Genomic DNA, 57,671 nt, shown 5'->3' with positions numbered 1-57,671 from the left:
TTGTTCTACTTTCATGTTATTTTATGTTCTAATTCAATTTTAAAAATTGATTATTAATGGGTTATAAAATTAATTGATTTGTAATTATATAGATGTAACAAAAGTTACAATTATCATTTAGTTAACTCTTTGAAGATTATATATATCCCCATAACGAGTACAAACCATCCAAATCCTTTTTTAAGTTTTGCGCCTTCAATAAATTTTGAAAGATATGTGCCGATAAATATACCAATAATAGAGATGGATGTAAAACTTAATAAAAACAACCAATCTATTTCTATATTTTGAACATCTCCAATAAATCCTATTAACGAGTTAATAGCTATGATTAATAACGAAGTTGCTACAGCATTTTTTATAGACATTCTAGCAAAAAACATTAGTGTTGGAATGATTAAAAATCCGCCACCAGCACCAACTAATCCTGTTAAGACACCTATAAATGCCGCTTGAAAAAAGAAAACCACAAAATTAAGGTTTACATCCTCTTTTTCAACTTCTTTTTTACTTTTTAACATTGAAATTGAAGCTAAAAGCATTAAAACTGCAAATAATAGCATTATTGCAATGTCTTTTGTTATTATAAAATTATCTATTTTATAAAATTGCTCTGGTATGGCTGGCACTAAATACTTACGTGTTAAAAAAACTGCTGTAAAAGCTGGTACAGCAAATACAATTGCTGTTTTAAAATCTACTAACTTTTTTTGAATGTTTTTTATCGCTCCAACTAATGCCGAACTACCAACTACAAATAAAGAATATGCTGTTGCTGTTATTGGATTTATACCTAAAAAATAAACTAAAATAGGTACTGTAAGTATTGATCCTCCGCCACCAATTAAGCCTAAAACAAGACCTATAAATAGTGCGCCAATGTAACCAAGAATATATTGTATTTCCATAGTTAAGAGTTAATACTCAAAACTACTAATGATTAGAGTGATTTTTTGTAACATTTGTTACAGGCTTATAAATCAATAACTTTAATGTTATTTCTGTGTAATTCTATACGTCCGTCAAGTTCTAAAGCTTTTAATAATCTAGATACTACAACCCTTGATGTATGCAAGTCTGATGCAATCTCATGATGCGTTATATGTATTACATCATTATGATTAACCATTGCTTTGTCTTTAAGATATTTAAAAAGTCTTTGATCCATTTTTAAAAACGCAATAGTATCTATAGCCTCTAAGAGCTCGGTCATTCTGTTTTGGTAGCTTTGTAATACAAACTGGCGCCAGGATTTATATTTACCTAGCCATTCTTCCATTTTTTGAACAGGAACCATCATTAGTCTAGTATCGGTTTCGGCTATTGCTCTAATTTCACTTTTAGCATCTCCTAAACAACATGATAAAGTCATTGCGCATGTATCGCCTTGTTCTATAAAATATAAAACGAGCTCATCACCTTGCTTATCTTCTCTTAATATTTTAATAGCTCCACTTACCAATAAAGGCATTGATTTTATGTAGTCACCTATTTCGATAAGTTTTGTTCCTTCAGGAATATCTCTAAAGGTGCCTACATTATTTATTTCTTGAAGTAATTGGTCTTCAAAAAGATAGCCATAATGTTGTTTAAGTTCGTCTATCATGAAGTGAAAATTAGTGTTGTAAAAATATAAAAAACAATGATATTGACGTTTAATTCGTCAAAGATTTAATATAAAACCGTCACAAAAACAACGTTTTAACCTATTTATGTTACATTTTATCGATGAATATTTTATTTTAATTATCAACTTTAATATTGAAATTATTATAACTATAATTGCACTATGGTTAATAGCAAATCCCATTTATGTACATTATTAATTGATGACGATAAAGTCATTAATTATTATAACCAAAAGGTAATTAATAAACATTCCAATTTTGGTGAAGTTATATCTGTAAACAGTGGTAAAAACGGTTTGACTTATTTATTAGATGCTATTAAAGGTGAAACTATTAAGCCAAATCTGATTTTTTTAGATATAAATATGCCTGCTATGAATGGTTGGGAATTTATTGAAGAATTTAAAAAATTAGATCCTGTATTTACTGAAGACATAAAAATTGTTTTGTTAACTACCTCTAATAATCCTGAAGATTTTGAGCGTTCTAAACAAATAGAATTAGTTTCAGAATACATTAACAAACCGCTTTCGAAAGAAATTTTAGAAGACCTAACCACAAAAATTAACATTAAACCCAAAGTTACAAAGCACAAATAATTACTATATCTATTCCTCCAAATGGTATCTACACTATTACTTAATTTAAAAGCAGACAAAATTTTTTATTTTGTCTTTTTGTTTGTTTACACGTCACTTACAGCCCAAAACAGAGCTACTGTAACAGGAATTGTTACAGATCAATTTGGTGCATTACCTGGTGCTAAAGTAACGATTGAAGGTAACAGCATAAGTACAACTACAGATGTAGACGGAAAATACACTTTAAATTTAGATGAAGGTGATTATGTAATAAACGTTTCGTTTGTAATGTACACTACTGCATTTAAAGCAATTACGCTAAATGTAGGCGATAATAAAACTTTAGACTTTGTTTTAGAAACTGGTTTTTCTGTAGATCAACCAATATCGCTAGGATCAAGAACTAAACCAATATCATTATTAAAAACAACAGCTCCTGTAGATATTATTTCTCCAAGTGATTTAACTAACGCGTCACAAATAGAATTAAGCCACATTTTACATTACTTAGTACCATCTTTTCATTCTACAAATCAAACAATATCTGACGGAACAGATCACGTAGATCCAGCAACTTTAAGAGGTTTAGGTCCTGATCAAGTATTAGTTTTAATTAATGGAAAAAGAAGACATAATAGCTCTTTATTAAATGTTAACGGAACTGTTGGAAGAGGTACAGTTGGAACAGATTTTAACGCTATTCCTGTTGCCTCTATAGAACGTATTGAAATTTTAAGAGATGGTGCAACATCACAATACGGATCGGATGCTATTGCTGGTGTAATTAACATCATTTTAAAAGAACAAATACAGACTATAGATGTAAGTGGTCGCGTATCTAAAAACACATTAAACGATGGATTTACAAGTAACTTTACAGCCAATTTTGGTTTCGAAATCGGTAACAAAGGATTTGTAAATATTACTGGTGAATATAGAAATAGAGAAGCAACTAATCGTGCAGGAAATTATAATGGTACAGTCTACTCTAACGATCCTGAAGAAGATGCGATACTAATCGCTCAAAATAATTTTTACGCTCAAAATGATTATAAAGACCAAAGAGTTATGGAAATTGGTAGCGCAGCTACACAAAACCTTGCTTTGTCTTTTAATGCCGAATTACCTGTTAGCGAATTTGCTAGTATTTATACTCATGGTGGACGTAATTACAGAGAAGGAAAATCTAAAGGATTTTATCGTTTCCCTAAACAAATAGACCGTGTTGTTTTACAGATGTATCCAGACGGATTTTCACCAGAAATTTTAACAGATATACAAGATGATGCAATTGTTTTTGGGTTTAAAGGGATTAAAAACCTATGGAATCTAGATTTTAGTCATTCTATAGGAATAAATTCTTTAGACTATACTGTTAACAATTCCAATAACGCCTCTTTAGGTATTGCTTCTCCAAGAACCTTTTATTCTGGCGGATTTTTATATAGACAAAACACTTCTAATCTAGATGTTAATCGTGGATTTGACTGGCTTAAAGGTGTTAATATCGCTTTTGGTGCAGAACTACGTGTAGAAAATTATCAAATCATAGCTGGTGAAGAAGCGTCTTATACAGATGGAGGAAACACTTATATTGATCAAAATGGTGATGAACAACCAAGCATTCCTGGAGCACAAGTATTTCCTGGAATTACACCAGAAAATCAATTAAGTAGGTTTAGAACAAACAGTTCTGGTTATTTAGATATAGAAGTTAACCCAACTGAAAAATTACTATTAAAAGTTGCAGGTAGATACGAAGCTTACAACGATTTTGGTGGACAATTTGTTTGGAAATTATCTAGCAGATACAGAATTAAAGACAATTTAAGTATTAGAGCTGGTTTAAGTACTGGTTTTAGAGCGCCTTCTTTACACCAATTATACTTCCAAAACATTAGTACACAATTTATTAATGGCGAAATATTGCAAGTTGGAACTTTTAATACCGAAAGCGCAATTACAAACGAAGCTTTTGAAGTAGATATGCTTAAACCAGAATTATCTAAACATTTTAGTGCTGGATTTACTGGAAAAATAAATAATAACTTATCGTTTTCTTTTGATTATTACAACATTTTAATTGAAGATCGAATTGTACTTTCTGGAAGATTTGCAGATGGTTATCAAGATATTTTAGAACCGTTTAATGTTGGTGCAGCTCAATTTTTTAGTAATGCTATAGACTCTAAAACAAACGGACTTGATGCTGCTGTTCACTACAAATTAGAAACCAAAAAAGATAAATTAAATGCGGTTTTAGGTGCTAATTTTACTCATACTGCTGTAGTTGGTCCAATAAAAGTACCAAATTCTTTAATTGGACAAGAAAATGTTTTATTTAATCGCGAAGATGTTGCCAGAGTAGAATACGCACAACCTAACTTTAAAATTAATGCATTAGTTGCTTACGAATTTGATAAATACAGATTTGAATTAGGTAACACCTATTTTGGAGAAGTTAAATACATACATCCAGAAGACGAAAATCCAAACAATTGGGTTGTAAATAATTTTACTGGTCAAGTAGAAAGTAGAGATCAAACATTTGCATCTAAAATTTTAACAGACGCCTCATTTACCTATAAATTTGGTAAACATGCTTATTTTACCATTGGCGGTAATAATATTTTTAATGTCTATCCAGATAAACACAACCATTCTTCTAATACAGAAAACGGAAACTTTGTTTACAGTAGAAGAGTTCAGCAATTTGGAGTTAACGGTGCAAATTATTACACAAAACTATTGCTTAGATTATGATAGTTTTAAATAAAACGTATCACATAAAACATTACCTGCTAATTGTTTTTTGTAGTCTATTTAGCATTGTTACTTTTAGTCAAAACCTAAGTAACGAGCAAATAAAACGTGTACAACGTGCCATTTATATTTTTAATTTTTCGCAGCAAGTAAGTTGGTCTAATTTAGAAGATTTAGAGACCTTTAATATTGGTGTTTTAGGTAAAGACAGAACTTTAATAGATTTAAAAAGTCTAGCATTAAAAAGAAAAATTTATAACAAACCTGTTAATGTAATTGGCTTTAACGCTGTTAAAGATGTAAAAAACATACAAGTTTTATATTTAAAATATAATAATAACTACGATTTAAATTATGTTTTAAAAAGTATAGAAAACAAAAACATTTTGCTAATCACAGAAGATAGTAAATACAACTCTTCTATGATTAATATGGTTAATGTAGACAATACTTTTGAGTACGAAATAAATAAATCTTTACTGTATAATTCTGGATTTAGAATAGCTCCAAGTTTAGAAACTAATGCAATTACTTCTTCAGAAAAATGGAAATTGCTTTACAAAGACACAGCTTCAGAATTAAAAACTTCTGAAGAAATTATTACGCAAAAAACCAATCAGCTTAATACTACTAAAGCAGAATTAAATGATAAAGAAGCGGTAATAGAGCAACAAAATCAACAGTTATCTAATACCAATTTGCAATTACAATCTAGTAATAAATGGATTAGTAAACTTAAAGAAGAAAATGCGCTGCAAGACCAAAAACTAGATCAAAAAATTGAAATTGAAAAACAATTAGAACAGTTTATAAATGCACAACTAGATACGATTAATAACCAACAAATAGCAATATCTAACAGCAAGTTAGAGATAGACAAACAAGCTGCTTACATTAAAAATCAGTTACAAGAAATTGAAGATAAACAGAAGATTATTGAAGAAAATGACGACTACATTTTCATCTTAAAAATGTTTAACTATTTATTGGCTGCTTTGGTATTTATCACTTTGGTTGCCAGTATAATTATTTTTAAAAATTATCGTGCAAAGAAAAAATTAAACCAAATTTTAACCGAAAAAAACAAAATTATATACAAGCAAACCCAACAATTAACCTCTAAAAACAAAGAGTTAGAACAGTTTGCTTATATAACTAGTCACGACTTAAAAGAGCCTCTAAATACCATTTCTGGTTTAATTGGATTGCTGTTAGAAGATCACAAAGATCAATTAGATCAAGATGGAATTACTAGCCTAAATTACATTAACCAATCTAGTATAAGAATGAAAAGTCTTATAGATGCTCTTTTAGATTATTCTAGGCTTGGTAAGTCTCAACAGTTTGAATATATAGATGCAAATGTTATTATTAATACAGTTAAAGCAGATTTAGGAAACCGAATTCTAAACAGTAAGGCTCAAATAATTTCAGAACATCTTCCAGAAATTTATGGATCGGAAGTAGAATTACGTCTACTTTTTCAAAACTTAATTAGTAATGGTATTAAATTTATCAAACCAAATACTACTCCAATTATAAATATTTCTGCTGAAGAATTTAAAAATTCAGAAAACGACTTATTTATTAAATTTGCAGTTAAAGATAATGGTATAGGCATACCAAAAAAACATCAAGAAAGGATTTTTGCAATCTTCCAACGTCTTCACAATCGTGACGAATATGAAGGTACAGGAATTGGTCTTTCACATTGTAAAAAAATTGTAGAATCTCATGGTGGTACAATTTGGTTAGAGTCAGAACCTAATCAAGGCACAACCTTTTATTTTACTTTACCAAAAAACAACTAAAAACATGGTTAAAGCAGTATTATTTGATATGGATGGCGTCATTGTAGATACAGAACCATTACACCATAAAGCATACCATTACATGTTTAAAGATTTTGGTATACAAGTAAGTACAGATTTATACGAGAGTTTTACAGGTCAATCTACACAAAATGTTTGCACCAAATTAGTACAACACTTTAACTTAACTGCTAATCCTAAAGATTTAGAATTAAATAAAAGAGCACATTTTAATACGCTTTTTACTACCGATAAAAGTTTAAATCTATTAGATGGTGTACATCAAATTATAGAAGATTATTACGCTAACGATTTAACTTTAATTTTAGCTTCTTCTGCTTCTATGAGCACAATAGAAAAAGTGTTTACAAGATTTGATTTAGACCAATATTTTAAAGCAAAAATTAGTGGAGCAAGTTTAAAAGCCTCTAAACCACATCCAGAAATTTTTGAAAAAGCAGCACAATTAGCAGGTTATAAACAAGAGCAATGTATTGTTATTGAAGATTCTACAAACGGTATAAAAGCAGCAAAATCTGCTGGAAGTTTTTGTATTGGCTATGATAGTTTACATTCTAAAAATCAAGATTACAGTCAAGCCGATTTGGTGATTAATGCTTTTAATGAAATTCCGTTTAAAAAAATTTCAACTTTAATATAATTCTTCACAGTATGACATCTGTCATATTTTAAGAGTAAATATCGCACTAATTTTGAAATATAAAATAGTCAAGATATGTGCTTTTCTTTAATAAATAAATATAATGTAGCTGGACCAAGATATACTAGCTATCCTACAGTACCATATTGGAATCAAGATTTGTTCTCTTTACAATTATGGAAAGAACAATTAATAAAAGCCTTTAAAGAAAGTAATCAAACAGAAGGAATTAGCCTTTACATACATTTACCATTTTGCGAAAGTTTATGCACCTTTTGCGGTTGCAATAAACGCATTACAAAGCGTCACGAAGTAGAACAACCTTACATTAATGCTTTATTAAAAGAATGGAATTTATATTGTAATCTTTTTGACGAAAAACCAATTATTAAAGAATTACATCTTGGTGGCGGAACACCAACTTTTTTTTCGACAGAGAATTTAACCTTACTAATTAATGGGTTAAAAGCTAAAGCAGATTTAGCAACCAATTATGAATTTAGCTTTGAAGGTCATCCAAATAATACCACAAAAGCACATTTACAAACCTTATATAATTTAGGATTTAGACGTGTTAGTTTTGGTGTACAAGACTACAATCCTATTGTACAAAAAGCAATACATCGTGTACAACCTTTTACCAACGTAAAGCGCGTAACAGAACAAGCTAGAGCAATTGGCTATACGTCTGTTGGACACGATATAATTTTTGGTTTACCTTTTCAAACAGAAGCTCATGTAACCGAAACTATTAATAAAACAAAAGCACTTTTACCAGATCGAATCGCCTTTTACAGCTACGCGCACGTACCATGGATAAAAGGTAATGGACAACGTGGATTTAAAGACAGTGATTTACCAAGTGCAAATAGTAAACAAAAACAATATCAATTAGGTAAAGAATTATTAGCAAATGCAGGCTATGAAGATATAGGTATGGACCATTTTGCATTACCGTCTGACCAACTTTACAAAGCAAGTAAAACAGAAACCATGCATCGTAATTTTATGGGTTATACTGCTTCAAAAACCAAAGTTATGATTGGTCTTGGCGTATCGTCTATAAGTGATAGTTGGTATGCTTTTGCTCAAAATGAAAAATCTTTAGAAGCCTATTATCAACAAATAGAAAAAGATATAATTCCAGTATTTAGAGGACATATTTTAAGTAAAGAAGATTTAATAATTAGACAACATATCCTAAATCTAATGTGTCATTTTAAAACCAGCTGGATAAACAATGGTTTATATTTTGAAGAAATTCCGGAAGTAATTACCAAACTAAAAGAAATGCAAGAAGATGGCTTGGTAAAAATAGAATTAAATCAAATTTTTATTACCGAAAAAGGAAAACCATTTGTTAGAAACATTTGTATGGCTTTTGATCTTTTATTGCAAAGAAACAAGCCAGAAACGCAGTTGTTTTCTATGACAATTTAAGCATGTTAATTAAAGCTTAAATCATGTAAAAACAACCTTTAAAACCTTAAAAATTAATAACTTTATATAACTCTTAAAATCAACAAAAAATGAAAAAAATAATTGTACCAGTAGATTTTTCAGACCATTCTAATTACGCTTTAGAAGCTGCATCTATATTAGCAAAAAAATACAATGCCGAAATTTTAGCATTACACATGTTAGAAATTTCTGAAACCATTTTAACCAAAGGTGAAGCAGATTTACAAGACGAAACAGTGTTTTTTATTAAGCTTGCCGAAAAACGTTTTAATGAATTTTTAGAACAAGATTTTTTAAATAACGTATCTGTAACTCCAATCGTAAAACACTTTAAAGTATTTAGCGAGGTAAATGATGTTGCAAAAGAACACAACGCAGATTTAATAGTTATGGGATCTCATGGAAGTAGCGGATTAAAAGAAATCTTTGTTGGCTCTAATACAGAAAAAGTAGTTAGACATGCAGATATACCAGTACTTGTAATTAAAAACAAACCTTCTACATTAAGTTTTGATAATGTTGTATTTGCTTCAGATTTTTCTCAAGAAAGTGTTACACCTTACATAAATGCTTGTCAACTTTTTGGGAAATTGGGTTCTAAAATTCATTTATTACACGTAAATACGCCAGGAGATAATTTTAAAAGTTCTCAAGAAATAGAACAAACCGTTGTAGACTTTTTAAATAAAGCAGACGGAGATTTAAACCAATTAGAACATGTAAAATACGTATCGGATTATACCGTAGAAAAAGGTGTATTAAATTATGCTAATGTTGCTGGTGCAGATGCTATTGCTGTTGCAACTCATGGTCGTACTGGATTTACACATTTTTTAGCTGGAAGTATATCTGAAGATATTGCTAATCATGCAGCATTACCAGTAATAACGTTTAAAATTAAGTAATTTAGTTAATCGTTAAGTTTTTAATTAACCCATTAATACATCCGTATTAATGGGTTTTTTATGACTAACATTTGTCATGTTTTATTAGAAATTTATACTGTAACTTTATATAAATAAACTAATTAACTCATGAAAAATATATTAATTCCTGTAGATTTCTCGGATAATTCTTGGTCATCAATCGTGTATGCAGTAAAGTTATTTAAAGATCAACTTTGCAAATTTTATTTACTTCATACAGAAGTTTTAGATCCAGAAGCAATTGCAACACTTAATGATCATTATTTAAAATCAATAATGAATGATGCTAATCATGAATTAAAAGAAATAAAACAACAAATAGAAGCTTGTAATCATAATGCAAATCACGAATTTATTACGGTTTTAAAATTTCAGCAATTAACAGAAGCTATAAAAGACGAAATTGAAGATAAAAAGATAGATTTAATCTTAATGTCTACCAAAGGAGCCACAAATAGATTAAGCACGTTTTTTGGGACTAATACTGTAAATACTGTGGCTAAACATTTTAAATGTCCAATATTAATTATTCCCGAAGAATACGATTACAAACCAATAAAACAAATTGTTTTTCCTACAGATTTAAATAGATTTTATACCACAGACCAGCTTACTGTGCTTAACGATATTTCTTACGATAATAACGCAACTTTACGCGTAATGCATGTTAAAACCGAAACAGAATTAAACAGCATACAACACTATAACTTATCGGTTTTAAAAACAAGTCTACAAGGGTTTAAAACACATTACCACAGCGTACCTAGTTATGACAAAAAAACCGAAGTTATTAATACTTTCATAGACGATCTACAAATAGATTTACTTGTAATGGTTAACTATAAGCATAGTATTTTAGAACAAATTATTAAAGAACCAGTAATTAAAAAAATAGGATTTAATCCTCATGTTCCATTTTTAATTTTACCAAACATCAACAATCAGTAAATCACTTACAATGTGATATTTATCATAAATATTATGATAATTAAATCCTAAATTTATAACATAACCCAAAATTATTACATTATGAAAACTAAAGGAAAAGTTGTAGAATGGTTTAGTGCAGATCGCATGCACGATATGTCTAAAAACTGGTTATCTGATTTAAATTTTATAAAAGACGAACAAGTATTTTTAGAAGAATTAATTACAGATTACACCAAAAAAATAATAGATTCTAAAAATCTAGAACGTGCTCAAACAGCAACTACTGCTTTGTATAGAACCAAAAGAGGAAACCAAAAACTTATTAACGATTTAATAGAGCACGAGCAACAATTAAGACTTATGGTAGATGGTAAAGATGAAATTGATAAAGAAACAAAATACAAAGAAGAACATAGAAAATTTACCTCAACTGTTAGTGCTTTTTACAATGATTATAAAGCTGTAAAATTCGAAATTTTTAATCTTGTAAAAGCTATCATGAAAGCAGATAAAAACCAGCATTTAATTAAATAGTTTATGCTTTCTAAATATTTTGGTGTATTTCTATTCTTAGTTTTACTTGCAGAAATATTAGGAACAGTTGGCGGATTTGGATCGTCTGTATTTTTTGTTCCTGTTGCTAATTATTTTTTTAAATTTCAAACAGTTTTAGGGTTAACTGCTTTATTTCATTTAGCTAGTAACGTGGTTAAAATTGCTTTTTTTAAAAAAGGAATAGACAAAAGAGTAATAATTTACTTAGGTATTCCTGCAGTTGTATTTGTAATTATTGGCGCGTATTTAAGTCAGTTTTTCAACACTAAGCTTCTCTCCTATTTTTTAGGCGGTTTTTTAATTGTATTAAGTATTGTCTTTTTAATTTTTAAAGATTTAGTGATAAAAGCTAGTAATAAAAATGCAATTATTGGCGGTATTTTATCTGGGTTTAGCGCTGGTTTATTAGGAACTGGCGGCGCAATTAGAGGCATAACACTTTCTGCCTTTAAAATGACAAAAGAAAAATTTATTGCGACTTCTGCAATTATAGATTTAGGTGTAGATCTTAGTCGAAGCGTCGTGTATTATAACAATGGTTACATAGATAAAAGCCTTTTGTACTTAATACCAATACTTTTAGTAATTAGTATTATTGGTACTTACATAGGAAAAAAAATACTCAACACTATATCACAAGACCAATTTAGAAACTTTGTTCTTGTATTAATTCTATTAATTGGTATTTCTACCTTTTACACTTTATGGATTTAATCATGTAAAATTAATAAAGGTATAGATGCAATTTTGCTATATTTTGTAATTGGTGATCCTTTAAATAAACGTTCAAAAAAAGACATTTGCTGTATAATAAACACCTGAAAATCTATTGCATTAGTTTGTACATAAGTATCTACAACATAATGTAATGGTACATGTTTTACATGATTATATTTATAGTTTTTAGAAGAAAAATAAATATCTAATTGCTCTTTATCGTTATTTAAAACAACAGCATCTTGTTCCTGTTCTGTGACTCTTAAAATATGAAAACTTGAAGTTTCATTACTTGTAATTTCTGCAATTGTATCTAATCTATTGGTATTAAGTTGATCGTTTATATCTAAAGGTATTAAAATTTCTTCAGGATTAACATATGTAAAGTCCTTAGGCACAACTAACGTTGGTGATTTTACATTTCTAATCACTTTTAAAGTATGGCTTCCAAAAACAACCTCATCTGCACCAGTAACACCATTTGTTCCCATAACAACTAAATCTATACTATTAGTAGTTATTATTTGGTTGACTGCATCTGTAAACACATCGTAATCTACGTGATCTAAAAATGTATGATTTGGATTATTGTAAGTCGTTTTTAACTCTTCAACAAAATCTGCTAAATCTTCTTTGGGCGATTTAACTATAGATGCATACAAATTATCTGTGCTACTTGCCATTAAATCTGCACTTGTAAACGCAGATGCTTTATGAATATACACTAAATGAAACGTAGTTTGATTTTGTGCAAATAATTGCAAAGCATAATGTATTGCGTTTTTAGACGCTTGAGAAAAATCGGTAAGTAACAGAATGTTTTTCATAAAAAATAGATTGGTTTTTGAGATTTCATTTCAAAATGAAATTCTAAAACTAAAGATAAGAAGAAATTAGTGACAATTAATACTACCTTCTACCATTTGTACAACAGGTGCAGGAGAAATATAAGGAATACCAAGACCTAAGCCTCTTAAAATAAATAGCGCACCAATAACCACAACAAATACCGGAATTACTTTTTGTATACGTTGTTTGACTTGTGAATTTAAAAATTTACCTAAATAAATAGCGCTTGTCATTAACGGAATTGTGCCTAATCCAAAAAAGAACATGTACAAACTACCTTGCCAAGCTGTACCTGTTGCTATAGCGCCAAAAACAGCCATATAAACTAATCCGCAAGGTAAAAACCCATTTAAAAAACCAATAGTTAAAAAGGTATCTGCAGTTTTCTTTTTTAAAGCTTCACCCATTTGTTTTTTCACAAAAGCTACCGCTTTATAAATAGGTTTTACAATAAAATTTTGCCCAATTTTTTTATACGGAAACACAACAACAACTATCATTAAAACACCTATAATAATAGAAAGTCGTTGCTGTAAACCAAAAATATATAAGCTTTTACCAATTAACCCGAAGATTAAACCAATCATACTATAAGCTAATAATCGACCAACGTGATAAGCTGTAATTTGAGATACTTTTTTAAAAGAATTACTTCTATCTATAGGTAACATAAAAGCAATTGGTCCACACATTCCAACACAGTGAAAACTTCCTAATAAACCAAATATGATAGCTGTAAGTAGCATTTTAATATAAAATTTCTTCTTTAAAAAGGTAGTTGTTACCTTTGTAATTCCAGTCTATTTTAATGTTCCAACGACCATCTAACAAACGTTTGTCAGGTATGAGCAAATTGTGGTTAGACAGAGAAAATGTGGTTTCAAAGTCCAATTGTTTATTAGATGGTCTATATAGGAACACTTTACCTTTTATTTCATTATAATCTAAATCTTCTGGAAATGTTATAATCATACCTTCAGCAGATTTTTTCCAGGATAATTTTCCTAATAATTTAGAAGCGTTTTTTTCTTTATTAATATCGTTTTGGTACAGTAATTCTTGTTTATAATAATCTTCTGTCACTAAATCATGATCTAGTTTTTTATTTGTACTCATGTTAATAACAAAATACATGATAAAGCTAATAAAGCCAACAAATGCTATAACAATACCAGTTCCCCAATTAAATTTCATAATTTTTATTTTTTATGGCATTACCCTTCGCAAGCTTCGGGTCAGGCTTTCGGTAGTCGCGCTTTACAAGTCGCTCCAACAATACCTCAATCCTTAATGCAAGGTGTACTTGCCAATTAATTTTTTATTCGTTTTAAACTTGTTTTTTTAAAAACTTCTAGGTCCTAAAAAGTTAACTTTTGTGGTTTCTATTAGTTTATCTTTACTATAAATTTCAATAGTAAGCTCGGTTTTATCTCCTTTTAAAATACGTTGATCTAGCTCTATAAATAAGGTTCCTTCTTCTAATCCTTGAGCCGGAACAGTAACTGTATCTTCGGTAGACACTAATTTTACAACACCTTCTACATTTTTTAATTTAAAACTTACAAATGCTATCGGTTGTGTTGTTTTGTTAACCAGTTTATAGGTAAATACGTTACTTATAATATTGTTTTCTTTATGCTCGTATAACTGTCCTGGTAAACGTAAAACACGTGCTTCAACATCGTTTCTTAATTGTAACATAGCCATTAAAACACCAATAAGCACAATTAAAACTGCAATATATCCCTTAAGTCTAGTTGTAAGTTTAAAAGGTTCTTTATCTTCTATATTAGCTTCACTAGCATATCTAATAAGACCTTTAGGTAAACCAACCTTATCCATTATAGCATCACACTCGTCAATACACGCAGTACAATTTACACATTCTAATTGTGTACCATTACGTATATCTATTCCTGTTGGACAAACATGTACACATTGTAAACAATCTATACAATCGCCGTAACCTAAAGTTGCTCTATCTTCATTTTTACGCCATTTTTTACGACCATTTTGGCCTTCACCACGTTTATGGTCGTAAGCAACAACTATAGACTTGTTATCCAATAGTACGCCTTGTAAACGACCGTAAGGACAAGCAATGATACATACTTGTTCTCTAAACCAAGAGAAAACAAAGTAGAATATACCTGTAAAAATCAGTAACGGAATTAACGTACCTAAATGCTCTAAAGGACCTTCTTTTATATAGCCTAATAATTTATCACTACCTATTAGATACGCTAAAAATATATTAGCGATAAAAAATGAAATAATTACAAAAATGGTATGTTTAAGAACTCTTTTTCTTATTTTTTCGCTAGTCCATCCAGATTTTTTAAGTCTTAATTGTTTACCTCTATCGCCATCAATCCAGTATTCTATGCGTCTAAAAACCATTTCCATAAAAATGGTTTGCGGACAAATCCAACCGCAAAAAATACGACCGAAAGCTACTGTAAATAAAGTGATAAAGATTACACCAATTATCATTGAGATAACAAACAGATGAAAATCTTGTGGCCAAAACGGAAAACCAAAAATATTAAAACGTCGCTCCAGTACATTAAACATTAAAAACTGATTGCCATTAACCTTTATAAATGGTGCAGAAAATAAAAAGGCTAATAAAAAATAACTTACATATTTTCTGTAATCGTAAAACTTACCGCTTGGCTTTTTAGGAAAAATCCAAGCGCGTTTACCTTCTTCATTTATAGTGGCAATAGAGTCTCTAAAACTTTCATTTTCTGGAGCATTCATTTTACTAAGTTTAATCTATTACTGTTACTGTGTTTTCTACTTCAATACTTTCATTCTCAGTTTTGGTATCATTAGAATTTTGATCTTCTGTACCTTCTGGTTGCCATAAATCGCCTTCGGCTTCTTTAGGATTAGCAGGTGTTGTCCCTTGTAAAGACAGCACATAACTAGCAACTTGAGCCATTTCTATAGGTTTTAAATCGTTTTTCCAAGAAATCATTCCTTTTCCTGATCGTCCACCTTCAGATATGGTATGAAAAACGTTTTTAATTCCGCCACCTAAAATCCAATGTTTATCTGTTAAGTTTGGTCCAATTCCTCCGCCACCATCTGCCATATGACATGCAATACAGTTAGCATTAAAAATGGTTTGACCAGCTTTTAAATCGGCTGCATCAGTTAATAAAGTTACCGTATTAACATCTACTAAGTTTTTAGCTGTTTTTTTGTATTCTTCTATTTCAATTTTAGCTTGAGCATATTCTTTTTCTAATTCTTCTGCTGCAAGATCTGCAGTACCAATAACATGGAATCTTACTAAATAAATTGCTGCAAATACAATCGAAATATAGAATGACCATAACCACCAAGGTGGTAAATTGTTATCCAGCTCTTTAATACCATCGTAATTGTGATCTAGAATAATCTCATGCTCTTCTTCTATTGGTTTTTGTTTACCTTTTAATTTTTCGTAAATATTAGATAAGGCTTTAAATTGAGGTGTTTTTGCTTTGCTAGCCAAATACTTATCTTTTGCTGTTTGATCTAAACTTTGAAATAAAATATTTTCGATAGATCCAACTATACCTTCTATTGCAATTAGTATAAAAAGTACTAATATTAGAAACAGCATAATTATTGGATGCTCTAAAAAAGCAGGTTTATCACCAGAGTCTACAAAATATTCGATTAAACCAAATATGGTAAAGAATATAACTGGTACTCTTACATATGAAGGGATTAAATTTCTCATAACTTAAATTGGTTTTGGTTGTCTGTATCTAACGGTATGTTGCTTACTTTAGAGATGTAGTCTTTTTTGGCGGTAAAAACCCACCAAAAAAGCACTACAAAAAATCCAAAGAATATAAGAAGTGAAATTATTGGGTATATTTCTACACCTGCAATAGTTTCTAAATGATTTTTTACAAATTTTAACATGATTCAATTAGTTTTGAGCTGTTGTTTGTTCTGTTGTTTCAACTTTAATATCTGTACCTAAACGTTGTAGGTAAGCAATAAGCGCTACGATTTCTCTGTTTTTCATTTCGACAAAATCTGCACCAGCATTTTTCTTACTATTTTCATATGCTTTGGCAAAATCAGGATCACTGTATAGATTTTTTTCTATTTGAGTTCCTTGTTCTAACATTTGCTGTTGTGCATTGGCGATATCTTGTTCTGTGTAAGGAACACCTAATGCAACCATAGCTTCTAATTTTGCTTCGGTATTAGACTTATCTAATTTGTTATTTATTAACCACTTGTATGCTGGCATGATTGATCCTGATGATGTACTTTGTGGATCGTACATATGGTTAAAGTGCCAATTATCGTTGTACTTTCCTCCTATTCTATGTAAATCTGGACCAGTACGTTTACTTCCCCAAAGGAATGGTCTGTCGTAAACAAATTCACCAGCTTTACTATACTCTCCATAACGTTCTACTTCACTTCTAAATGGTCTTATCATTTGCGAGTGACAACCAACACAACCTTCACGTATATAAATATCTCTACCTTCAAGTTCTAATGGCGTGTAAGGTTGTACACTACTTATTGTAGGAATATTAGATTTTACCATTATAGTAGGTACAATTTGTACTAATCCTCCAATTAAGATTGCAATAGTTGCATAGATGGTTAATTTTATTGGTTTACGCTCTAACCAAGTATGCCAACCTTCACCAGCAACACGTTTTTTAGATACTCTTTGTAATGCTGCAGCTTCTGCAAGTTCGTCTTCAACTTTACTTCCTTTAGCAATTGTTACAACAATGTTATATACTAAGATTAGCATACCTATAATGTATAATGTACCACCAATAGCACGCATCCAATACATAGGGATAATTTCTGAAACGGTTTCTAAGAAGTTTCCATAAACCAATGTTCCGTCTGGATTAAACTGCTTCCACATACTAGCTTGAGTAAACCCAGCTACATACATTGGTAACGCATACATGATAATACCTAAAGTACCTATCCAGAAATGTAAATTTGCTAATCCTAAAGAGTATAATTTTGTTTTAAATAATTTTGGAACTAAGTAGTAAATCATACCAAAGGTTAAAAACCCATTCCAAGCTAATGCACCAACGTGAACGTGAGCAATAATCCAATCTGTAAAGTGAGCAATTGCATTTACATTTTTAAGAGACAGCATTGGTCCTTCAAACGTTGCCATACCGTAACCAGTAATTGCAACTACCATAAATTTAAGAACAGGATCTACACGAACTTTATCCCATGCACCACGAAGTGTTAATAAACCATTTATCATTCCTCCCCAAGATGGCATTAATAACATGATAGAAAACGTTGTTCCTAAACTTTGTGCCCATTCTGGTAAAGCTGTATATAATAAATGATGCGGTCCAGCCCAAATATAAATGAAGATTAAAGACCAAAAGTGAACTATAGAAAGTCTATAAGAATAAACTGGTCTATTAGCTGCTTTAGGTACAAAATAGTACATTAATCCTAAAAATGGAGTCGTTAAGAAAAATGCTACTGCATTGTGACCATACCACCATTGTACTAACGCATCTTGTACACCTGCATAAACTGAATAACTTTTTAATGCTGTAACTGGTAACTCTAAATTATTAAAAATATGAAGTACTGCAACTGTTACAAAAGTGGCAATATAAAACCAAATGGCTACGTATAAATGTCTTTGTCTACGTTTAAACATAGTACCAATTAAATTGGCACCAAAAACAACCCAAACTAAAGCAATTGCTATATCAAAAGGCCATTCTAGTTCTGCGTATTCTTTAGATGATGTAAACCCTAACGGTAATGTGATAGCAGCACCAACAATTATTAATTGCCAACCCCAAAAATTAATTTTACTTAATACATCACTAAACATTCTAGCTTTAAGTAATCTTTGAGTCGAATAATATACTCCTGCAAAAATGGCGTTTCCAACAAATGCAAAAATTACTGCATTAGTGTGCAATGGTCTTAATCTACCAAAGCTAAGCCAAGAAATCCCATCTGTAAGATTTGGGAATAAAAACATGAACGCTAAAAGAAGTCCTACTAACATACCAACTACGCCCCAAAGCATAGTAGCATAGAGAAAATTTTTAACAATCTTGTTATCGTAATAAAATTGCTGCATTTCCATAATAATTGTGATTAGTCTTTATTTTTTTTAGTTAATTTTTGATTAGTTTTTACAATTTCGTCTTCAAAAAGAATTCTTACAGATGGTGTATAACCATCATCAAATTGTCCGTTTTTTACTGCTATAATAAATACTGTAAAAAAGATTATAGCTATTACTATACTTACTATTAATAAAACATATATAACACTCATACCTATTAGAAGTTATAGTTCAAAATTACTTTAAGTGTGTTGTTTAAAAGATGATATTTATCATGTTTGAAGTTATTTTAGGCGCTTGCCTAAAATATTTGTTGCGATGGTCGTAAATACAACTATTGAAATAGAACTTAATGGCATTAAAATAGCTGCTATTACTGGTGCTAACTGTCCTGTAACCGCAAAATATAAGCCTATAACATTATAGAAAAATGAAAGTAAAAAACTCCATTTTATAATTTTTACTGCACTTTTAGATGCTTTTATAAAACTATACAACTGATTAAATTTGGTTGCATCCAAAATCGCATCGCAAGCAGGTGAAAACACATTAATATTTTCTGATATAACTATACCTACATCACTTTGTGCTAAAGCGCCAGCATCATTTAATCCATCTCCAACCATCAAGACTTTTGCGCCTTCATCTTGATGATATTTTATGTATTCTAACTTGTCGTTTGGTTTTTGATTAAAGAGTAATTTAGTTTTAGATGGTAATAGTTTTTTTAAATTGTCTTTTTCACCTTCATTATCTCCAGAAAGAATGGCTAAATCGAAATTCTTTTTTAGCTTATTAAACAGTTTGGATAAGCCTTTACGATAGCTATTGTAAAATGTAAATTTTCCTTTGTAAGTGTTATTTGCACTTATATGAACAGCTGTATTTAATACTTCGGTTTCAGATTGATAACCTACAAATTTTGCAGATCCTATTTTTATACTTTTTGATGCATGAGTTGCTTGTATACCTTGTCCTAAATATTCTTCATAACTATCTAAAGTGATAATATTATTTGATTGTAGAATATTATAAAGACTTCTACTTAATGGATGATTAGAGCCTCTTAATGTATTTTTTAATAACACTTCTTCTTCAGTAGATAGCGGTAAACCATTATAAACTGCTTCACTTTTTTTATTTGAAGTTATTGTTCCTGTTTTATCAAAAATTATGGTATTTATATGTGATAATTGTTCTATTACAGACGCATTTTTTAAGTAGAACTTCTTCTTACCAAAAATGCGTAACAAATTACCAAATGTAAAAGGAGCCGATAACGCAATCGCGCAAGGACAAGCAATAATTAATACTGCTGTAAATACATTTAATGCTTTACTACTGTCTACAAACAACCAAAATAGTGTAGACAGCACAGCAATGGATAATACAATGACAGTAAATCTTTTACTAATTGCATTAGTCAGGTTTGTAAATCCTTCTTCTTTATTTTTATTAAAAACATCGTTACTCCAAAGTTGTGTTAGATAGCTTTGTTCGACAGATTTTATGGCTTCCATTTCTATCACACCTTTAGTTTGTTTTCCGCCAGCAAATAACTTATCTCCAGACTGTTTGGTTACAGCTTCAGATTCTCCTGTTACAAAACTATAATCAATCTTTGCATCACCGTTAATTAAAATTCCGTCAACGGGAATTAACTCTTGGTTTCTTATTAATAATCTATCTCCTTTTTTAATATCATAAACTTGAACTGGCACTTCTGTATTATTAATAATTTTTGTGACAGCAATTGGAAAATACGATTTGTAATCACGCTCAAAAGACAAAAAAGAATAGGTTTTTTGCTGAAAAAATCTACCCAACAATAAAAAGAAAATTAATCCTGTTAGACTATCAAAAAAACCAGAGCCATAATCAAAAACAATCTCTACTGTACTTCTTACAAATAAAACAATAACACCTAAAGCTATTGGTATATCTATATTTAAAACCTTAGTTTTTATTGCTTTATATGCAGATATAAAATAATCTTGCGCAGCATAAAATACTACGGGAAGCGAATAAATAAACATTAGCCATCTAAAAACATGTTTATATTTTTCTAACCAATACTCATTAACTTCAAAATATTCTGGAAACGACAAAAACATTGCATTACCAAATGCAAATCCTGCTACTCCAAGTTTATAAATTAAGCTTCTGTTTACATTTTCTTTTCCTGTTTTGTAATCGTCTAAGCTAATGTAAGGCTCGTACCCAACAGTACTTAATAATATAACTAATGCTTTTAAGTTAAAAGCATTTAAATTGTAAGTTACGCGAACTGTTTTTTTACCAAAATTAACCTGAGAATGTGTTATTGCAGCATTTAATTTATTTAAATTTTCTAAAATCCAAATACAAGAACTACAGTGAATGTGCGGAATGTAAAGCGTGACAATTTGTGTTTTACCATCGTCAAACTCGACTAGTTTTTCAATAATTTTTTCTTCTGAAAGGAAATCATACTTACCTTCAATCTCTTTTGGTGCAGCGCCTGGCGAAGTTTCTAAATCATAATAACACGTTAGATCACTTTCTGAAAGGATTTCATAAACTGTTTTACAACCATTACAACAAAACATTTTATCCTGAATTGTCAAAGTTGTGTTTTCACATATATCACCACAATGATAACACTTATTTTTATCCATAATTTGCTCTATTTACCTGTAACAAAGGTTACACTAAAGCAGAAGAAATTTTATGATATTTGTCATAATATGTATAATTTTGATACATTAGTTTTTTAGGTATGAGTAAATGTGAACAATGTATTGTTAGGCAATTTAACAGTTTAAAAGCCTTAACAAAAGAAGAATTAATGCGTGTTTCTGCTTGTAAAACAACACAAATTGTAAAAAAAGGTGATGTTTTATTTGAAGAAGGCGATGTGTTAAACGGTATTTACTGCATTAGAGATGGTGTTTGTAAAATGACTAAACTAAGTGAAAATGGTAAAGATCAAGTTGTAAAATTAGCTTTTAAAGGCGGTATGGTTGGACAACGATCTTTGGTTAGCGGCGAACCAACAAATCTAACTGCAGTAGCTGTAAATGATATGCAAATTTGCTTTGTGCCTAAAACTGAAATACTTCAAGATCTACAAAAAAACCCAAACTTTTCTTTGGATGTCTTAAAAACTATGGCTGCAGATTTAAAAAATGCAGATGACCAATTAGTAGATATGGCTCAAAAAAATGTAAAGCAACGGTTAGCTGATACGTTATTATACGTTGAAGAAAAATTTGGAACCGATAAAGATGGGTTTTTATTTTTAACATTATCTAGAGAAGATTATGCAAGTATTGTTGGTACTGCTACAGAAAGTGCCATAAGAATATTATCGCAGTTTAAAAAACTTGGTTTGATTAGTACTAAAGGCAAACAAATTAAATTAGAAGATAAATTAGGTTTGCAACGTATGGAATAAAAAAAGAGTTGTTTTAAACAACTCTTCTTCTTAGCAAAATAATTTATTAGTTAGTTATTAATTATCCTTAAAAACTTTTACGTAATCTATTACAAATTCCTGCGGAAAAATAGAATCGTCTACTTCTGGTCCACCAAAATTACCTCCAATAGCTAAATTTAATATCACATAAAATGGCTTATCAAAAGGCCAAGTGTTTTTATCTTTAACTGTTGGTGAAAATGTGTAGACTAAATTATTATCAATATAAAATTTGATATCATCTTTAGTCCAGTTTACTTTATACACATGAAAACCTTCTTCGATAGTTTTAATAGTCTGTACATTAGTGTTTTTAGAGTTACCATGACTTTCATTTGTGTGTAATGTTGTATGAATTTCATGAGGTGTTTTACCTACATATTCCATAATATCTATTTCTCCACAAGCTGGCCAACCAATTTTGTCTATATCATTACCTAACATCCAAATTGCAGGCCATAAACCATGTCCTTGCGGTAATTTTGCTCTAACTTCTACTGTACCGTATTTAAATTCTACTTTATTTTTTGTAGTAATTCTGCTAGAATAATATCCCGTACTATCTTTAGTTGCTGTAATAATTAAATTACCATCTTGTAATTTAAGGTTTTCTTTAGTGTAAACTTGTCTTTCGTTATTTCCCCAACCACATAAGTTTGGGCAACCATTACCTAATTCGAAATTCCAATTAGAAAGATTTAATTGTTCTTGATCAAAATCTTCAAAAAAAACAATACTTTCTTTCTCCTTTTCACAAGAAAGTATTGTTAATAGACTAATTATAACAACAAATTGTTTGATCATAGTTTAAATGCTTTAGATAAATTAGCTAAAGAACTTCCTCCAACAAACACTTCAAAATCGCCATTTTCAACTTTAAATTTTCCGTTATTATCGTAAAATCCTAATTGATCATTACTAAGTGTAAATGTGATAGTTTTAGTCTGATTAGGCTCTAATTCTACTAATTCAAAACCTTTTAATTCTCTTACAGGTCTTATTACAGATGCAAATAAATCTCTAAGATAAAGTTGTACGACTTCTTTTCCTTTTACTTGACCAGTATTAGTGACTTGTAAAGTAACCTTTACTGTTTGGTCTATTGCATACGTATTATCTACGACTAAATTTTTATAATCAAAATTAGTGTAGCTTAATCCATATCCAAAAGGGTATAATGGTAAATTAGTTTGATCTGTATAATGAGACCAGAAGACTAAATTTGGTCCAGGTAAATTTGGTCGTCCTGTATTTTTGTAGTTATAGTAAATTGGTACTTGATTTACATTTCTTGGAAACGTCATTGGTAATTTACCACTAGGATTATAATCCCCATATAAAACTTGAGCAATTGCATTACCACTTTGCGTACCAAGATGCCAAGCATTAATAATTGCTGGTATATGATTATCTGCCCATTCTATAGCCAATGGTCTTCCTGTTTGCAACACAAGTACAATATTTTTATTTACCTTATAAACAGCTTCTAATAATTGTTGTTGTACACCTGGTAAATCTAGGTTAGCTCTACTTCTACCTTCGCCAGACTGCATACCGTGTTCTCCTAAAGCTAAAATTACTACATCGGCAGATTTTGCTACATTAATAGCTTGCGCAAAACCAGAGGTATCTGATGTATTAATTTTAACTTCCATAGGAAAAGAAGCTTCTTCTAATACAAGATCTGCTCCTTTAGAAAAAGTAATTGTATTGTTAGGATATTGTTCTAACCCTTCTAATAAAGATACTGCTGTGTTTTGATCTGCAGCTAACCTCCAATTACCTAAAGGACTACTTTTATCTGAAGCTAACGCACCAATAACAGCTATTTTTTGACCTTCTTTTTTTAATGGTAAAAGGTTGTTTTCATTTTTTAGTAATACTATAGATTTTTTTGCCATATCTAATACAGCATCATTAGCCTCTTTACTACCAATTACAACTTTTTCTCTTTGCTGGTTACAATATTTATAAGGATCGTCAAACAATCCTAATTCAAATTTCACTTTTAAAATACGCTTTACAGCATCGTCAATATCAGATTCTTTTACAGCGCCTTCATTTACAAGATTAACTAAATGTGCTACGTACAAATAGGATTCCATATCCATATCAGAACCAGAATTTACAGCTAATTTAGCAGCTTCTTTACCGTCTTTGGCATATCCATGAGGAATCATCTCGGCAACCGAGCCCCAATCTGAAACTATAAACCCATCAAAATCCCATTCGTTTTTTAAAATATCTCTTTGAAAGAAAGAATTTCCTGTCGCTGGAATACCGTTTAACTCATTAAACGAATTCATAAAAGTTTTTATGCCTGCGTCTGAAACAGCCTTGAAAGGTGGTAATATTACATTATGCAATGTAGAAGTACCAACATCTACAGTATTGTAATCTTTACCAGATTCTGCAAATCCATAACCTGCAAAATGTTTTGCACAAGCCGCAATTGTATTAGGATCTGATAAATCTTTACCTTGAAAACCATTAACTCTTGCTACTCCTATTTTTGCGCCTAAAAAAGGATCTTCTCCTGCACCTTCCATAACTCTTCCCCATCTTGCATCTCTAGAAATATCTACCATTGGAGCAAACGTCCAATTAATCCCAGATGCAGCAGCTTCTGCAGCAGCAATTTTAGCAGAATGCTCGATAGCTTCTAAATCCCAACTTGCAGCTTCTGCCAAAGGAATAGGACTTACAGTTTTGTAACCATGAATTAAATCAAATCCTATAATTAAAGGAATACCTAGACGAGTTTCTTCTACAGCTATTTTTTGAACAGCCATAACATCTTTTACTCCTTTAACATTAATCATAGAACCAACATAGCCTTTTCTTAAATGCTCGTATTTTTTTTCTGCTTCGCCTTCAGTTGGAGCAGGACCAGTTACATCCCAAAATCCGTTATATTGATTCATTTGCCCTACTTTTTCTTCTAAAGTCATTTTAGAAAGTAAAGCTTCAACTTTTTGGTCTATGCTTAAGGATTTAGATGTTTTTATTTCATCTAAACTCAAACTAGTCTCTTTATTAGAATTACAACCAATAAAGAGAATAGCTGATAAAAATAATAAGTAATATTTAATAGAATTCATCTTATTGATATACTCTTACATAATCTATTTCCATTGAACTTTGTGTAAATGCAGGATCTATATCGCCGCCAAATGTTCCTCCCATAGCTACATTTAATATTAAGAAGAAATCACTGTTAAAAGGTGAACTTGCCGTATTTGCATAGGTATGAAATACTGTATCATCTACAACAATTTTTATTGCAGTTGGTGTCCATTCTACAGTATAATTATGAAACTCTGAACTAACATTATCTACAACAGTTGCACTTCCATCTGCATTACCACCAAAAGCTTCTGGGTAATGTAATGTTCCATGAATAGTGTTTTGATTGTTACCAACATGTTCCATTATATCAATTTCACCACAAGCAGGCCAAGTCACTGTATCGTAATTTGCTCCAAGCATCCAAATAGCAGGCCATGTACCGCCGCCAGTTGGTAATTTAGCTCGTACTTCTACACGACCGTAAGTAAATTCGAATAAATTCTCTGATTTTAATCTTGCTGAAGTATAGCCACTTCCTGTGTTTATTGCTGTAATAACAAGGTTCCCGTTTGTTACAACTGCATTTTCTGCATTATTAGTATAGGTTTGAGCCTCTTGATTTCCCCAACCGCCAGCACCTAAATCATAAGTCCAATTAGCTGGATTTGGAGCACCATCTACATCAAATTCTTCTTGCCAAACTAAAGTATTATACTGTGTTGTAAATCCTTGAGTTGGTTCTTGTGTTGTAAATGTATGATACCAAGCTAAATCTGGGTTTTGAGCATCTATACATCTAACTCTTAATAAAGACGAAGTTAATTCTATTATCTCATAACTTGAAGCTCCAACATAATATCCCATAAAATTACTATCAGAAAAATTCATTACTGTTCCTCTAGACGTAAAATTAGGATCTGGTACTGTTGTCCAATCTACAGATGTTGGTGCTAATGTTACTAAACTTGTTCCAGATGTATCATACTCGTAACAAAAATCGTAACCTGCTGTGCCACCAACTACAGACTCGTATGCTCCGTTAAAATACGTGCTTCCGTTATTATTTAATTGATATGTTAATTGTTCGTTAGCATCTAAAGAAAACACTAATTGATCTTCGTAAATACAACTGCTTTCTTCAGATCCAGCTTTTTCGAATGGCTGAGCTGCGTACCATTGTGGATACCAAAATCCTTCACCAATAGACGCATTTGCAGGACCAACACCAAGATGTGCGATGTCTGCTGCAGCCCAATACCATGTTTTAGTACTTCCTGCGCCACCAGATAATAATAATTTAGCATCGTAATCGTCAAAAGAACTAAATACATCTATTGTTATTGTTCCTATGGTTTTATTTCCGCCAGTACCAATTGCGCTGACTACAACGGTATAAGTATTTAATCCAACTAAGCTAAATCTATGATTAGCTATACCTGAAGCAAACATACCGTTTTGTCCATCTCCAAATTCGAAGTTATAAGAAATTGCATTATCTGCAGTAGCGGTTAGGATTACTCTACCGCTACCATCACCGTTTGGATTGGAGGCATCAACACCTATAATTTCGGCAGAAATCTGCAAATTAGTTGGTGCTATAAAATCTCCAAATTCTGCATCATCCTCTTGACAACTAAAAGTGAATAATGCTAATGCAAGAATTAGAAATATATTTATTTTGAAAGTTTTCATCTTAATTATTTTTAGATTTTAACTAGTTTGTATTGCCAGAAAACTCCAGCTCCAGATTCTACATATACACTAATAGTATTAGAATCTATAAATGAAATATTGTAAGTAATCGAGCTTGGTACCGCAACATTTGGTAATTCGCCTTGGTTATTTGCTTTTGGAATACCAACAAATGCACCTGTACCATTAATTGTTAATGTACCAGCAGCTGCATCGTAATTGTAAGTCGCCATAGCAGAACCATCATAAGGTGCTACAGGTGTACCACAAGCATCGCTTCCGCCTTGCCAACCTTCTACCCAAGTATCTGTTCCTAAAACATTTTGGAATGAACCATCTGGATTAAATACATACGTATCGTCATAAAAACAAGCTCTTGTTGTAACACAAGCCGCATCGCAATTCCACCAGCTTGTATCACCTACAGCAGGACCAACTCCTAAAGAACCTGCATCTTCAGACATTTTCCAAGTTCCTTCTAATGGTGAAGCAGTTGCTCCAACTCTTTCTAATCTATATTGCCAGAATACACCAGCACCAGATTCTACATACACATTAATTGTGTTTGCATCAATAAATGAAACATTATATGTAATTGCATTAGGAAGAGCTACATTAGGTAATTCTCCTTGGTTATTTGCTTTGGCTAAACCAATATAAGCTCCAGCTCCATTAATTGTAACTGTTCCTGCTGCTGCGTCATAATTATAAGTCGCCATTGCTGAACCATCATGAGGAGCAACTGGTGCGCCACACGCATCGCTTCCGCCTTGCCAACCTTCAACCCAAGTATCTGCTCCTAATACGTTAGAAAAAGATCCATCTGGATTAAACACGTAAGTATCGTCATAATAACAAGCTCTTGTTGCTACACAAGCATCGTCACAATTCCACCAACTTATATCTCCTACTGCAGGACCAACACCTAAAGCACCTGCTTGTTCTGACATTTTCCATGTTCCTACAAGTGTATTTTGCGCAGATGGTGATTTATAATAATAAAGGTTATCTATAAATACTGTACCTGAACCTACAAATTTAAATTGGTGAATATCATCCATTGATAAACCTTGAGATGTAAAATCTGAAATTGGAATATCAAAACTATTCCACTGATCTGCAACTAAGTTAACTGTAACTTGTTGTTCTCCAGTAGCAATACTAATTGGATATATTTCTAAACTTGGCGCGTCTGCAGTCCAAACATCTATATGTAAATATTCCATAGCAGATGCATCTACTGTTGCACCGTATTGTATACCTTGGTAGTTTAAATTTCCGTATTGAATTGTTGGATCTCCATTAATATCTACTTCTGTATAAGTAGTAGATTGTCCCCAATTTGGATTATAATCTGTTCCTGCAACATCTGTGTAATATCCTGAATAAATAGAAATTACATCTGCTTCTGCTCTTGCAGGTTGCGCTGGAGCAGCTGTTAATGGTTGTAAAATTGCAGTTACTTCAAAATCTTCTGTATAAATTGTAGTATCTGTTGCTGCACTAAATGCTGTTACAGTAATTGTATAAACACCTGCATCTGTATATTGGTAATTGTAAACATCTTCAAAATTTGTCATGATTGCCTCACTACCATCACCAAAGTCTACTTCGTAAGATAATGCAAAATCTGCTTCTGCAAATATGTTAACTTGTTTAGAGATTGTAGGATCATTTTCTATAGTTACTACTAAATTTTGAGGTGCTTGAAAAGACACTACAACTTCCTGATTTACAGATGTTGTTTTACCGTTTAAACCCGTTGCTACAATAATAGCGTTGTAAACACCTTCTTCGTAAGTGTGCTGTGTACTTTGTCCTGGATTTAACTCTTCAGACAGTTCTGATCCATCACCATAGTTTACTCTGAAACTAACAACGCCTTCACCTAATGGTGTAATTGTTACTAATCCTGTATTATCTTGAGTTACTGTTACTAATGCCGACACATTAGTTGGTGCTGCTATTGCATTTACATTATCTAAATTATCATCTTCATTTACACAAGCAAAAACAATGAAAACGACTAATATTGAAGTTAAAATATACTTTAAATTTTTCATTTTTCTATTTTTTTAATTAATAACCTTGATTTTGTTGCCAGCGATTACCAGCTAATTCTATTTCTATTCTTGGAATTGGAAATAACACGTGTGTGCTAGGATTAAATCCTGGAATTGTATTTGTTTGATTTGTTCTAACTTGATCAAAAAACCTATGTCCTTCACCTGCTAATTCTAATCTACGTTCAAGCCATATAGCATCTGTTAACGCTGTTCCTGACAAGTTTATATCGTGTGCTCCAGATCCCATATCATTAAATGCTCTATCTCTTACACGGTTTAAATATGTTCTAGCTTGTGCATCGCTTATTTCTCCTCTATTATAAGCTTCTGCAGCCATTAATAACACATCTGAAAATCTTATTGATCTATAATTATTACTATGTGTTAAATTGACATCTGGAATGTTAGCTTCTGCATAAGGAATGTATTTTTTGTTGAAATATCCTGTATGTTCATTTCCTTCAGAAATGGTTACATCTGGTCTTTCTGCTAAAAATTGATCCATGTCCAAAATGGTATGGTCTCTTCTAGTATCATCACTTTCATATAAATTGAAAATATCTGCAACCGGAACATTAAAACTAAATCCTGATGTAAATGGTGCAAAGTTTCCGCCTGTAAATCTAGGTCCCATAAATCCAACAGCGATATTACCTTCTACACATTGAAAACAATCAAAACTTGCTCCTTCACCTCCAAAATATTGTACTTCGAAAACAGACTCTTCATTATTTTCATTTGAATTTATAAAGATTTGTCCATAATTATTGACTAAGTCATATTGTCCAGAATCTATTACTTGATCTAACACAACAACTGCATTAGAAAATTTGTTTTGGTATAAATATATTTTACCCAATAATGCTAATGCAGCTCCTTTAGTAACACGTCCTTCTTGAGGTTGTGACCAAGGTAAACTTTCTATAGCTGTTAATAAATCTGTTTCTAACTGTGAGTAAATTTGAGCTGTTGGAGTACGATCTATGGTTTGAGTTTCTTCTACTGAAATTCTACCATCTATGTACATTGGTACATCTCCGAAGAATTTAACTAGCTCGAAATAAAAATAAGATCTTAAAAATAGATTTTCTGCTAGAATCTTGTCTTTACCTTCAAAGTCTATTTTATCTTTAAATTCTACAATGTAATTAGATCTACTAATTCCTGCATACATCCATTGCCAAATATTACGTAAAGCGCCATTATCTGCAGTATGAACCATATCGTCTATTTGTTGCCAGTCTAAGACGTCAGTTGGAGTATCTCCTCCACATAAACTGTTGTCTGAAGCTATTTCGGCTAAAATATTATTTAAATATGTAGTTGATAATAAATCATATACACCTACTAATGCATCTTCATAATCTGAAGGAGAATTGAAAAAATTCTCTGAGTTTTCTTGTCCTTCTGGTAGAATATCTAAATAATCGTCACAAGAATAAAATGATGATATTAGACAAACTAAAAGACTAATTTTTATATATGTACTTTTCATAGCTTTTAATTAAAATGAAATATTTAATCCTGTTGTATACGTTCTTGTTTGCGGATATTGACCTAAGTCTACTCCTGCGCCATTTGGACTAGCGTTAGAAACATCTGGGTTATATCCTTTGTATTTTGTAAACGTGTATAAATTATTTACTGCAACATATAATCTTAGATTATTTAGTTTTAATTTATCTAAAACTGTTTGCGGTAATGAATATCCAAATTGTAAATTTTGAATTCTTAAATACGATCCATCTTCTACATAAAACGAAGAGAACAATTGATTGTTAGAAGCATTTGTAGACGCTCTAGGCACTGTATTTGATGTTCCTTCTCCTGTCCAACGATCTAAGTAGAACGACGGTTTGTTACTGTAAGTTAAAAATCGCTCATAACTTCTAACTATATCATTTCCTATAGATGCGTATAATGATGTACCTAAATCAAAACCTTTGTAATTAAAGTTTAGGTTTAATCCCATTGTTAAATCTGGAATTGGATTACCAATAACTGTTAAATCGTCATCATTACCAAACTCTATAACACCATCACCATCTACATCTACATAACGTAAATCTCCTGGTTCTGCATCTGGTTGTAAAGCGTGAGCATCGATTTCGGCTTGATTTTGAAAAACTCCATCAGTTTGTAAACCATAAAACACACCAATTGGTAAGCCTGTTTGAAACCTAGATGTTGTTTGGTTTAAACCAAATAATCCTCCTGGAATAAACCCTGCTGCATTATTTACTTCTAATGCTTTGTTTTTTATACTAGTTAAATTATAGTTTACAGAAAACCTAAAATCGTCTGAGAATTGATGATTAAAAGCTACACTTAAATCTATTCCTTTATTTTCAATAGTTCCAGCGTTTACAAAAGGAGCAGAACTACCACCAGCACTAGCACCTAATAACCCTGAAACTTCTGGCACTAATAATAAGTCTTCGGTTCTTTTTACATAGTAATCTGCTGTAATATTTAATTTTTGATTAAATAAACCTAAGTCTAATCCTATGTTTGTTTGGTGATTAGTTTCCCATTTTAAATCAGGGTTTGGTAAAGCTCCTATTGCATTACCATTGGCAAGTAAATCGTTAAATGGATACGTCGCTTCTCCATTTGTACCTTGTAAGAAACCTAACCATCTATAATTACCTATTTTGTCGTTACCTGTAATTCCCCAACTACCTCTAAATTTTAATTTATCGATAAAATCTACATTAAAGAAGTCTTCTTTAGAAACAACCCAACCTGCAGATAAAGATGGGAAGTTACCTACTCTATTATTTGGACCAAATTTAGAGGAAGCATCTCTTCTTATTAATCCAGTGAACAAATATTTTCCTTTGTAATCGTATTGTAATCTACCAAAGAACGAGTACCATCTATTTTCATTTCGACCATCAGAACTTGTCACTAAACTTTGAGTGATTTCATCTTCATATAACTGAATAATAGAAAGTGTATTACCTAAATAAGCATTATCCCAAGAATCTGGACCACTTACTAATGGACCTGATCCAAAAAATCCTTTATACTTTTCGCTTCTAATAGAACTTCCTATTAATCCATCAAAGTTATGATCTCCAAAGGATTTGTTATAGGATAAGAAATTTTCCCATGTATAATCAAAACTATTTTGAGAATTTTCTGCAACAGTACTGTAAACATCTCTTATACCGTCATCGTTTCTATCTAAATCAAATTGATTTGGATTATTTGGATCTAAGGTTACGTTGTTAACTACTTTGTTAGGTCCATAATACTGTAATGGTGAATAAGATCTACCACCAAAATCTGAATAGTTGAAATTTAATCTAGTATTTATTTTAAGATTATCCTTGATATCATATGCCAACTCGATCTTTCCTGTAAATCTATCTGCTCTACCTTCGTTAAATGTATTATTTAATAGCGCTAATGGGTTAATTATTTCGTTTCCTTGTTCTGTTCCTATATATTGAAAACCATTAGAAATTCCTGTTCCATCTGTACCATCGTAAACCGCTGTTAACGGAGATGCGTTTAATGCATAATACAGAGCTGATCCTCTTCCACCTTCTGGTATTCCTTTACTTCTAATATTTGTGTATAATAGTAATGTGCTTAACTTTAATTTATCTGTTAAGTCAATATCTAAGTTGTTTTTTAATGTCCATCTTTTATAATTAGACTTATCCGGTGCAATCACACCTTCTTGTGATAAATGACTTGCACTAAACCCATATGAAGTCTTTTCAGTACCACCATTTGCACTTAAATTATGACTAATTAAGGGAGACGTAGTAAATAACTCATCTTGCCAATCTGTATTGTTTTGTAAATTTAATAAATTAGGATATGGTATTGGGTTACCATCTATTGCTTCAGTTTCATTAACATAAGCTGCATATTCTGAGGCATTCATTAAATCTAATCTATTTTCTGCCTCTTGAATAGATAAAAAGGTATTGTAGTTAAATTGTGTTTTTCTATTTTTCTTACCAGATTTTGTAGTAATTAAAATAACACCATTTGCTGCCTGAACACCATAAATTGCAGAACTTGCATCTTTAATAATGTCTAATTTTTCTATATCATTTGGATCGATAATACTTAAATCTGTTCCTATGTTTACGCCATCTACTATAACTAAAGGACTATTATCACCATTAGTGGTAATACCTCTAATTCTAATATTTAAAGCGGCGCCTGGAGAACCAGAATTTGATGTAACTTGTACACCTGCCGCGCTACCTCTTAACGCTTCTTCTATTCTTGCTGGGTTATTTTCGACTATAGTTTCTGAATCTAAACTTGAATATGCTCCAGAGACTAATTCTTTTCTTTGAGATCCATAACCAATTACAACAACTTCTTCTAAAGACTCTATATCTTCTTCTAGAAGTACATCTATTTTAGTTTGATTGCCGACTACAACTTCTTTAGTAGTAAAACCTAAATAAGAGAACACTAAAGTTTCACCTTTATTTACGTTGTTAATTGCATAATTACCATCAAAATCTGTGACTACACCTTTTGATGTGTTTTTTACCGTTACACTAACAGTTGGTAATGGTAATCCGTCTTGAGCACTGGAAACATTACCGGTAATGTTGTACTCTTGAGCAAAACTTATGGTTGCAAAAAGCAAGAGTAAAAAAGAGAAAAAGATTTTTTTCATTTGTTTGTAATTTGAGCTTTTATCAAAAATATGCTGTTTTATTAACAAATTCTTAAAATAAACCGCTACAAAAAACATACATCGCAATATTTTAAGTCGATTAACTAAAATAAAGCTAGTAATAACAAGTAATTGTAAGTGTTAAACTATTCTTAATTATAACTTAAACAAGTTGAATGAATAACGTTTTGTATAGGTACTGTATAGGTAATTTTAACAATTGTATTGCTACTACAATTGTAATATATAGTCGGTTAAACTGGTTTCGTGCTCTAAATCCATTTTTTTACGCAAACGATATCGTTTAACTTCTACGCTTCTAGGTGAGATATTTAAAAGTGGCGCAATTTCTTTAGAAGATAAGTTTAATCTTAAATATGCACACAATCTTAAATCGTTAGAAGTCAATTTTGGATGTATAGCTTTAATCTTCTTTAAAAAATCTTTATCGGCATTATTAAACGCTTCTTCAAACAGCTTCCAATCATTTTTATTATTAATATTTTTATCAATAATCTTAATAACTGGTTTTAAGTTATCTGTTTTTACATTATCGTTTAATTCTTTTTTAATTGTATTTAAAAATTCGTTTTTCTTAATTAAACTCATAGTAGAAATTGCAAGTTCTCTGTTTTTGCTTTCTATTTCATTTTTAAGCTTTTCATTATTAAGCTTCATGAGATGTTGCTTATTTTCAAGATCTTTTAATTCTAGTTCTCTTTGGGTTTTTAGCAGTAGTTTTTGTTTTTGTTTTTTATAATATTGCTTGTAGATATAATTAACTAACAAAACAATTCCGAATCCTAAAACAAAATATACAATCACCATGTAATTTGATAAATACCATGGTTTTTGGATTGTAAAATTATAACTTACAGCGTCTTGCACATCTTTATCTCCTACTCTAGCTTTTACTTTAAATGTATAATCACCGTAAGGTAAATTTTTATATGATACAGAAGAATTATCACTCCATTCACTCCAATTATCATAAAAACCTACCAGTTTAGTTGCATACTCTACATTTAGATACTTATCATACTCTGCAACACTATACGAAATTTCTATGTTGTTATTTTTATTTTTAAAATCACCAGGCGTTGTAATATCTATTAATTCTTTTTTATCGGTAAGCGGATTTATCTTTATAGAATTTAAATTCACTTTATAAGCTTTTGCCTTGAATTGAGATATATCTAATATTTTATACCCTTTAGAAGTACCTAATATAAATCTATTGTTTCCTAAGCTAGAAATACTCTCGTAACCAGTAATACTTTCTCTTTTATTAGATGACAATGGAATAAAAACTACATCTGGTTGTTTACTTAATTTACCTGGTTTAATACAGTTAATTCCTTTTTTAGTAAACATCCACAATGTATTGCTTTCTGGATCCGAAATTAACCTGCCAGAATCGTAACCTTGATTTTTTATTATATTAGTTAATTGAGTGTTGACTTTAAATAACTGAGTGTTTTTATCTAGTTGTAAAACACCATCTTTAAAGGTATAATAAATACTATTGTTGTGTTTAGTTAAAGAAGAAAATAACCCCTTTTTTAATTGTTTTACAGTTTCAACTTTTGTGGTTTTTTTAAATTCTGAATCTATATCTATTTTAAAAACACCTTTATATTCATGATTTACCAAAACTTGATTAGGATTTGTAAAAACAATAAATCTAGATGAATTATTAAACCCTTCTATTTTATTTCTAAATTGCCAAGTATTGTTCTTATATTCTAAAATATTTAACCCATAAAAATTTCCTTGAAGTAATAAATTAGGATGATTAGAAATTGGTAAAATATCCCAAGTCCCTTCAATATTAGATATTAATTTTGCTTTATTATTTGTTATTACAAAAGTACCTTTGTTATGACCACAAAAAAGCTGATTATCTATAATTTTTAAACACCAAACTTGTCCTTTGGTTCCTTCGATAAAACTAAATTGCTTAGTTACATTATCTTTATAAAAAAGACCTTGATTAGTCCCTAAATACAATACATCATTAAATAAAACCGAATTGTATATCGTTCCTAAATTTCCTTTATCGTCATTATAAATTAAAAATGGAGACGACATATTTATACAATTAATCCCATTATCTAGACCTAACCACAAATTACTATCCATATCCTCAAACACAGATAATACCGTGTTATTACCAAGTCCGTTTTCCTGTCGAATTGTATTTAAAATTTGAAACGTTTCAGACACATGTAAAAACCCATCAGATATAGTTCCAATCACATAACTTTTATCTTTTAATTGAGTCGTACTATAAATCGAGTATGTATCTAACGAGCTTGATATTTTATTTAAAGTATTATCACTTAATCTATAAATTCCTTTATTTTGAGTAATTACAACATATCCATTAAGATCTTTAAATAATCCAACTATTACATCGTCAAGTAAAATTGGATGGTTAGACAGTAATTTAGGTTGACTACTTTCAAACACCATCAAGCCTTTTGTTTTATCTTGAAAATAAATAGAATTCTCTATTTTAAACATTTTTAAAATGGCTAATTCAGAATCTATAATTTTGAATTCTTCTGTTTTCGAATTATAGATATAAATTCTATTTAAAGACTGAAATAACAACCAATCATCTACGCTCTCAATATTCCAAAATTGTTCATCTTCTATGAGTTTTGATTTAATTTTATTAGATAAGGACGTGTATTCCAAATCTCCTATAGAGGTTTTAGACCAATAGCCAAACTCCATATAACATCCAGTATAAATTTTACTGTCTTTTACATGTACAGATCTTAAAATTGTTTCGTTTGGTGATTTATAAACATTCCAATCGGAACCATTAAACTCTAATAAGCCTTCAGAGTTTGCTATATAAATATATTTGTTAGCCGATTGAGAGATATCCCAATTTTGATTCTCGGCACCATATTGTATAGGTGAATAATATTGAATTGGAGGCAACTCTTGAGCATTTACACTTAAAATAGAATAGCATAAAAGCAGTAAAAACAATAGTTTAACCTTAATTATTTTAAAACGCATACATAAATATTTGTAACCAACAATATACAAAATGTATGGTTTAAATTAAACTACTTCCCAATACAATATTTAACTATCCTTATGTCTATTGACGTTAAGGCATTTGGGCAACAAATAGGGTACAAAAAATACATAAAAAGAATAAATAAAGAGTAAACATCAATAAATTGAGCTACTAATATAGCACAAAAAAAACCGCTCGATTAGAGCGGTTTCCAAATAAAAACACCAAGCATTAATTAGCTGTACCAGAGCCTAAATAAATACTGTTTGATACTTGACTACCATCAGCAGTAATAAACGCCATAAATAGCTCTACCGTATCTCCTGCATAAGTTGTTGGGATTGAAACAATTTGAGAACCTACTGTTCTGTCTGCTCCATCAAGTAAAGAAATAGATTCCTTTTTTGAGGGATTGTAAACCAACAACATCGCTTTATCAGTTGCATTTGCGTTACCTTCGGCAGAGTTATCATCCCACCCAAAAGTTACTTCTCCAGCAGTTGCTAAATCAGTCGTCGGGTTTAACGCACCAGATAAACCCCCGCGACTTACTAAAGCGTTTGGATAGTCAACAACAAAGTTAGGTTCTGTACCTGTAATCGCATTATTCAACACATACGACATTGCAGCATTAAATTCTGTTTTCTTAACTGCTAATCCTTTATACCCTAACTTAATAAAAGGCTTTACAGCCTGTAAAAATTCTAAAGTGGCAGTAAACTTTGTTCTTTGGTTTACTTGACCAACAGTTCTTGGATTGGCTACACTTGAGGGTTTAATTCTAATGTAATCAATTCCTTTCCAGCTTCCACCGATAACGTTTCCAACCTTACCTGAAAGCCCTCCTAAAATACCTTGGGAAATTTTACCCATAACATAAATAATTTAAATGAAACTTATTTTTCTTCGGACTTGATACGGACTTAACACGAAGTTGTACCTTCCGACTGAATATATGGCAAGTTTTATGCTATTCGTTAGATATGGATTTTGTTGCTTTAGATTGCTTCTTTTTGCATTTTAGAAAATAAACTTTGAATGTATGATACTTTCAAATCTGCCATTTTTGAAATGACTTTTTGAAGTTCGGCTTCTTTTTTACTAATCGCTGACACTATATTAATATGCTTTTGCAATTGAAATTCATTATTTATTAATGATATAAAACTATTTTTTAGAGTATTTCTGCAATCATCTATTGAAATAAACGGAATTACACTTCCTTTTAAATGGTAAGCGTAAAAACCGCCTATTTGTAACATCATAGATAAGTGAAAAAGTGTGTGTTTTACCTCTTCTGTTGTAGTAGTGACAACGAAACAGTTAGCACAGGATTTTAAGAGTGTTTTTCCGCTGTTTAGCCCTTTGTTAAGTATAAAAAAATGAGGGTTTGAGTAAGCTTTTCCGACTTGGTGTGTTTTTAGTTCAAAAGTTGACATAGCTATCCAATTTAAAATTGCTTCGCTACGCTTCGCGCCATTTTTTTTTTGAAAAGAAAAAAGATAGCCATAGTTGTTGTGGCGTGGGTTAGGCTGTCAAGGTTTTTGGATAAAAGTTTTTTTATTGAATGACTAAATCAAAAGAAAAAGGGTTTTGAAAAAAGTTTTATTCAAAACCCGTAGGGCTTGACCTTTATAGCCTTGTGCGGTTGGCAGAGGTAGCCACATATATTTGCCATCTTTTTTATTTTAAATTTTCAAATTAGTTAAACTTGATTGAAAATGCCTTTAACTTTTCTGGGGAATTAACACTTAAAAAAATAGGTTTTAGTACCGTACTGAGCGTTGGGTGAAGCGTTTGTATGGGTAGCATTTTAAATAGTTGTTTGATAAAACAGCATTTAAACAAGCTACTTATACAGGACTTTTAGACAATAGCTTTTTGTTTTTTTGAGGCACGAGAAAAAGCAATATGCTATGGCGTAGCACTACACTTTATAAACCTATTTTTTTATAACCGCTGACTTGGGTTGTGGGGAAAAGTGGACTTTAATATTTGTTAACGAAATGAAACAAACAAAGACTTGAGGTAAGGAATACTTGGACTTAACGATGGTTTTGTGCAGCTTGAATGAGATAACGAATATTATTATCAATTAACAGAAACCTTAAAATGTTTAAATGTTTAATGTTAGTTCAAAATGTGGTTAAATGTTCGGAATTGCGCGTTGGAATTGCGGATATTTTACATAATACCAGTTATAGCTACGAAAATATAAGAATGCTGCGATAGCAAACCCTTGAAAGGATTTTTGCTACTATAACTTGTATTATGTAACATAGCTTGGGTGAGTTTAGGGTTTTATGATATAATAATAACAGAATAGCTTATTGCAGTTTGGTTTGATTTTATGAAAACCAAAGCTGTAATATGCTATTACCTTAAAGACAAAAAAACGCTAAACTTGTTAGGTGAGCGGAACAACACAAAAGACAGAGGATTTTGAGGTACGAAAAAACTGGGTTTTGGGTTGTGGGGAATAAAAAAGAGCCTTCCGAAAAAGACTCTTTCATTATTGCTTAATGGTCGTGATTTGAATGGTCATCACTTTCTTCTTCACCAGATTGATTCATCATCATTTCGTGGTCGTATTTACAACAACCTGGTAAACCATCATATGCTTCTTCATCACCTGCTACTTTTTCGGTATCATATCCTGAAGCTGCGATTGCTTTATGGATTGCCATTGCATCGGTTTTTGTATCATCAAAAGACACATCAATCTTCTTTTTATCGACATCCCAATTAGCACTTGTAACACCTTCAACACCGTTAGCTGCTTTTTCGATAGTGTTTTTACACATTCCGCAATTTCCTCTTACACCAAAAGACAGGTCTGTCATTGCCATATCTTTTGACATTTCAGTAGTTGTGGTTTCTGTTTCTTTTTTGGTTTCGTTTTTACAACTTGTTAAACCTAATGCTGCTATTACAGCTACACTTAAAATTACTTTTTTACTCACGTCGATTACATTTTTGTTTTTGTGTTCGTGATTTTTCTTTGAAAAATTCATTGTTTAAAATTTAATTGTTATTACTTGATTTATTATTCTATTACTTGTTTTACTTCACCACAGGTTAGCATTGCTTCGCCAAAGTATGGATTGATTACTTTTTCTTCTTTGCTTAACCAATAAGCACCATTATTGTTATCTGCCATTGGACAAAATTCTACATAGACCTTTTCATTGATACCAAATAGTTGTACAGCATTGATTAGATGTGATGATAAATGTTTAAAATGGTCTCTTTGTGATTTTATATCGGACGTTTCAGAAATTGAAGTTGCAGAAGATTTTATTTCGCCTTCTAATGACATCCAATGGTTATGCGCCTTATTATCTGACAACAATTTCATATCTACTTTGTTCAATTTATTTAATAAAGTTGTTGCGTTTGCTGAAGTACTTATTGAATCTTCTTTTACTAAAGCATCTTTTAAATTGATATACGCATTGTAAACACTATTTAACTGTTGTTGAAATTTCTCTGATACTTCCAAACGCTCATTCATATTAGTGTGGTCACTTTCTTTGTTAGATGCATTGTTATCCATACCTAAATGACCTTCGTGTCCAGTCATTACTTTACCACCATCTTTATTCATCATAGACTTTTTGCCTTGTAATTGTGCTGCTGCATCAACCGTAAATGTTCCGTTAGTCACTATTTCATTTCCAACAAATAAACCTTCTACAACTTCATATTCATTACCAATTTGATTGCCTAATTTAATTTCACGCATTTCAAAAATAGGTTGGTCTGGATTTGTTTTAAGGTACACCACAGAACGTTCACCTGTCCATAATACAGAAGATGCAGGAATTGATAATACTTCATCATTTTTAGCTGTACTGCCTTCAATATTTGCGGTTACAAACATTCCTGGTTTAAATACATCGTCCTTATTGCTTAAAACAACACGTAAGGTTACAGTTCTTGTTTTCGTGTTTAAAACTGGGTCAATGAAATCAACTTTACCTTTAAACTCTTTATTAGGATAAGCATTGGTTGTTATCATCACTTCCTGTCCTTTTTTAAAGCGGTCAATCTGATTTTCATACACATCAAAGTTTCCCCAAACTGTGTTGAGATTGGCAATTTTTAATAAGGGTTGTCCTTGTTTGATGTAATCGCCTTGCTCTACCAATTTTTCTGTAACAGTACCCGAAACGGTTGCATAAACAGGAAAGTTTTCTTTTACTTTTCCTGTTTCTTCAATCTGGTTGATTTGATTTTCAGAGAGTTTCCATAATTTCAATTTATTACGGACTGCTTTGTATAAAGCAGGTTGAGATTCTTTTAAAGAAGCTGCTGTGATTAATTCTTGTTGTGCTGCATAGAGTTCTGGCGAATAAATGGTTGCCAATAATTGACCTTTACGAACTTCTTCGCCTGTAAAACTCACATTCAAACGTTCAATTCTTCCAGCGAAATAACTTACCTGTACTGCATTGGCTTCTTCGTTTTCAGCAATTTTACCAGATAACTTTATGGTGTTGCCTTCAACATTTCCCTTGCCTACAACAGTTGTTTGAATATTGGCTAATGCCATCGCATTTTCTGTTAGTTTAAATTGGTCTGCCATTAAGCCATCACTTCCGCTTTCCGCAGGAATTAAATCCATACCACAAATGGGGCAGTCGCCTGGCTCTGGTTGCATAATCTGTGGATGCATAGAACACGTCCAAATTTGATTGGTTGCTGCAACCGCATCGTGATTATGGTCTATTTCTTCATTTGATGAGCCACCAAAAAGCAACCAACCCAATAACACACCTACTACGAGTATGCCAATATATATGACTATTTTATTATTTTTCATTCTCTAATCGTTTTATCATTGCTTTCATTTCTTCTATTTCTTTACGTTGTGCTTTTATAATGTCTTCTGCTAATTTTTTAACTTCTGGGTCTTGAATATCTGCTCTTTCACTTGTTAAAATAGCGATAGAATGATGTGGTATCATTGCTTTCATCCATAGTACGTCACCAATAATTGGTGCTTGTGTTCTTACTAATCCTAATGCACCTACAAACAGGATAAAACTACCTGCAAGTATGGCTATGTTTTTCTTTCTATCATTATACATTTTTCGCATAAAAAACCACATTATTACTGCCATTGCTGAAATACCTAAACAGGTCATATAAAATCGGGTTAAGCTAAACCACACGTGGTCTATTGCATAGGTGTTTAGATACATTGTGATGTACATTGCTACAAATGAGCAAGCCAACATTATAAAGAAGGTTTTGTAATTTCCTTTGTTTGAGTGTTCTTTTGAATTTTCCATAATTATTTGATTTTATAGTTAAACTTTAATTGTTCTTAATCGTAGTGCATTTCCAATAACTGAAACAGAGCTAAAACTCATTGCTAAAGCTGCTATCATTGGCGAGAGCAATATTCCAAAGAATGGAAACAAAACTCCTGCTGCAATAGGCACACCTAAAGTGTTATAAATAAGTGCAAAAAATAGGTTCTGCTTAATGTTCTTCATTACAGCATTACTTAAATTTTTTGCTTTTACAATACCGTGTAAATCGCCTTTTACGAGTGTTATCATAGCACTTTCTATCGCTACATCTGTTCCCGTACCCATTGCAATACCTACATCACTTTTTGCCAATGCTGGTGCATCATTAATGCCATCACCTGCCATAGCAACTACTTTTCCATTTTTTTGTAGTTTCTCTACTTCTTTGAGTTTGTCTTCTGGTAGCATACTGGCTTTAAAATCTGCAAGATTTAGTTCTGATGCTACTGCTTTTGCAGTATCGTGATTATCGCCTGTAAGCATTATAACATCAATGCCTTTATCTTGAAGTGCTTTAATCGCTTTGGCACTTGTTTCTTTTATTTTATCTCCTATAACTACATATCCTACAACGGTTTCATCTATTGACAAATAAGAAACTGTTTTACCCTGTTTTTGATAAGATTTTGCTTCGTCTTTCATTTTAGAAGTAATATCTGCTTTGGCATATTCCATCATTTTAGGATTTCCTAATGCTACTTTTTTATCTTTTATTATAGCTTCAACACCTTTTCCTGTGACAGCACTAAAATCTTCGGAATTTAAAATTTCTGCGTTATGTTCCTTTCCATATTTAACTGTCGCTTCTGCCAAAGGATGTTCACTATTGGTATTTAATGAAACGATGTATTGAAGTAGCTCATTTTTGTTTAAAGTATCACTAAAAGCACCTACTGTTTCTACCGTTGGTTTTCCTTCTGTAATAGTTCCAGTTTTATCAACTATAAGTGTATTTACCTTATCCATTTTTTCAAGAGCTTCAGCATTTTTAATCAATACACCATTTTGAGCACCTTTACCCACACCAACCATTACAGACATTGGTGTTGCTAAACCTAAAGCACAAGGACAAGCAATGATTAGTACTGCAATTGCATTGACAAACGCATACACATAAACTGGTTCTGGTCCCCAAATAGACCATACAATAAATGTGATAATAGAAATAAGAACTACAACTGGCACAAAATAGCCTGAAACTTTATCTGCTAAATTTTGAATAGGTGCACGACTTCTACTGGCATCATTAACCATATGAATGATTTGTGATAATAAAGTGTCACTTCCTACCTTTTCTGCTTTCATTAAAAAGGATTGATTCCCATTAATGGTTCCGCTACTTACTTTATCTTCTTGAGATTTGTTTACAGGAATAGGTTCGCCTGTAATCATAGATTCATCAATAGTTGTTTCGCCTTCAGTTATCACACCATCTACAGGAATTTTATCTCCTGGTTTTACTTTTAGAATATCATTAAGTTCTATCTCGTCAATACTGACTTCAACTTCTTCACCATCTACTATTTTTATGGCCTTATTAGGTGCTAATTTCAACAGTTCTTTTACTGCCGAATTGGTTTTACTATGGGCACGAGCTTCTAACAACTGACCTAAAAGCACTAACGTTAAAATCACAGTTGCTGCTTCAAAATAGACGTGAACTGCGCCTGATTCAGTTTTAAATTGTTCAGGAAATACATCTGGAAACAACATCCCAAATACACTAAATAACCAAGCCACACCTGCACCAATCCCAATAAGTGTAAACATATTGAGATTCCACGTTTTTATGCTTCTATAAGCACGCTCAAAGAACATCCACGTAGCGTAAAAGACAACTGGAATGGATAAAACAAACTGAATCCAGTTCCAATATTTCTGTTCCATTATATCGTACAACGGATTGTTATTGAGCATTTCGCTCATAGCCATTAAGAAAATGGGCAAGGTAAATGCTGTGGCAATCCAAAATTTCTTTAATAGCTTTTTATACGTTTTTTCTTCTGCTGAACTATCTGCTTCCATTGGGACTAAATCCATCCCACAAATAGGACACGAACCTGCTTCTTCTTTTACAATTTCTGGATGCATCGGACACGTCCATTGTTCCTTTGAAGTTGCTGATAGATTTTGTTCTTCCACCAAATCCATTCCGCAAACAGGACAATCGCCTGGTTTATCATAAGTTTTATCGCCTTCGCAATGCATAGGACAATAAAATGTGCCTGTGCCTTTCCCTTTTTGTTGCTTTTCCTTTTTACCTTTGGTATGATGATGATGATGTTCACCTTGATTATGGATAGTGTATCTATCACTATCTTTTTTTAAGGCTTCTTGAAATGTTTCTATAGGTATGTGTGATTCCATTTCTATGGTAGCTTCTGCCTTTTCTAAATCGACTGTTGCTTTTGAAACGCCTTCTACTTTAGAAAGTGTTTCCTCAACGTGACTGCGACAACCGTTGCAGGTCATTCCGTGTATGTGATATGTGTGTTTCATTGAATTTATTTTTTCTTTTCTTTAAAGAAAAATGAACTAATCCATTCTACTTATATCAGAATTTTAATTTAAACTATCTTTAATTTGTTTCATATAACCAATTATAAGTTCTTTTTCACCTGTCGATAAAAGGGCATTTTTGTGAATTAGCGTATAAGACCAAAGGGGCATTTCGCCATTTTCAATTTGATTGATGATGGATTTTAGTTTACTGTTTTTTCTTCTATTTGAATAATCATCCCATTCATTAAAATTTAATTCTGCCTTGCCTTCTTTGATATGGTCTTCAAGAAACCAGGCTACCGGTTGCACCTTATTGTACCAAGGATATATTGTATTGTTACTGTGGCAATCATAGCAAGAGACTTGTAATTTGTTCTTGATATCATTTGGGACATCATTTACCAACATAAAGTCGGTTTTTGGAACAACTTCACTTTGGTTGCGCGTTGTGGGGATAAATTGAATCCCCACAAACGCCACCAACAACACTATTGCTATGATTTTTAAAATCTTCATTTAGTTAATTTCCTTTTGGACTTTTCCACAGTTCAACATCTTGCTTCCATAATAGGGATTCTTAATATCCTTGCTCATACTTAACCAAGCTGAACCACCATCGTACATTGGACAAAATTGCTCATATAGTTTTACTTGTGTTCCTGTAATAGCTACCATATCAGTAATATCCTTACTTAAAACTTTAAAGTGCTCACGTTGATGTGCTATTGGACTTTCTGAAATATGTTCTGCGTGTTCCGTAGCATCTTCGATAATGTCCTTTAATTCTGACTGCTGGGCATCTGTAAATTTTGAAATGTCAAGCTTTCCTAATGACGTTGCGAGGGTTGCACCCAATTCTTTAGCTTTGGCATTATCATCTACCACTAAGGCATCCTTTAAATTGAAATAGTCATTTAATATTGTTTGAGAATTTGTATCTCCATTCATTGCCATTTTCTTTTTCTTACCATCGTGATGACCATCGCTATTGTCGTGATTCATTTCTGTATTATGACCTTCATCGTTGTTATGTTCTTTTTTTGCGTCTTTACAAGACATTGTTGTTAGGCTTATAAAAGCCATTACCATAATTGTTGTTACTAATTTTACTTTTTTCATTTTGACTTACTTTTAAGATTAATATTTGTTTATATAAAATTGTTATTTATTATTAAAATCGAACTAATAGTCCGCCACCCCAACCATATCGGTTATTATAATTCCCTTGAATTGAAAAATTTCGAGATAAGATGTATGATGCTCCAATTAACCATTGCGTTTCACCTTCATAAGATTTGTTGTTTTCTAACTCATTAACCCATCCAAAATCTGCTCTGTATTCGTATTCTCCTTCGAGAAAAATTCTAGGAAAAATCAATAGTTCTCTGTCTAAACGTATTCTTGGGCGCAGTTGATGGTCCATACTCACATCGACATTAAATCTGTAAGGCGTGAAATATTTAACTCCAACCAATCCCACAGTATTGAATGTATCATAAGAATCTGGTGTTGAAGTTTCAGTATTTACGCCTGCATATACGCGTACCCAATCATTGAGATATCTGTTATAATTTACTTCTATCTCGGCATTTTGGTTATAATCAAACTCGGCACGTAGTGCAAATTCGTTACGGATGCTGCTTGACATCAATAAAAGTTCATTAAAGTTTGAACCTCCACGAAGCATTCCCCACGAATAGTAATGGTCTGTCTCGTCAATTAGGTTTTGTACTGGATAAGGTTTCATCCTTTCATCTCGTGGTGTATCATAGCTAAATACTCTTGCCATACCACCCATCATATGATATAACACGTGACAATGAAAGAACCAATCACCATATTCTTCGTTATAAAATTCGATGACCACTTTTTGCATAGGTGGTACATTGACGGTATGTTTTAATGGGGAACGTTCGCCATTTTCATTGATGACCCTAAAGTAATGTCCGTGTAAGTGCATTGGATGATGCATCATTGTTAGGTTATTCAAAGTAATTCTAGTAACCTCTCCACCTTTAATTTTAATTTTGTCTGTTTCCGAAAGTGGTATGCCATTCAAACTCCAAACATAACGTTGCATATTACCTGTTAGATTAAGTAAAAGGTCGGTTACAGGTATGTCTGCCTTATAAGTCGTGTTTTCTTTTGCCTTTAAAAAATCATAATTGAAATAGGTTTTACGTGTGTCATAATTAAATGAAGTGGTGTCCTTTTGCATTGTAGACATCATATGATTCATTGGCGTCGCATCCTTTTTCATTTCCATATTCATATCATTATCCATCTTCATCTGTCCGTCTTTCATATCCATCTTCATCTTCATTCCATATGTCTGCATCAAAAACTCTGGTGTTTTTTTCTTGTGATTGCCCACCATTGCAGGTGCACCCATCTTCATATCCATTTTTGCCATTTGCTTCATCATAGCCACTTTATCTGGTCTGTCTATTACAGTAGCTGGATACAATTTTCCGCTACCCAAACGGATTGAGGTGTTGCCAGAACCATCTTGGGCTGTTGCGGTAATTTCTAATGTACCTTCTGGGATAGTTACTATAACATCATAGGTTTCGGCAATTGCAAAAAGAAATCGGTTTTTATATTCTGGTGTTACATCTACACCATCACTCGCAACTATCATCGGGTTACCACCACCAAAATCCACCCAATAATAAGATGAAGCAGATGCGTTGATAAAACGTAATCGTACTTTTTCACCTGTTTTAAACTCTGAATATTCTGCAAGTTTTTTACCATTAGCTAAAAACGCAGGATAATAGACGTCCGCAATGTCTGCACCTTCCATTCTATCGCGCCAAAATTTGAATTGTGCGCCTAATGCACCTTCTTTAATAACTCTGCTTAATGGTACTGCTGTCCCTTTTTTAACCTGATACCATTCGTTTCCCCGTTTAAGGTTTCGTAACACATTCATTGGCTTTTCGTTTGTCCAATCGGAAAGGACTACGACTAAATCCTTATCATAGTCCAAGGTCTTTTCTTTAGGATGAATGACTATTGAGCCATAAACTCCTTTTTGCTCTTGCAACATCGTGTGGGAATGATACCAATATGTGCCAGATTGGTTTATAGGTATTCTATATTGAAATGTAGTATTTGCTTTTATAGGTGGCGTAGTTAAATAAGGTACACCATCATAAAAATTAGGAAGTATTAAACCGTGCCAATGTACAGAGGTTTCTTCATCCATTTTATTGGTTACATTAATAATAGCGAGGTCACCTTCATTAAATTCTAATGTAGGACCTGGAATTCCACCATTAATGGTCATTCCGTTTGCGGTGACACCTCCAAGCGTCATTTCATTTTTTTCTATGGTAAGGTTATATTCTCTAATTGGGCGTCCTTCTTCTTTTCTGTCTTCACCATTTGTTCCAACTTGGGCGAATGCCATTGAAGTTAAGAATAAGAGAAGTATTGTGTTAAATGTTTTCATTGTTTACTTAATTAAATAATTAATGATTGTACTTTGCACATAGTAAGTCTTCACAGATTCTATCTGGTTCATTTGAAACTTTAATTGCAACTCTTGAATATCCAAAACATCATTAAAATCAATGGTTCCTGTTTCGTAACTTTTTATTAGAATGTCTTCTGCATCTTTAGCCTGTTTTAGGTTTTTGGCTTGGGTAGCATAACTTATTCTTGCAGAAATGCGTTCGTTAATCGCCTTGTCTAAAAGCGTTTCCAATGCATTTAAACGTTCCTGTTTTTGAGCAGTAATTTCCTGCTGTTGCAAATCATTTTGTTTGGTTTGGGATTTATATTTCTTATTGAAAATTGGGATAGATACCGAAACCATTGGCATTACAATATCCTTTCCGTTATCGCTGAAATCCATATTTGGTCTTTCAGCAACATTGATATAATCTAATCCAAAACCAATCATTGGACTGCTTTCTTTTTGATTCAATAATTCTGATTGCTCTATGGATTGATAGAGTTTATCAAATTTTAGTAATTCAGGATGCAATACTAATTTTTCAAAAGTAATATCAAAGTCTTCAGAAGGTATAATTAAGCTATCTACCATATTGACTGTAACATCATTTTCCCTATTCAATAGGTTGTTAAATTTGGTCTGTTCTGCTAAAAATTGTTGGTGCAATACGTCTTTTAATTGTTGCATTTCGTTCTGACGCATTTGTAATCGTAATACATCTACTGCAGATGCTTTACCAACCTCAACAGAAGTCAAAGCCATTGTTTCATAAGTTTCTAACAGATTGATATTCTCTGTTAATACCTTTTGTTTTGCTTTATTAGCATATAGTCTATAATAAGATTGTGAAACTGAAGACATTAATTTTCGCTTCGCAATTACAATATCTTCATACTTAACATCTGCTAACGAACTAACGTAATTTTCTCTTGCCGAAATATTACCAAACCACGGTAACATTTGTTTTGCAGACACCTTAAAGCGTTGAGCACCTGTTCGAGTTTCTGGTTCACTTACAAAATAACCAACTCCAAATTCGGTATTAGGAATAGTGTTGACCTCGTTTACCTTTTCGGAAGCTCTTTTGTATTGTAACTCAAACTTTTGAATTTCTGGATTGTTTGTTAAGGCTTCATCGATAAGTATTTCTAATTGTTGAGCGTTCGCAAAAAGACTCAAGAAACAAGAGCCAAGAGCCAAGACGATTTTTATTTGTATTGATTTATATTTCATTTTGATGTTCTTTTAAGTTGAACTTCTGCTTTCCAGCTATACAATGCTGGTACAACAAACAAAGTGATTAAGGCTATAAGCATTCCACCAAAACTTGGTATTGCCATAGGTATCATAATATCACTACCTCTTCCTGTAGATGTTAATACTGGTAATAATGCCAATATGGTAGTAGCAGTTGTCATTAAACAAGGTCTAATACGTTTTTCTCCTGCTTCTACTACTGATGCTCTGATTTCTTTTTTATTTTCTGGTGTATTTCTATCAAATGTTTGTGTTAAATAAGTTGCCATTACAACTCCATCATCGGTTGCGATACCAAATAGTGCAATAAACCCAACCCAAACCGCTACACTTAAATTAATGGGGTGCATTTGAAATAAATCGCGCAGATTTTCACCAAAGACATTGAAGTTTAAGAACCAATCTTGACCATAGAGCCATATCATTACAAAACCACCAGCAAAAGCAACTGCAATACCTGTGAATACCATTAGTGATGTCCCTACTGAACGAAATTGGAAATACAGAATTAAGAAAATGATTGCCAACGCTAAAGGCACAACAACCGACAAGGTTTTTTCTGCTCTTAATTGGTTTTCATACGTTCCCGTAAATTGGTAGTTGATACCTTTTGGGACTACCAATTCGCCACTATCTATCTTTTCTTGAATTAAGGTTTGTGCATTTTCTACCACATTGACTTCTGCAAAACCATCCATTTTATCAAATAACACATAGCCAACTAAAAAAGTGTCTTCACTTTTAATTACTTGTGGACCTTGTTCATATTTTATAGTCGCTAATTCACTTAAAGGAATAGGGCTTCCTTTTTCAACAGGCACATAGATTTGTTTTAAATCGGTTGGATTTGCTCTTAATTCTCTTGGGTAACGAACTCTAACACCATAACGCTCACGACCTTCTACTGTCTGTGTTAATACCATACCACCAACAGCCACTTTCAAAACATTTTGAACTTCCTCAATGGTTACGCCATAACGAGCAATTTTCTCTCTATCAATATCAATTAACAAATAGGGTTTACCTACAATACGGTCTGCAAAAACAGCTTCATCTTTTACACCTTCAGCTTGTTTTAAAATATCTTCTAATCGCATTCCAAACGCTTCAATCTGCTTTAAATCTTGCCCTTTTATTTTAATACCCATTGGTGCTCGCATTCCTGTTTGCAACATTACCAATCGGGTTTCAATAGGTTGTAGCTTTGGTGCAGACGTTACGCCTGGTAATTTGGTCACTTTTACAATTTCGTTCCAAATATCATCTGGTGATTGTATTTCAGGTCTCCAATTTCGATAGAACTCGCCATTATTGTCTGGAATGAGTTGAGACCTTTCGACTGTGCTCAAGGTGACATTTTCTGTATTATTTGGATTTGCGATAAATCGACCATCTTTTAATTCAAACAAGCCATCATTATTCACTTTGTAGCGTTGACGTTCTCGGTTTTCATTCAGCATATATTCTGACTTATACTGAATAACATTTTCATACATTGATAGTGGTGCTGGGTCTAATGCAGATTCTGTACGACCTGCTTTTCCAACTACAGTTTCGATTTCAGGAATACTGGCAACTGCCATATCTAACTGCTGTAAAACACGCTTATTTTCTTCTACACCAGAATGTGGCATAGAAGTAGGCATCAATAAAAAAGAACCTTCATTTAACGATGGCATAAATTCTTTGCCTGTGTTTTTCATAATGAAAAAACCAGCAATGACAATTGCAGTTGGAATTGAAAGAAATAGTAATTTATTATCTAAACACCATCTTAAAATTCGAGTATAATACCTGATAAACAATGAGAAAACACCCAATAAGCCAAAGCAAATGACACCAACAAAGATGAGGTTCCAGAAGATACTTTTATCAACTCCTAAAGGTCTCCAATATTCCGCTAACAGAAATACTATTGCAGTTGTACATATTATGATATTAATTAAGTTGGATTGTTTTTCTGTTATTTTATTTTGAGTACTTAACAATGCTGTGATACTAAAAGCTATCAATATTAATCCTAACCAATAACCATAGATTATTGCTATTATCCCTAATACTATTAAAACACCATTTAAAGCATATTTAAAATGTGTTTTTATGCTTTTCTTTCTGAATAAAAACGCTGCAAAAGGTGGAATTAAAAACAATGCTACAATTATTGAAGCTGTTAATGCAAAGGTTTTTGTGAATGCTAATGGTCTGAATAATTTTCCTTCAGCGCCAATCATTGTAAAAACAGGTATAAAACTTATAATTGTTGTCATTACTGCGGTTACAATTGCGCCAGAAACTTCGGCTGTTGCATTGTAAACTACAGTATTAATGGATTGTGTTCCATTATCTTCATCTAAATGCCGAATGATGTTTTCTGAAAGTATGACACCAACATCTACCATTGTACCAATAGCAATAGCAATACCAGACAAGGCTACTATGTTTGCATCAACATTAAAGAGCTTCATTGCTATAAATACCATTAAAACTGCAACTGGTAATAATCCAGATATTAGTACTGAAGCTCGAAGGTTAAATACCATAATGATTATTACCAAAATGGTTATTAAGATTTCTAAAGTCAAGGCTTCATTGAGTGTACCTAAAGTTTCTTGTATCAATTCTGTTCTGTCATAAAAAGGCACTATGGTAACTTGTGATGTTCTTCCATCTGCCAAAACTTTTGAAGGTAATCCGGCACTTAATTCATTAATTTTTTCCTTTACGTTATTAATGACTTCCATTGGGTTTGCTCCATAACGAGCCACCACAACAGCACCAACAACTTCAGCACCTTCTTTATCCAATAAACCTCGTCTTGTTGCTGGACCTAATGAAACTTTTCCAATGTCTTTAATTTTTATTGAAGTGAAATTTTCAGAATCAACTACAGCATTTTCAATATCTGCAATGGATTTTACATACCCCAAACCACGAACTAAATATTCAGCTTGGTTAATTTCCAAGGTTTGTGCGCCAATATCCTTATTACTTTCTTTTACAGCTTTAACAATATGATGTAACCCAATGTTATATTGACGCATTAGTTCTGGGTTTACATCCACTTGGTACTCTTGAACATAACCACCAATTGATGCAACTTCAGAAACACCGCTTGCAGAGGACAAGGCATATTTAACATAGTAATCTTGAATACTACGTAATTCGTGTAAATCCCAACCACCTGTTACATTACCGTTCTCATCACGACCTTCAAGTGTGTACCAAAATATTTGTCCTAATCCTGTGGCATCTGGACCTAACGCTGGATTAACACCTTCGGGTAATAAACCACTTGGTAAGGAATTAAGTTTTTCGAGAATACGACTTCTGCTCCAGTAAAATTCTATATCCTCTTCAAAAATGATATAGATGCTTGAAAACCCAAACATAGAGGAACTACGAATGGTTTTCACTCCAGGAATACCCAATAATGATGTGGTTAATGGATAGGTTATTTGGTCTTCTATATCTTGTGGGGAACGACCATCCCACTTGGTAAATACGATTTGTTGATTTTCACCTATATCGGGAATAGCATCTACTGCTACAGGGTTACTTGGCAAAAATCCTGTATCCCAATTAAAAGGTGCATTAACAGTTCCCCATCCAATAAAAAGGACAAGTAGTAAAACTGCAACGAGTTTGTTTTCTATTAAAAATTTGATGCTTTTATTTAGCATATGATTGATTTTAAACAATTAGACAATAGTGTTGTAAAAACACCGAATACAGTAAATTATCCTTACGACATTGCAGTCATAGGATAAAAGAGTCTATTGTTTAAAAATCAAATTAAGTATGTCTCGTCAATCTTGTAGAGTTGCCTTATGACGAGTGGTGGTTTGTATTCTTCGTAGGTAGATACATTACTGTCTAAACCTTCAAAAAGGTTAATGTAAGTATAAACAAATGAAGCGATGAATACTTGTTGCTCAAACGTGATTTTGTCAACTTGCAATTGTAATTCGTCTTGACCTTCAATTGCTAATTGTTTATCATCACAACAATTTTTCTTGGTAATAGAACATTCTTCGGTTGAAGGCTTTTCCATTTCCATTCCGCAACCTTTGGCTTTTTGAAAGATAGCAGATTCTACTAAAGTATCTCCACAATAATGCATATTCACAGTAAATGACATTGTAGAGAATAACACTACAAAAGTCATTGCTAAAGACATTATTTTATGGAAAATCTGCTTCATATTGATTGCGAAGTTACGAAATTTTAACAACTATTGATTTTGTTTAACAGAAGTTTAATTGATTAATCTGCTTAATCCCATTTCATTTTCTGCAATCGAACTGCATTTAAAATTGCTAATAATGCTACTCCTACATCTGCAAAAACAGCTTCCCACATTGTGGCTAAACCACCTGCTCCTAATATCAAGACAATAACTTTAACTCCAAACGCTAAAATGATATTCTGCCAAACTACTTTGCGTGTAGAACGACTTATTTTAATGGCTCTAACTACTTTTGAAGGCTGGTCGGTTTGAATGATAACGTCTGCTGTTTCAATAGCTACATCACTACCCAAACCACCCATTGCAATTCCAACGTTACTTGCTGCTAAAACAGGCGCATCGTTTATACCATCCCCTATAAATGCTACTTTATTTTCAGGATTCTTTTTTAAAATTTCAACTTCGTTTAACTTATCTTCTGGTAATAAACCACCTTTAGCATTTTCAATATTTAGTTCTTTAGCGACTTGTTGAGTAATGGAATCTTTATCACCAGAAAGCATCATAATATTTTTAATGCCTACTTTGTGTAATGCTGTAATTGTTTCTTTTGCATCTTCCTTTAATTCATCTGCTATGACTACATAACCTGCAAATTGATTATCGATTGCAACTAATACTATCGATTCTACAATAGATTCCGTTTCCGTTGGAACATTTATATTATTCGCAGTCATTAAGGCTTTATTTCCTACTAAAACTGTTTTACCATTTACAATTCCTTTTAATCCTTTACCTGCAATTTCAGAAACGTCTTGAGCTTCAAAATCTTCTCCTTCTGATTTATACTCTAAAATTGCTTTAGCAATTGGATGCGTGGATTGTTCTTCCATCGCCATTAAATATTGCATAAATTCGGTTTCTTTCCAATCAATTGCTTTTACTTCTTTGATTTTAAAAACACCTTTAGTTACGGTTCCTGTTTTGTCCATTACCAAAGTATTTATCTTGGTCATTGCATCTAAAAATGAAGCACCTTTAAATAAGATTCCATTTTTTGAAGCTGCTCCCAATCCACCGAAATATCCTAATGGAATTGAAATCACTAACGCACAAGGACAAGATATTACCAAGAAAATTAATGCTCTGTATAACCAATCTCTAAACACATAATCATCTACAAAAAAGTAAGGTATAAAAGTAACACCAATAGCTAAAAACACTACAATTGGTGTGTAGATACGAGCAAACTGTCTGATGAATAATTCTGTTTTAGATTTACGTGCTGTTGCATTTTGAACCAAGTCTAATATTCTCGCAATAGAACTGTCTTCAAACTTATTGGTTACCTCAACTTCAATAACGCTTTCCAAATTAATACTACCCGCGTAAACCTTTGCTTCTTTTTGAATGGAATCTGGTTTGCTTTCTCCTGTTAACGCAGCTGTATTTAAAGATGCTTTTTCGGATAATAAAATGCCATCCAATGGAATTTTTTCACCTACACGAATTTGAATTTTCTCTCCAATATTGACAACTTCAGGCGAAACACTTTTATAATCTCCCTCACGAAATACATTGGCTTCTTTAGGTCTAACATCTAATAATGCTTTTATATTTCCTTTTGCACGATTTACAGCAGCACTTTGAAATAATTCGCCTACTGCATAAAATAGCATTACTGCAACACCTTCGGGATATTCACCAATAACAAATGCACCAATGGTTGCTATAGACATTAAAAAGAACTCTGTAAAAACATCACCTTTTTTAATACTAATCCAACCCTCTTTTACAACAGGAAACCCTACAGGAAGATATGCAATACCATACCAAGCAATACGAATCCAATCCTTAAAGAATGAAACATCAAAATAATCTAAACCTATACCAATGATAAGCATTGTAAAACTTATTATTGCAGGCACGTAGGTTTTGAATGCACTTCCATTACCGTGATTATGACCATCATTATGCGTGTGTTGCACTTCTGAATTTGGTTTTAAATCTCTTAAATTGACTTTCTTTTTTTTCATTTAGTTTTGTTTTAGCAACAACTTTTGTTTTGTTGAATTGGTGGACAAGGAACTGTACCATAAGAACAATACACACAACAATCACCTTCGTTTGGTTTTAGAACCGTTTTACAATGCTCACACTCGTAAAAGAATTGACAAGCGTTAGTTGGCATATCTTCCACTTTTTTATGACCGCAGTTAGGGCAAGTGATTTCCGATTTTAATATGGTTTGCATCAATTTTCTTTTTTATCAGTTACTTTATAACCTGTAGCATTAATTGCTTTCTCAATCTCCAATTCATTGGTTTTAGTTTCGTCAAACTCAATGATTGAGTTACCATTTTCGTATGATGTTTTTGAGTTTACAATTCCGTTAAGTTTATTTACTTCGTGGTTTACGTGAGCTTCACAACTGGCACAGGTCATACCACTTATTTTATACTCTGTTGTTTTGATATTTGAGTTATTAACTATTATGATTTGTTTTTCGGTTTTTGGATATAACATACTTGAGTAGTATGGGAAAGCCAACATCACAATTGCAAATGCTGTTACCACTCCTAAAAAGGTTTTTGAATGCATAAATTTTGGTTTTTCATCCGTTTCACATTCGCCGCAGTCTATTTCTTTTTCTGGCTTGAATTTTTGATACCAAGCAAAGAGAAGAACTACTATTGTTAGCCCAATTAAGTAAGGTCTAAATGGTTCTATCCAAGAAAAAGTTGAAGCTACACCGCTTGTTCCTGCTATTAAAGCCAAAACAGGTGTTATACAACATAATGAAGCTGTAATTGCTGTAAGCAAACTTGTTATCGCTAATTTACTTTTCATAATTACTTAATTCTTTGATTACAAAAATGCAATTAAAAACAGTGCAATGGAAGTGCATTTATTATCCACTACACTTATCACATATACCTTTTACAACCAAGTTTACATTTTCTGAAACAAATCCGTTAGGCACTTTTATTTGTGGAATTTTATGGTCAGTTAAACAAGTTGTTTCATTACAATTATTACAATGAAAATGTAAATGCAAATCGTTTTTAATATCACAATTACATCCCTCTTCGCATAACGCATATTTTGTTATCCCTGTGCCATCGTCTATTTGGTGCACGATGCCTTTTTCTTCAAAAGTCTTTACGGTTCTGTACAAGGTTGTCCTGTCTGCTTTTTCAAAAGCATTTTCAATATCACTTAATGTTACCGCTATCTCTTTTTCTGCAAGAAACTTATAAATTAACATACGCATTGCTGTAACACGAATATTTTTTGACTCTAATACTTGTTCTATTGTTTCCATAATTAATCGTGGTCTTCCGCTTCTCCTTTTTTCATTTCTGCCATAAGATAATAAGCATTGTTATAAGCGAATTTTGTGTTTTCATCTATTTCTTCAGTAAATTTAATTGCTACCCATTTGCCATCTTTTTCTCCAACAATCACTTCAACAGGTTTAAAGCTCCAATCATCATTTTCTTTTTCTCCTGAAAATATATAATGTTTATCTCCTTCTTTAAAAATGGCACTTTCCGGTAATGCTTTAGTTTGGGTATTATTTACTTGAATTTTACCTTGAATATACATCCCAGGAATTAAATTACCTTTTTTGTTTTCTATTTCTGCGTGAACGTGAACTGCTTTCGGGCTGTCTTCAAACGTTTTACTCACGGAATAGATTTCTGCGGTAAGTTCTGTATCTGGTATAGATTGTACCGTAAAGTTTACTCTTTGACCCTTCTGTACTTTATGGACATCTTTTTCAAAGACCATAAAATCTGCGTGAGCGTGATGCGTATTTACTACCTCAAACAACTCTGTTTGTGGCTCTACATATTGTCCTGTTTTTACTTCAACTTTTTGTACGAAACCCTCTATTGGACTTCGCAATGCTATGCGCTGTGAAATTGTGCCATTACGAACAGAAGTTGTATTGACGTTCAATATTCTTAAT

46 protein-coding genes (2 of these 46 only partly in view) are annotated in these 57,671 nt (G+C 32.0%); 10 read left to right on the top strand and 36 right to left on the bottom strand.

Annotation, left to right across the window (positions count from 1 at the left end; genetic code table 11):
- The 3 genes from IFB02_RS11280 to IFB02_RS11270 all read right to left on the bottom strand — a co-directional run.
- Nucleotides 1-15: the 5' end (the start) of an MBL fold metallo-hydrolase gene (locus tag IFB02_RS11280; protein ID WP_191072775.1), read on the bottom strand. Its footprint begins 1,398 nt before the window's first position; only the first 15 of its 1,413 coding nucleotides appear in the window; the start codon lies at nt 13-15; its stop codon lies off the left edge, out of view.
- A gap of 98 nt (nt 16-113) precedes the next feature.
- The gene (locus IFB02_RS11275) at nt 114-908 is read right to left on the bottom strand and encodes a sulfite exporter TauE/SafE family protein (protein WP_191072774.1); all 795 of its coding nucleotides are present in this window, start codon (nt 906-908) and stop codon (nt 114-116) included.
- Nucleotides 909-973: 65 nt separating this feature from the next.
- Nucleotides 974-1,606: a Crp/Fnr family transcriptional regulator gene (locus tag IFB02_RS11270; protein ID WP_191072773.1), complete on the bottom strand. Its 633-nt coding sequence runs from the start codon at nt 1,604-1,606 to the stop codon at nt 974-976.
- 183 nt (nt 1,607-1,789) lie between these two features.
- Here IFB02_RS11270 and IFB02_RS11265 point away from each other — a divergent pair, with 183 nt between their 5' ends.
- The 9 genes from IFB02_RS11265 to IFB02_RS11225 all read left to right on the top strand — a co-directional run bounded on the left by IFB02_RS11265 (nt 1,790) and on the right by IFB02_RS11225 (nt 12,030).
- On the top strand, nt 1,790-2,227 hold the full coding sequence (locus tag IFB02_RS11265) for a response regulator (protein WP_106688446.1): 438 nt from the start codon (nt 1,790-1,792) through the stop codon (nt 2,225-2,227).
- Between the two features lie 21 nt (nt 2,228-2,248).
- Nucleotides 2,249-4,972 carry a TonB-dependent receptor gene (locus tag IFB02_RS11260; RefSeq protein WP_191072772.1) on the top strand — a complete coding sequence of 908 codons (2,724 nt, stop codon included), beginning with the start codon at nt 2,249-2,251 and terminating at the stop codon, nt 4,970-4,972.
- Nucleotides 4,969-6,783 carry a YfiR/HmsC family protein gene (locus IFB02_RS11255; protein WP_191072771.1) on the top strand — a complete coding sequence of 605 codons (1,815 nt, stop codon included), beginning with the start codon at nt 4,969-4,971 and terminating at the stop codon, nt 6,781-6,783. The genes IFB02_RS11260 and IFB02_RS11255 overlap by 4 nt, the downstream gene beginning before the upstream one ends.
- Before the next feature lie 4 nt (nt 6,784-6,787).
- Nucleotides 6,788-7,444, top strand: a complete 657-nt coding sequence (locus IFB02_RS11250) for an HAD family hydrolase (protein WP_191072770.1) — start codon at nt 6,788-6,790, stop codon at nt 7,442-7,444.
- A 75-nt stretch (nt 7,445-7,519) separates the two neighbouring features.
- Nucleotides 7,520-8,884, top strand: coding sequence for an oxygen-independent coproporphyrinogen III oxidase (hemN, locus tag IFB02_RS11245; protein ID WP_191072769.1), 1,365 nt, complete (start codon nt 7,520-7,522; stop codon nt 8,882-8,884).
- Nucleotides 8,885-8,973: 89 nt separating this feature from the next.
- Nucleotides 8,974-9,810 (top strand): universal stress protein, encoded by an 837-nt coding sequence (locus tag IFB02_RS11240; RefSeq protein ID WP_191072768.1) that lies wholly within the window; start codon nt 8,974-8,976, stop codon nt 9,808-9,810.
- 129 nt (nt 9,811-9,939) lie between these two features.
- On the top strand, nt 9,940-10,779 hold the full coding sequence (locus IFB02_RS11235) for a universal stress protein (RefSeq protein WP_191072767.1): 840 nt from the start codon (nt 9,940-9,942) through the stop codon (nt 10,777-10,779).
- Nucleotides 10,780-10,860: 81 nt separating this feature from the next.
- Nucleotides 10,861-11,295: a hypothetical protein gene (locus tag IFB02_RS11230; protein ID WP_191072766.1), complete on the top strand. Its 435-nt coding sequence runs from the start codon at nt 10,861-10,863 to the stop codon at nt 11,293-11,295.
- A gap of 3 nt (nt 11,296-11,298) precedes the next feature.
- A complete protein-coding gene (locus IFB02_RS11225; protein WP_106688438.1) occupies nt 11,299-12,030 on the top strand; it encodes a sulfite exporter TauE/SafE family protein in 732 nt (243 codons plus the stop codon).
- On the opposite strand, the gene IFB02_RS11220 is transcribed toward IFB02_RS11225, so the two are convergent.
- From IFB02_RS11220 to IFB02_RS11180, 9 genes are all read right to left on the bottom strand, one after another.
- Nucleotides 12,027-12,860: a universal stress protein gene (locus tag IFB02_RS11220; RefSeq protein ID WP_106688437.1), complete on the bottom strand. Its 834-nt coding sequence runs from the start codon at nt 12,858-12,860 to the stop codon at nt 12,027-12,029. The two genes, IFB02_RS11225 and IFB02_RS11220, sit on opposite strands and share 4 nt — an antisense overlap.
- 66 nt (nt 12,861-12,926) lie before the next feature.
- On the bottom strand, nt 12,927-13,628 hold the full coding sequence (locus tag IFB02_RS11215; protein ID WP_106688436.1) for a sulfite exporter TauE/SafE family protein: 702 nt from the start codon (nt 13,626-13,628) through the stop codon (nt 12,927-12,929).
- 1 nt (nt 13,629) lies between these two features.
- Nucleotides 13,630-14,076: a FixH family protein gene (locus tag IFB02_RS11210; protein WP_106688435.1), complete on the bottom strand. Its 447-nt coding sequence runs from the start codon at nt 14,074-14,076 to the stop codon at nt 13,630-13,632.
- A gap of 147 nt (nt 14,077-14,223) precedes the next feature.
- Nucleotides 14,224-15,645: a cytochrome c oxidase accessory protein CcoG gene (ccoG, locus tag IFB02_RS11205; RefSeq protein WP_106688434.1), complete on the bottom strand. Its 1,422-nt coding sequence runs from the start codon at nt 15,643-15,645 to the stop codon at nt 14,224-14,226.
- A gap of 10 nt (nt 15,646-15,655) precedes the next feature.
- Nucleotides 15,656-16,618 (bottom strand): cbb3-type cytochrome c oxidase N-terminal domain-containing protein, encoded by a 963-nt coding sequence (locus IFB02_RS11200; RefSeq protein ID WP_106688433.1) that lies wholly within the window; start codon nt 16,616-16,618, stop codon nt 15,656-15,658.
- Nucleotides 16,615-16,806, bottom strand: coding sequence for a CcoQ/FixQ family Cbb3-type cytochrome c oxidase assembly chaperone (locus IFB02_RS11195; protein ID WP_106688432.1), 192 nt, complete (start codon nt 16,804-16,806; stop codon nt 16,615-16,617). Before IFB02_RS11195 ends, IFB02_RS11200 begins: the two co-directional genes overlap by 4 nt.
- 7 nt (nt 16,807-16,813) lie before the next feature.
- Nucleotides 16,814-19,003, bottom strand: coding sequence for a cytochrome-c oxidase, cbb3-type subunit I (ccoN, locus tag IFB02_RS11190; protein ID WP_106688431.1), 2,190 nt, complete (start codon nt 19,001-19,003; stop codon nt 16,814-16,816).
- An 11-nt stretch (nt 19,004-19,014) separates the two neighbouring features.
- Nucleotides 19,015-19,197 carry a cbb3-type cytochrome oxidase assembly protein CcoS gene (ccoS, locus tag IFB02_RS11185; protein ID WP_106688430.1) on the bottom strand — a complete coding sequence of 61 codons (183 nt, stop codon included), beginning with the start codon at nt 19,195-19,197 and terminating at the stop codon, nt 19,015-19,017.
- A gap of 72 nt (nt 19,198-19,269) precedes the next feature.
- A complete protein-coding gene (locus IFB02_RS11180) occupies nt 19,270-21,642 on the bottom strand; it encodes a heavy metal translocating P-type ATPase (protein ID WP_106688429.1) in 2,373 nt (790 codons plus the stop codon).
- Between the two features lie 101 nt (nt 21,643-21,743).
- Here IFB02_RS11180 and IFB02_RS11175 point away from each other — a divergent pair, with 101 nt between their 5' ends.
- A complete protein-coding gene (locus IFB02_RS11175) occupies nt 21,744-22,421 on the top strand; it encodes a Crp/Fnr family transcriptional regulator (RefSeq protein WP_106688428.1) in 678 nt (225 codons plus the stop codon).
- A 57-nt stretch (nt 22,422-22,478) separates the two neighbouring features.
- Here the strand turns inward: IFB02_RS11175 and IFB02_RS11170 are convergent, their stop codons facing one another.
- The 24 genes from IFB02_RS11170 to IFB02_RS11055 all read right to left on the bottom strand — a co-directional run.
- Complete coding sequence (locus IFB02_RS11170) at nt 22,479-23,246, bottom strand: glycoside hydrolase family 16 protein (RefSeq protein ID WP_106688427.1); 768 nt, start codon at nt 23,244-23,246, stop codon at nt 22,479-22,481.
- Nucleotides 23,243-25,543: a beta-glucosidase BglX gene (bglX, locus tag IFB02_RS11165; protein WP_191072765.1), complete on the bottom strand. Its 2,301-nt coding sequence runs from the start codon at nt 25,541-25,543 to the stop codon at nt 23,243-23,245. Before bglX ends, IFB02_RS11170 begins: the two co-directional genes overlap by 4 nt.
- 1 nt (nt 25,544) lies before the next feature.
- On the bottom strand, nt 25,545-27,203 hold the full coding sequence (locus IFB02_RS11160; protein ID WP_106688425.1) for a glycoside hydrolase family 16 protein: 1,659 nt from the start codon (nt 27,201-27,203) through the stop codon (nt 25,545-25,547).
- An 11-nt stretch (nt 27,204-27,214) separates the two neighbouring features.
- Complete coding sequence (locus IFB02_RS11155) at nt 27,215-29,266, bottom strand: hypothetical protein (protein WP_106688424.1); 2,052 nt, start codon at nt 29,264-29,266, stop codon at nt 27,215-27,217.
- Between the two features lie 16 nt (nt 29,267-29,282).
- Nucleotides 29,283-30,764: a RagB/SusD family nutrient uptake outer membrane protein gene (locus tag IFB02_RS11150; RefSeq protein WP_106688423.1), complete on the bottom strand. Its 1,482-nt coding sequence runs from the start codon at nt 30,762-30,764 to the stop codon at nt 29,283-29,285.
- Between the two features lie 9 nt (nt 30,765-30,773).
- A complete protein-coding gene (locus tag IFB02_RS11145; protein WP_158256270.1) occupies nt 30,774-33,926 on the bottom strand; it encodes a SusC/RagA family TonB-linked outer membrane protein in 3,153 nt (1,050 codons plus the stop codon).
- Between the two features lie 231 nt (nt 33,927-34,157).
- Nucleotides 34,158-36,962, bottom strand: coding sequence for a helix-turn-helix and ligand-binding sensor domain-containing protein (locus IFB02_RS11140; RefSeq protein WP_106688421.1), 2,805 nt, complete (start codon nt 36,960-36,962; stop codon nt 34,158-34,160).
- 235 nt (nt 36,963-37,197) lie between these two features.
- Complete coding sequence (locus IFB02_RS11135; protein WP_054851354.1) at nt 37,198-37,839, bottom strand: DUF6266 family protein; 642 nt, start codon at nt 37,837-37,839, stop codon at nt 37,198-37,200.
- A 125-nt stretch (nt 37,840-37,964) separates the two neighbouring features.
- Nucleotides 37,965-38,405: a DUF6943 family protein gene (locus tag IFB02_RS11130; protein WP_106688420.1), complete on the bottom strand. Its 441-nt coding sequence runs from the start codon at nt 38,403-38,405 to the stop codon at nt 37,965-37,967.
- Nucleotides 38,406-39,485: 1,080 nt separating this feature from the next.
- On the bottom strand, nt 39,486-39,980 hold the full coding sequence (locus IFB02_RS11125; RefSeq protein WP_106688419.1) for a heavy-metal-associated domain-containing protein: 495 nt from the start codon (nt 39,978-39,980) through the stop codon (nt 39,486-39,488).
- A gap of 32 nt (nt 39,981-40,012) precedes the next feature.
- Entirely contained in the window at nt 40,013-41,791 is a 1,779-nt protein-coding gene (locus IFB02_RS11120) for an efflux RND transporter periplasmic adaptor subunit (RefSeq protein ID WP_106688418.1), read from the bottom strand.
- A complete protein-coding gene (locus IFB02_RS11115; protein ID WP_106688417.1) occupies nt 41,781-42,263 on the bottom strand; it encodes a DUF305 domain-containing protein in 483 nt (160 codons plus the stop codon). Before IFB02_RS11115 ends, IFB02_RS11120 begins: the two co-directional genes overlap by 11 nt.
- An 18-nt stretch (nt 42,264-42,281) precedes the next feature.
- Nucleotides 42,282-44,786 carry a heavy metal translocating P-type ATPase gene (locus IFB02_RS11110; protein WP_106688416.1) on the bottom strand — a complete coding sequence of 835 codons (2,505 nt, stop codon included), beginning with the start codon at nt 44,784-44,786 and terminating at the stop codon, nt 42,282-42,284.
- A 63-nt stretch (nt 44,787-44,849) separates the two neighbouring features.
- Nucleotides 44,850-45,305 carry a heme-binding domain-containing protein gene (locus tag IFB02_RS11105; protein WP_027879800.1) on the bottom strand — a complete coding sequence of 152 codons (456 nt, stop codon included), beginning with the start codon at nt 45,303-45,305 and terminating at the stop codon, nt 44,850-44,852.
- Nucleotides 45,306-45,908, bottom strand: coding sequence for a DUF3347 domain-containing protein (locus IFB02_RS11100; protein WP_106688415.1), 603 nt, complete (start codon nt 45,906-45,908; stop codon nt 45,306-45,308).
- Between the two features lie 52 nt (nt 45,909-45,960).
- Nucleotides 45,961-48,246, bottom strand: a complete 2,286-nt coding sequence (locus IFB02_RS11095) for a multicopper oxidase domain-containing protein (protein ID WP_106688414.1) — start codon at nt 48,244-48,246, stop codon at nt 45,961-45,963.
- Between the two features lie 3 nt (nt 48,247-48,249).
- Nucleotides 48,250-49,485, bottom strand: a complete 1,236-nt coding sequence (locus IFB02_RS11090) for a TolC family protein (RefSeq protein WP_106688413.1) — start codon at nt 49,483-49,485, stop codon at nt 48,250-48,252.
- The gene (locus IFB02_RS11085) at nt 49,482-53,189 is read right to left on the bottom strand and encodes an efflux RND transporter permease subunit (RefSeq protein WP_191072764.1); all 3,708 of its coding nucleotides are present in this window, start codon (nt 53,187-53,189) and stop codon (nt 49,482-49,484) included. Before IFB02_RS11085 ends, IFB02_RS11090 begins: the two co-directional genes overlap by 4 nt.
- A 107-nt stretch (nt 53,190-53,296) precedes the next feature.
- Complete coding sequence (locus tag IFB02_RS11080) at nt 53,297-53,710, bottom strand: HYC_CC_PP family protein (RefSeq protein WP_036122971.1); 414 nt, start codon at nt 53,708-53,710, stop codon at nt 53,297-53,299.
- Between the two features lie 71 nt (nt 53,711-53,781).
- On the bottom strand, nt 53,782-55,731 hold the full coding sequence (locus tag IFB02_RS11075; protein WP_191072763.1) for a heavy metal translocating P-type ATPase: 1,950 nt from the start codon (nt 55,729-55,731) through the stop codon (nt 53,782-53,784).
- An 11-nt stretch (nt 55,732-55,742) separates the two neighbouring features.
- Nucleotides 55,743-55,949, bottom strand: a complete 207-nt coding sequence (locus IFB02_RS11070; RefSeq protein WP_081653185.1) for a GDCCVxC domain-containing (seleno)protein — start codon at nt 55,947-55,949, stop codon at nt 55,743-55,745.
- The gene (gene merTP, locus IFB02_RS11065; RefSeq protein ID WP_027879793.1) at nt 55,949-56,545 is read right to left on the bottom strand and encodes a mercuric transport protein MerTP; all 597 of its coding nucleotides are present in this window, start codon (nt 56,543-56,545) and stop codon (nt 55,949-55,951) included. Before merTP ends, IFB02_RS11070 begins: the two co-directional genes overlap by 1 nt.
- Before the next feature lie 61 nt (nt 56,546-56,606).
- Nucleotides 56,607-57,020, bottom strand: coding sequence for a Fur family transcriptional regulator (locus IFB02_RS11060; protein ID WP_191072762.1), 414 nt, complete (start codon nt 57,018-57,020; stop codon nt 56,607-56,609).
- Between the two features lie 2 nt (nt 57,021-57,022).
- Nucleotides 57,023-57,671, bottom strand: partial view of an efflux RND transporter periplasmic adaptor subunit gene (locus tag IFB02_RS11055; RefSeq protein ID WP_027879791.1) — the 3' portion only. 557 nt of this gene lie beyond the right edge of the window; only the last 649 of its 1,206 coding nucleotides appear in the window; the start codon falls outside the window, past its right edge — the gene reads right to left on this strand; it ends in the stop codon at nt 57,023-57,025.

It is taken from the genome of Mesoflavibacter profundi, from assembly GCF_014764305.1.
In the GTDB taxonomy this organism is placed as follows: Bacteria; Bacteroidota; Bacteroidia; order Flavobacteriales; family Flavobacteriaceae; genus Mesoflavibacter; species Mesoflavibacter profundi.
Note: the sequence above shows the minus strand (reverse complement) of the source record. Positions and strands in the feature narration are given on the sequence as shown.

Bases quoted from the DNA above. Each gene is read 5' to 3' on its own strand.
- hemN (WP_191072769.1), top strand. From the start codon at position 7,520: ATGTGCTTTTCTTTAATAAATAAATATAATGTAGCTGGACCAAGATAT.
- IFB02_RS11160 (WP_106688425.1), bottom strand. From the start codon at position 27,203: ATGAAAACTTTCAAAATAAATATATTTCTAATTCTTGCATTAGCATTA.
- IFB02_RS11100 (WP_106688415.1), bottom strand. From the start codon at position 45,908: ATGAAAAAAGTAAAATTAGTAACAACAATTATGGTAATGGCTTTTATA.
- IFB02_RS11180 (WP_106688429.1), bottom strand. From the start codon at position 21,642: ATGGATAAAAATAAGTGTTATCATTGTGGTGATATATGTGAAAACACA.
- IFB02_RS11155 (WP_106688424.1), bottom strand. From the start codon at position 29,266: ATGAAAAATTTAAAGTATATTTTAACTTCAATATTAGTCGTTTTCATT.
- IFB02_RS11120 (WP_106688418.1), bottom strand. From the start codon at position 41,791: ATGAAAAATAATAAAATAGTCATATATATTGGCATACTCGTAGTAGGT.
- ccoS (WP_106688430.1), bottom strand. From the start codon at position 19,197: ATGAGTGTTATATATGTTTTATTAATAGTAAGTATAGTAATAGCTATA.
- ccoN (WP_106688431.1), bottom strand. From the start codon at position 19,003: ATGGAAATGCAGCAATTTTATTACGATAACAAGATTGTTAAAAATTTT.
- IFB02_RS11170 (WP_106688427.1), bottom strand. From the start codon at position 23,246: ATGATCAAACAATTTGTTGTTATAATTAGTCTATTAACAATACTTTCT.
- ccoG (WP_106688434.1), bottom strand. From the start codon at position 15,645: ATGAATGCTCCAGAAAATGAAAGTTTTAGAGACTCTATTGCCACTATA.
- bglX (WP_191072765.1), bottom strand. From the start codon at position 25,543: ATGAATTCTATTAAATATTACTTATTATTTTTATCAGCTATTCTCTTT.
- IFB02_RS11095 (WP_106688414.1), bottom strand. From the start codon at position 48,246: ATGAAAACATTTAACACAATACTTCTCTTATTCTTAACTTCAATGGCA.
- IFB02_RS11080 (WP_036122971.1), bottom strand. From the start codon at position 53,710: ATGAAGCAGATTTTCCATAAAATAATGTCTTTAGCAATGACTTTTGTA.
- IFB02_RS11060 (WP_191072762.1), bottom strand. From the start codon at position 57,020: ATGGAAACAATAGAACAAGTATTAGAGTCAAAAAATATTCGTGTTACA.
- IFB02_RS11275 (WP_191072774.1), bottom strand. From the start codon at position 908: ATGGAAATACAATATATTCTTGGTTACATTGGCGCACTATTTATAGGT.
- IFB02_RS11130 (WP_106688420.1), bottom strand. From the start codon at position 38,405: ATGTCAACTTTTGAACTAAAAACACACCAAGTCGGAAAAGCTTACTCA.
- IFB02_RS11150 (WP_106688423.1), bottom strand. From the start codon at position 30,764: ATGAAAAGTACATATATAAAAATTAGTCTTTTAGTTTGTCTAATATCA.
- IFB02_RS11250 (WP_191072770.1), top strand. From the start codon at position 6,788: ATGGTTAAAGCAGTATTATTTGATATGGATGGCGTCATTGTAGATACA.
- IFB02_RS11240 (WP_191072768.1), top strand. From the start codon at position 8,974: ATGAAAAAAATAATTGTACCAGTAGATTTTTCAGACCATTCTAATTAC.
- IFB02_RS11105 (WP_027879800.1), bottom strand. From the start codon at position 45,305: ATGAAGATTTTAAAAATCATAGCAATAGTGTTGTTGGTGGCGTTTGTG.
- IFB02_RS11225 (WP_106688438.1), top strand. From the start codon at position 11,299: ATGCTTTCTAAATATTTTGGTGTATTTCTATTCTTAGTTTTACTTGCA.
- IFB02_RS11265 (WP_106688446.1), top strand. From the start codon at position 1,790: ATGGTTAATAGCAAATCCCATTTATGTACATTATTAATTGATGACGAT.
- IFB02_RS11270 (WP_191072773.1), bottom strand. From the start codon at position 1,606: ATGATAGACGAACTTAAACAACATTATGGCTATCTTTTTGAAGACCAA.
- IFB02_RS11075 (WP_191072763.1), bottom strand. From the start codon at position 55,731: ATGAAAAAAAAGAAAGTCAATTTAAGAGATTTAAAACCAAATTCAGAA.
- IFB02_RS11110 (WP_106688416.1), bottom strand. From the start codon at position 44,786: ATGAAACACACATATCACATACACGGAATGACCTGCAACGGTTGTCGC.
- IFB02_RS11085 (WP_191072764.1), bottom strand. From the start codon at position 53,189: ATGCTAAATAAAAGCATCAAATTTTTAATAGAAAACAAACTCGTTGCA.
- IFB02_RS11175 (WP_106688428.1), top strand. From the start codon at position 21,744: ATGAGTAAATGTGAACAATGTATTGTTAGGCAATTTAACAGTTTAAAA.
- IFB02_RS11195 (WP_106688432.1), bottom strand. From the start codon at position 16,806: ATGTTAAAATTTGTAAAAAATCATTTAGAAACTATTGCAGGTGTAGAA.
- IFB02_RS11070 (WP_081653185.1), bottom strand. From the start codon at position 55,949: ATGCAAACCATATTAAAATCGGAAATCACTTGCCCTAACTGCGGTCAT.
- IFB02_RS11090 (WP_106688413.1), bottom strand. From the start codon at position 49,485: ATGAAATATAAATCAATACAAATAAAAATCGTCTTGGCTCTTGGCTCT.
- IFB02_RS11145 (WP_158256270.1), bottom strand. From the start codon at position 33,926: ATGAAAAAAATCTTTTTCTCTTTTTTACTCTTGCTTTTTGCAACCATA.
- IFB02_RS11260 (WP_191072772.1), top strand. From the start codon at position 2,249: ATGGTATCTACACTATTACTTAATTTAAAAGCAGACAAAATTTTTTAT.
- IFB02_RS11230 (WP_191072766.1), top strand. From the start codon at position 10,861: ATGAAAACTAAAGGAAAAGTTGTAGAATGGTTTAGTGCAGATCGCATG.
- IFB02_RS11215 (WP_106688436.1), bottom strand. From the start codon at position 13,628: ATGCTACTTACAGCTATCATATTTGGTTTATTAGGAAGTTTTCACTGT.
- IFB02_RS11135 (WP_054851354.1), bottom strand. From the start codon at position 37,839: ATGGGTAAAATTTCCCAAGGTATTTTAGGAGGGCTTTCAGGTAAGGTT.
- IFB02_RS11140 (WP_106688421.1), bottom strand. From the start codon at position 36,962: ATGCGTTTTAAAATAATTAAGGTTAAACTATTGTTTTTACTGCTTTTA.
- IFB02_RS11220 (WP_106688437.1), bottom strand. From the start codon at position 12,860: ATGAAAAACATTCTGTTACTTACCGATTTTTCTCAAGCGTCTAAAAAC.
- IFB02_RS11115 (WP_106688417.1), bottom strand. From the start codon at position 42,263: ATGGAAAATTCAAAAGAACACTCAAACAAAGGAAATTACAAAACCTTC.
- merTP (WP_027879793.1), bottom strand. From the start codon at position 56,545: ATGAAAAGTAAATTAGCGATAACAAGTTTGCTTACAGCAATTACAGCT.
- IFB02_RS11210 (WP_106688435.1), bottom strand. From the start codon at position 14,076: ATGAAATTTAATTGGGGAACTGGTATTGTTATAGCATTTGTTGGCTTT.
- IFB02_RS11125 (WP_106688419.1), bottom strand. From the start codon at position 39,980: ATGAATTTTTCAAAGAAAAATCACGAACACAAAAACAAAAATGTAATC.
- IFB02_RS11235 (WP_191072767.1), top strand. From the start codon at position 9,940: ATGAAAAATATATTAATTCCTGTAGATTTCTCGGATAATTCTTGGTCA.
- IFB02_RS11200 (WP_106688433.1), bottom strand. From the start codon at position 16,618: ATGAGAAATTTAATCCCTTCATATGTAAGAGTACCAGTTATATTCTTT.
- IFB02_RS11255 (WP_191072771.1), top strand. From the start codon at position 4,969: ATGATAGTTTTAAATAAAACGTATCACATAAAACATTACCTGCTAATT.